Source organism: Asaia lannensis NBRC 102526 (genome assembly GCF_024054035.1).
Taxonomy (GTDB): domain Bacteria; phylum Pseudomonadota; class Alphaproteobacteria; order Acetobacterales; family Acetobacteraceae; genus Asaia; species Asaia lannensis.
The window spans coordinates 1-57,671 of the sequence record NZ_JAMXQU010000003.1 but is presented as its reverse complement, the minus strand read 5'-3'; the positions used below and the strand labels follow the sequence as shown (position 1 = coordinate 57,671).

The following is a 57,671-nucleotide window of genomic DNA, read 5'->3' as shown; positions in this document are numbered from 1 at the left end:
CGCCAAGAAGCAGGGCGCCGCCCGTGGCGAGAACCGACATGAACACCGTATTGAAGGTGAAGTGCCAGTAATTCTCCTGGGCGAAGACGTCGTGATAGCTCTGGAGCGTCGGCTTGAAGAACAGGTGCGGCGGGGTGGAGATTGCGTCCATCTCGCTCTTGAACCCTGTCAGCACCATCCAGAAGATCGGAAAGAAGATCCAGAGAGCCACGGCCCAGCCGATAACGCCGAGAGCGACTTTCGGAAGCAGTTTCGTTTTGCGTGCCATGATTTCACGCCTCCAGATTGCGGGCGACCGCACGAACGAGGAACGCTGCAATGATATTGGCGATGATGATGGCAATCACGCCGCCCGCGGAAGCGCCCCCGATATCGAATTGCAGCAGGGCGCGTGAGTAGATGAGGAAGGCAAGGTTGGTGGACGCAACGCCGGGACCGCCCGAGGTGGTAACGGAAATCTCCGCAAAAACCGTGAGCAGATAGATCGTCTCGATCATGATCACGACGGTGATTGCACGGCTCAGATGAGGCAGGATGATATAGCGAAAGCGCGCAATCGGTCCTGCGCCATCCATGCGCGCGGCCTCTTTCTGCTCATGGTCGAGCGACTGCACTGCCGTAAGCAGTATCAGTACGGCGAAGGGCAGCCATTCCCATGCCACGATCATCATGACCGTCTGCATGGGGTAGTGCGCCAGCCAGTCGATCGGCTGCAACCCGACTGCACGCATCATGGCGCTGTAAACGCCATAAATCGGGTGCAGCATCAGGTTCTTCCAGAGCAGTGCAGAGACTGTGGGCATGACGAAGAACGGGGAGATCACCAGCACGCGGGCAATACCGCGACCGAAGAACTCCTGATCGTACAGTACAGCCAGAAGTACGCCACCGCCGACACTGATCACCAGAACGCCGAGCACGAGCAGGATCGTATTCAGCAATGCCCAGAGAAAATCCGGATCGGTCAGCAGATAGGTGTAATTACTGAAGCCGGCGAAGCCCTTCAGCGTGGGATCGACGAGGTTATAGTTCTGGAATGAATACCAGAGCGTCAGGACGAGGGGGATCAGTGACCAGATCAACAGGATGATCACAGCCGGGGAGAGAAAAATACCTCCTCCCGATCTGCGCTTCACCCGCTCCGGCGTGGCGATGACAGCTTCCATAGGCAAGCTCCGCAAGTGGAATTCCACTCGTCCTGGCTGTTAAGTGAAAACTTACTGGGTCGATAATCGGGTCCGTGTGGCGACTCCCGCTCTGGCATCTCCTGCTCTGGCGGAAGGCGTTTTCAGTGGGCGAGGGCTTCTGCCATCAGGCTGCGATGGTGGATCTGCTCGTCATGCATGGCCTGGAAGACGGCAAATTTCGCATCGTGGTAGCGTGCGGTACGGGGATCGGGCGCGACCTCGGCACCGACACGCGTCATCTGCGACATGGCAACACGCATGTCGTCGTAAACACCGCCTGCGACAGCACCTAGAATGGCCGAACCGAGCAATACGGCATCCGGCTCCTTGGGCAGCATAATGCGGCATCCCGTCGCATTGGCATGTTCACGAAGGAAAACAGGATTTTTCGTTCCGCCGCCCGTCGCAAAAATCGTGTCGATTGCATAGCCCTTGGCGTTGAGCGCGCGGATGATATCGCGTGTGCCATAGGCCAGGCCCTGGATTGTTGCGAGATACAGCTTGACCAGATCGTCAAACCCTGCCGACAGGCTGAGCCCGCTCACCATGCCGCGCAAGGTCGGGTCGGCATGGGGGGAGCGATTGCCATGATAATCCGGAAGGACATGGAACGCCGAGGTCAGGGAGCCAGGCAGGGCTCCTTGCTCGAGCTGGGCCAGACGTTCGTTCAGCAGTTCGTAAACCGTACGTCCTTCGGCCTTCGCTTTTTCAGCGAGCTCAGGTCCGTAGGCGTGGCTTGAGATTACGAAATCCACCAGAGAGCCGACGGCGGACTGACCGGCTTCATTGAGCCATGTGCCGGGGATCATGGCTTCCGAGTAAGGCCCCCAGATACCAGCGACATAACGTGCGTCGCGCGAGACAGCCATGTGACAGCTCGATGTACCGCCGATGAGGGCGAGACTGCGATCAAGAGCAGCATCATCGACCGTTTCGCCGGAGGCAGAACCGATAACCCCGATACCGCCCGCATGGGCATCGATGGCCGAGACGCCAACAGGAATACCTGCCTCCAGGCCGAGTTCCTGCGCCGCCGCAACGCTGAGGCCGTCGCCGACCGTCTGCCCCAGCGAGCGCACGTCTTGCCCTATGCGCTGATAGTTCTCGTCGGCAAGCTCATCGAGACCGATTGCGCGGAGATAATCCGCATCCCAGCCCTTGTCGTGAGCGAGGTAAGTCCATTTGCATACGGTCGAGCAGCAGCTGCGTGAGTCCGAGCCTGTTGCACGCCACGTCAGATAATCGGGCAGATCGAAGAAATAGCCCGCCTGAGCGAAGGTCTCGGGCATGTTGCGCTTGAGCCAGAGCAGTTTTGGCGTTTCCATTTCCGGCGAAATGGTGCCGCCGACATAACGCAGGACCTCATAGTTTCCGGCATTGATCTCATCGGCCTCTTTCATCGCGCGGTGATCGGCCCAGAGGATGATGTCCTGCTCGGGCGCTTGGCCGGGATCGATGGAAAGCGGCTGACCTTCGCGGTCGAGAACGACCAGCGAGCAGGTGGCGTCAAAGCCGATACCGCGCACGACGGGCTTCTTGCCGTCGAGGGCGCTCATGGCGCTGCGGACACTCTTGCAGATGGCCGCCCAGATATCGGTTGAGGATTGCTGGATGAAATCCGCCTCGGGACGCCAGGTCTTTGTGGGGGTCACACAGGAAGCGAGCTTCTGTCCGCTGAGGGAAAACACTCCGGCGCGCGCACTGCCTGTGCCAACATCGACGCCAATCACAACTTCCATGGGACTACATCCAAACTCTTACGAATTCGTCATATTCCCACTCAGCTTCTGGGATGCAACTCACCAATGCGTGTGATCTGTCTCAATATGTTTGAGATATCGCACAAAAAAACCCGACATCCTGAGATGCCGGGCTTTGCTGATGTTACGAAAGAGAGAGAGCGATCAGAAGTTCACGCCAGCCTGAACGAAGACATTACGCCCCATGATCAGATTGCCGTACTGAAACACGTTGGTGTTCGTTGCGCCATCGACAACGTAAGGCGGCTTCTTGTCGAACAGGTTGCGCACGCCTGCCTGGAACTGCCAGCGGTTCAGCTGATAGCCGAGCGTGATGTCGTGGCTGAAGATACCGGGCGTCTTGTAACGACCGACAGTTCCCTTGACGAGATCGACCGACTGATCGTTCCAGATCATGCCACCCGTATAGCTCATCATATAGGTGAAGCTGAAATCGTCATGGCGCCATGTTGCGGTTGCATAGTCGCGCACGCGCGGCTGGCCCGTGCTGTTGTTGTACAGCAGGCGGCCGTCATAATTGTACCACTGTCCGCCGGGCACATACTGCTGCTGATAGCTGATCAGCTGCTGGAAGTTGTTGCTCAGGTTCAGGCGGTCATGACGCGTAAGGCGGAGGCTGTAATCCAGGTCGAAGTCGAGACCGCTCGTGTGCAGTCCACCCAGATTTTCATACAGGGCAGAGGCCGTCTGGATCTGCTGCGTCTGCGCATTACGCACGATATTGCCGCAATAACTGGTGTTCGCGCCCGTATAGCACTGATCGAGCAGATACTGCGTGCCAATCGCGCTGATCATGTTCTTGAGCGTGTAGTGCCAGTATTCAACCGACAGCGAGAGGCCCGGCACCCAGTGCGGCGTCAGAACCGTACCGAACGTGTAGGTGCGACCCGTTTCCGGCTTGACCTGGGAGTTGCCACCCTGAAGGGTCGGAACCTGTGCGGCGTTACGCATTTCGAAACCCGGGCCGATCCCCTGACGCGCGCAGGTTGCTGCGACCGTTGCGGAAGCAGCCCCGTAGGTGCCGACCTGCGAGCAGGGGTCATAGGCGGTTTCGTAGCTCAGTTGCTGGCCACCGAAAAGCTCGAAGATATTCGGCTGACGGTATGAGGTGCCGAGTGTGCCACGGAAGCGGATGTCACGGTTCGGTGCCCAGTTGATGGCAACCTTCCAGTTCTTCGCAGCGCCGAAAGTGTTGTAGGACGAGTAACGCCCCTGTGCGTCGATCGTCAGATCCTTTGCGAGGAAGGCGTTCTTGAGCAGGTTCAGCTTGCCCTCGAGATAGCCTTCGGAAACGTTGAAACCACCGCCGGTATAGGCCTGCGTGTTGGTCAGCGTAACACCCTGAGCCACCAGCGGATCCGGGCTGTCGCTCATCTGCTCACTGCGATGTTCCATACCAAGCGCGATACCGAGATCGCCACCGTTCTTCCATGGCATGGACACGACGTGGTTGTTGTGCACGCGGAAATTGGTGTCACGGAACTGGTACTGGATGTTCTGGACCGTGGTGTAATTCGAATACGCTGCGCCCTGCGGCGTCAGCTTGCCGAATGGCGAGGAGAGTTCGCAGCCCGCGGAAGCCTGACAGACACTGGGGTCGTAAACGAGGGCGGTATCCGGATTGCCCGGATCTTCTGCGCGCAGGCCCCAGGCGTTGAGCAGGTTGGCGTAGTTGCCGATGTTGAGGCTGCGGACGTTTTCGCGGTTCACGCCATAGGTGTAGGATGCATCGTACATCCAGCCATGGGTGATTTCGCCCTTTGCGCCGAACATGCCGGTCACAGTGTCTGTGGCGCGTTCGTAACGGCGGGGACCCCATTCGCCCATGCGACGATAGACGGTAGTATCTTCACCGAACGGGTTGCCGGGATAGTCACCGGGAACAACGACCGTACTGGGCAGGGTGCTGGGCGGGATCGAGCCCGACATGGGCTCGGGCGCCATGAAGCTGTTTGTCGTGCGATGGCTGTAGAGCACGTTCGCATAGACGGTCAGGTGCTTGTTCACATCGTAATGCGTGTCACCTGAGAGCGAGGAGTCCTGATAGTTGTTGGTCAGGCTGGAATCGCGGTTGAAGGGATAACGATCCGACTTCGTGAAAGGCACAACCGTCTGGCCGTTGTCGTGCGTGGTATAGGGATCGTTGCCCGGATAGAACGTCCCATTGGTGCTGTAGGACGAGCCATAGGATGGCTGGCCCGAAACCGGGTTCGTCAGGGCGACGGGGTTGGCCCAGGCGCGGTTGCGCTGCATGACACCCGTCGAGGTCAGGTACTGGCCGAACAGGGTAATGTTGCCCCTGCCATGGTCGAAATTCCAGCCCTTGAACGCCGAAAGCATGCCTTCGGGTGCATCGCCATACTGCGAGATGCTGCCGCGCATGGTGATGTTGCCGGTGTTCACATCGTGACGCATCTTGATGTTGATGACACCGGACACGGCATCGGCACCGTACAGCTCTGAGCCGCCATCCTTCAGGATTTCAACGCCTGCAACCTGCTGAAGCGGGATCGAGTTGAGATCGACGCAGTTCGAGTTGCCGTTGATGGTCGTACGCTTGCCATCGATCAGCACCAGAACGCGGTTCGTTCCGAGGTTACGCAGATCGGTACAGGAGACGCCGCCACCGCCATTGGTTACGGCATTCGTTGTCGCGCTGGAGCCGACCGAAGGCAGACGCGAGAAGAAGTCGGACAGGTTGTTGACGCCCGTCTGCGCGATCTGCTTGGCGGTGATGATCTGCACCGGGTTCGCGTTGGTATTGTTCGACGTACTCAGCGCCGAACCGACGACCGTGATGCTTTCATTTCCCGCAGGGGCAGCGTCGGAGAGGCTGCGCAGGCTCCGGCTGCGTGTGGTCACAGGAGTGACGAGCGCAGCAGGAGCGGCCGCCGCACCGGTGGTCGCTGTACGTGCCTGTGCCGGGCGGCCCTGTGTTGTCTGGGCCTGGGTCGCACGCTTTGCGCTGCTCTTATGGGCAGGCTTGTGGTGGATCGTGGCGTTCGTTTCGGCGCGTGCCGAAACGCTGACGCCAGCAAGGACAGTCGCACCGAGCAGCATGGAAGCGCGGCGGAGGCGGATGCGGGAAATGGCCATTGGTCACTTTCGCGAAAAGAATTGAGGGCGGAAAGACTTCCTGTTTTTTTCGCAAATGGCACAGTGTGATTGAGGGTTTCAATCTCGTAACGTCATGTCACCCCGCGTAATTGTGACATTTTCATTGCGATGTGTTCCGCATGCAACAGCCTGTTGCATGCGGTTTGTTATTAAAAACTAAAATCAGTGATTTTTAGAAAATTATATTACGCGCGCGCTCTTGACCCATAGATCACGGAAACTTTACAACAGGCCACCTCGCGAAAACGCGAGCAAACAACACTCGCAGTGAGCCGCCATGTCCGTTCATCCCGTCGTTGCTTCCGTCACCGAGCGTATTATCGAGCGCTCCGCCGTGTCGCGGCGTCGTTATCTCGCATTGATGGAAAGAAACCGGCAGAGGGGGATCTCCCGTCCTCGCATGGCCTGCGGCAATCTGGCGCATGCCATGGCGGCTTCGGGCGAGGACAAGGCCCAGCTCATGCGTGGCGGTGGCGTGAATCTCGGTGTTGTTACCAGCTATAACGACATGCTGTCTGCGCATCAGCCCTATGCGCGCTATCCCGATCAGATGCGTCTTTTCGCGCGTGAGAAGGGGGCCACACTTCAGGTCGCCGGTGGCGTGCCTGCAATGTGCGACGGCGTTACGCAGGGGCAGGAGGGCATGGAGCTGTCCCTTCTGTCGCGTGACAATATCGCCATGGGGACGGCCATTGCGCTGAGCCACGGCATGTTCGAGGGCGTGGCCCTTCTGGGCATCTGCGACAAGATTGTCCCTGGTCTGCTCATGGGTGCTTTGCGCTTCGGTCATCTGCCTGCGCTTCTGGTGCCTGCCGGTCCGATGACTTCGGGACTGCCGAACAAGGAAAAGCAGCGCGTTCGCCAGCTTTATGCGGAGGGCAAGGTGGATTCCGGAGCGCTGATGGAGGCCGAAGCGGCTTCTTATCACGGCGCAGGAACCTGCACGTTCTACGGCACGGCCAATACCAACCAGATGATGGTCGAGATGATGGGGCTGATGCTGCCGGATTCCGCTTTCTGGAATCCCAATACGCGTATCCGCCAGGCGCTCAATCGCAAGGCTGTCCATCGCCTGATCGAGATTTCGCGGCCCGGGGAGGATCATCGTCCTCTGGCGGAGATGGTGGATGAAAAAGCCATCGTCAATGCAGCGGTCGGTCTGCTTGCTACAGGCGGTTCGACCAATCATGCGATCCATCTCCCGGCAATCGCGCGCGCTGCCGGTATCTGCATCGACTGGAGCGATCTCGATGCGCTTTCTGCTGCCGTGCCGCTTCTGACGCGTGCCTATCCGAACGGCTCTGCCGATGTGAATGCCATGCAGGAAGCAGGCGGATTGCCGACCCTGATCGCAGCTCTGGGTGAAGCCGGCATGCTGCATCAGGATATTCTCACGGTATCGAAAGGCGGCTATCCCGATTACGCCTGTCGTGCGCGTCTTGAGGGCGAAGCGCTTCTGTACAGCGCTGCGCGTCCTTCCTCCGACAGAAGCGTACTGCGCGATACCACCGAGCCGTTCCGCAAGGATGGCGGTATGCGTCTGGTCGAAGGGTCGCTCGGCCGCGGGATCTACAAGACAAGCGCTGTCGATGAGGATCGTCAGACAATCGAGGCTCCGGCAGCGGTTTTTCACAGGCAGGAAGATGTCATTGCGGCCTTCAAGGCCGGTAAACTCAATCGCGATGTTATTGTCGTGATGCGCTTTCAGGGACCGGACGCTAATGGCATGCCCGAACTGCACCGTTTGACGCCGACCCTTGCCGTCCTTCAGGACAAGGGCTATCGCGTCGCGCTGCTGACCGACGGGCGTATGTCCGGCGCCAGTGGCAAGGTGCCTGCGGCCATTCACATCTGCCCTGAGGCACAGTCCGGCGGCCCGATTTCGCTCATCGAAGATGGCGATATGCTCCGTATCTGCGCGCGTCGCGGGCAGATCGAGGCGCTTGTAGACCCCGCCGTCTGGAGCAGGCGTCAGCCCGCTACTCCGCCTCCTGCCGGGCTGGGGACGGGACGTGAGCTTTTCACCCTTATGCGCAGTCGTTCCGACACGGCGGAGAAGGGGGGCTCGGCAATGCTTGCGGCGATGGAAGACGTGATCGACAGTCACGCCGCAGAACTCGATAAGGAATTCCTGAATGCTCGACACCACGCTTCTCGACTCGGTGATGACACGCTGTCCGGTCATTCCGGTTCTGGTCATACAGGACCTGTCTCTGGCACGGCCGATCGCGCAGGCGCTGGTCGCGGGCGGGTTGACCACGCTTGAAGTCACGCTGCGCACCGACTGCGCAATCGAGGCTATCAAGGAAATGTCAAAGGTCGAGGGAGCCCATGTCGGGGCCGGAACGGTACTCAACGGAGATGACCTGGCGCGTGCCGTCGATGCCGGATCTCAGTTCATCGTCAGCCCAGGCCTGACCCAGGAGGTCGCAACGGCAGCGCAGCGACACGATGTGCCTCTGTTACCCGGCGTGGCCAATGCAGGCGATATCATGCGCGGGCTCGATCTGGGTCTGAGCCGGTTCAAGTTCTTCCCGGCCATGGCCAATGGCGGGTTGCCTGCGCTCAAGGCCCTTGCCGCTGTTTTCGGTAAGGTGCGTTTTTGTCCGACCGGCGGCATTACCGAAGGGAACGCGGCAGAGTGGCTCGCCCACCCGGCAGTCAGCTGTGTTGGTGGTTCGTGGCTGACGGCAGGCAATTTCGACGCGGACGCAGTCGAATCACGTGCGCGTCAGGCTGCGGCTCTCGCCAATTGCGCCTGAACCGCCGCCATATTTTCTGGCAAGAGACGGGCAGGGGGCATACGGACCTCCTGCCTCAACGAGACGTTACCGCGATATATCCTTCTTGGTTAATGCGTCCGGTATTTTCTTCTGCAGAGCCGTCGTTTCAGGGCGTTATCGGCGACGTCGGGTGACGTCGGGTGGGAGTGTCATCTATCCTGACGATTAACTTTAATTCAAAATTTAACATCGATAAGATTGCCAACTCCTTGGCTTTCGCCCGATAGAGGATCGATGCTTCCCCTCTGCGACATGACGCGTTTCACCGATACGATGCTGCGCGCATGACCAAACAGGGACGCGCCTATTTTGGTCTGGCAGGTGTGATCGTTCTTGCCATGACGACCGAGTTCAATGAGCAGGTTTCGTCCCAGTCGCTTCCGGATATTCTGGGTGGCCTCGGCATCAGCCACGATCCGGGAACATGGTTCAACAGCCTGTATCTCTCTGCCGAAGTCATGGGCATGTCTCTCGCGCCCTGGATGGCGCTGACTTTCGGCGTGCGTCGATTTGCGGTTGTCGTGGCGATCATAGCCAGTCTTTCAGCCGCCTGTATTCCGTTCAACCATAATCTGACCCTGCTATATGGCCTCAGGATCATCGAGGGGCTTGCGGGCGGCTTTGCCGTGCCGCTGCTGCTGCTCGTTGCCCTTCGCGTGCTTGCACCGCCCGTGCGCCTGTACGGTCTTGCGGCCTATTCCCTCACCGCGACATTTTTCCCCAATCTGAGCACGGCTCTGGCCGGCTTGTGGACCGATCTTGTCGACTGGCGTTTCGTGTTCTGGCAGGCCGTGCCGTTCGGCAGTCTGGCGATTTCGCTTATCTGGTACGGCATCGCACCCGAAGAACCCAATTATAAACGCATACGCAATTTCGACTGGAAAGGCGCGCTTCTTATCCTGTTCGGTTTCGGCGCGCTCTCGACGATGTTGCAGCAGGGCGACCGTCTCGACTGGTTCAATTCGCCTGCGATCTGCGTCATGGCGCTCGTCGCCGGGGTGTGCATACCGCTTCTGGTCATCAACGAGTGGGAGCAGCATACGCCGCTGTTCCGCATACAGCTTCTGGGGCGCCGCAATTTCGCCTACGGGGCGACAACGCTGCTTATTTTCCTTGTCGTATCGCTGGCTTCATCCACCCTGCCGGCGACCTTCCTTCAGGAAGTCGCGGGCTATCGTCCCGAGCAGATCTATCCGGTCACGCTCGAAATTGCCTGTATCCAGCTCATCATGCTGCCACTCATGGCTGTGGTTCTCAACAGCAAGTCTGTCGATAGCCGCGTCGTCAGCCTGCTGGGCATGTGTCTGATCTGTATGGCGTGCATAGGCGACAGCTTTCTGACTGTGGGCTGGAACCGCAACGAGTTTTATCTGTGGCAGATTTTCATGGGCGCAGGCGAAGCGATGATCGTGATGCCTCTGCTTATGATGTCGACCAATTCGCTCGTTCCTGCTGAAGGCCCTTTTGCCTCTGCGATGGTCAATACGCCGCGCGCCGTCTCTCAGGCGATCGGTGTGTGGATGCTCCAGCTTATCCATCGCCGGCGCGGTGGGTTGCACTCGGATCGTATCGTCGACCGTATCGGCGTCGACCGTTTTCGTACGTTTCAGGCCAATGCCATCCCCCTGCAGCGTCCGGCACCGCTACTGCCAGACGGGACCCCGCGCAGCCCCGATGCACTCCCGACATTCAAATATCAGGTGGCGCATCAGACCGCGGTGCTGGAACTCTCCGATGCCTATCTCATCATTGCCGGTATCACAGTCTTTCTTATGGCCTGGGTCATTCTGCTTCCCCAGCGCACCTATCCCCCCCGACTTATGTTCGTGAAGAAAAAATCCTGACCCATGGCTTCAGACGATCAGCAAAGCAGCCCCGCCAAATGGCCGTTCTATGTCACAGGCCTGATCCTCGTGATATTCTGCGGTGTCATTCTCGCGATCATTTTCGTGCCGAACCGCAAGGTATGGACCAATGATGCGTATGTGACCGCGCATTATGCCACGATCGCCCCGCGTGTGCCCGGACAGGTGATCGAGGTGCTTGTCGATGACAACCAGAGCGTCAGGGCGGGGCAGGTTCTGGCCAGGCTCGATCCGCGCGATTACGAGACTGCCTTGACCCGCAGCCGGGCAGAACTGTCACGTGACGAAGCACTCGTGCTCGATGCCCAGGCGGCTGTCGAGCGTCAGCCGAGCATGATCGAGGAGAGCGAGGCGGAGGCAGGGCGCATAGAGGCGCAACTTGTCTATGCCCGACAGAATGCCCAGCGTTATCACAACCTCGCCCAGACCGGGGCCGGCTCCGCTCAGGAGCGTCAGATGACGGATGCCTCCATGCGCGAAATGGAGGCCAATCTGCGCAGCATGAAAGCGCGTATTGTCGCCGCACAGGCAGAGATACCGATCCTGAAAGCCAAGCACGAAGCGGCCCTGCGTGCGCTCAGGATCGATCATGCTGTCGTACGTCAGGATGAGCTCAACCTGTCCTATACGCAGATACGCGCCCCGTTCGATGGCATGGTCGGTGAGAAGACGGTCCAGTCAGGCAATTACGTCTCACCGGGCGCCGCGTTGATGGCGCTTGTGCCCATGGACCAGCTCTGGATCATGGCGAATTATCGTGAACTTGCCTTGCGGCACATGCGCCCCGGCCAGCACGCGCGTATCCATGTCGATGCCTACGATATGGATCTCGATGGAATTGTGGACTCAATTCCGCCGGCTTCGGGTGCAGCCTTTGCGCCGATCGCACCCGAGAACGCCACGGGCAACTTCACCAAGATCGTTCAGCGCCTTCCTGTCAAGATTGTCGTGGCACCCGGTCAACCCCTCGCGAAGCTGCTGCGCATGGGTTTTTCGGTCGAGACCACCGTCGATACGCATCTTGAAAACGTTGTGAACGAGCAAAAGCACAGCACGGCAGGAATTACGGCGCGATGAGCGCCGTGTTCCGCGGATATGGCGCCCCGCGTCGCCGCGTGATCCTGGCTGCGTCGGGCATCGGCCTGCTCGGCCTGGGGGGGTGTACGCTTGGGCCGGACTTCAAACGCCCGGATGTGATTTCACCCTCAGATTTCGAGGCCGAGCCTCGGGATGTTGCGGGTACCACCTATGGTGGGCCGGTCGATATTGCGTGGTGGAAGCGCTTTAACGATCCGGAACTGAACCATCTGATCGACCGGCTGGCCGTGCAGAATATCGACCTGCAACGCGGCATGCAGCGTATTGCAGAAGCGCGGTCGCAAACGCGTATCGCCGCCGCTCAGGGTTTGCCCAGCCTGAACTGGGCGGGGTCCTATGCGCGCACCCATCAGAGTGAAACAGGGTTTATCTCGCTGGTGCAGCCGCGTGCAGGCGCACCGAACGAATACGATTTTTTCCAGAATACGCTTGGCGCCTCTTGGGATCTCGACCTGTTCGGGCAGATAAGACGTGCTGTGGAGGCTCAGCATGCCACACAGGAAGCCGCAGTCGAGGCACGGCACGGCCTTGCCCTGAGTACGCTGGCCACGCTCGTCGATAGCTATATGCAGCTCAGGGGCGTTCAGGATCAGATCGGCATCACCGAACGTCATATGGCAGTGTCGGACCATGATGTCGCGCTTGTCGAATCCCGCTTCGGTAATGGTGCAGCCACAACGCTCGATCTTGCCCAGGCACGTACTGAGCAGGCCAATACGGCCTCTGCTCTGCCCAGCCTGCGCAACGCCGAAAGCGCCCTGATCAATGCGATCGGTCTGCTGCTTGACGAGCCACCGCGTAGTCTGTCCGATGAGCTGGCGCGTCATGACGGAACGATGCCCGGTATTGTGCCCAATGCCCCGATAGGCCTCCCATCGGCTCTGGCGCGCCGTCGCCCCGATATTCGCGAAGCTGAGGCGCGCCTTCATGCGGCGACGGCAGGTGTCGGGGTGGCCATTGCTGCGTTTTATCCTGACATCACGCTGACGGGGCAGATGGGAACGCAAACCCTGTCAGCGGCCAGCTTCTTCTCGCTGCCTTCACGACAGTTTGCCACGGGGCCGACGCTGTCGGTTCCGCTATTCGAGGGCGGCCGCCTGAGAGGAACGCTGGCCCTGCGCAAGGCCGAGCAAAAAGACGCGGCTCTCGCCTACCGCCATACGGTCACGACCGCCTGGAACGAGGTGGACAATGCTCTAACCGCCTATGCGCAGTCGCAGAAGCGTCTGGTGCAGACGCAGACGGCCTGGCAGGAAAGCCGGAAGGCCGTCGCTATCGCCCGTGTACGCTATAGCCAGGGTGCTGTGGATTTCCTGCAGGTCGACGCCGCCGAAACCGCGGCCCTCGCCGCAGAGGCAGCGTATTCCGCAAACCGGATACAGGTCGCGACGGCGTTCGTTTCTCTCTATCGGGCGCTCGGTGGTGGGTGGGAGTATGGACCGTTCATGGAAAATAATTCTGAAAAATCATAGAGATAAGATGAGTTCCTGAGAATCTGGTTCATCGTAGAATTCATCGGATCGCTGAGAGGGATCCCTGTGAGCCAAGGCATCTTCCTGTCTGCATTTTGACGGCGGGAGATGAGTATCAGAAATAAATGAGTATCGTTTAGAATCAGAATACTGGACGCAAGAGTCTCAGTGGTGTCATAAGGCGCTATGATCGGACGTTCTCATATCGTTCTGGGTGTTGCGAGTGCTGCTACTGCGTCTGCCGCAGGATGGGTGCCATTCTCGCTGGCCACCCTCATGAGCGCGGCACTCGGCAGTCTTGCGCCCGATCTCGATACCGAACGCTCGATGCTGGGCTGTCGGGTCCCCTGGCTCTCTCGCCCTCTGTCCCGTCTGGTGGGCCACAGAACCGTCACCCACTCGCTGGCTGTGCCGGGGGTGCTTGCGCTGGCGCTGATCGGATGGCTGGGCGCAGCAGGCTTGTATTCTCCCTTCGGCGGGTTTCTCGTCGGTTATGTCAGTCATATCGTGGCTGACCTCATGACTGGCGGATGCTGGGCGCTTTACCCCCTGGCACGTGGCCGCTTGGCGTTGTGGCCGCACGCCAAGACAGGCAGCTTTCGCGAGTACCTGCTTTTGCTCTTCTGCCTCGGAGGGCTGGGATACATGAGCTATCTGTGTCTTGTGCAGAATAACAGGCCCGCTTTCCTGCAATCCGCGACGGGTTCCCATCGCGGACGATCATTGCCGAAGCATCATATGGCGTTCATTGCCTAAAAAGCCTTGTCGGCCTATGAGCAGCTCAGAAATCTGCCATTCCGGAGCCAGTCATGACCTCTGCCGATCGCCAGCCCATTCGTCGGGCCCTTCTTTCAGTTTCCGACAAGGCGGGTCTGATCGACCTGGGCAAGGCGCTCGTGGCCCACGGGGCACAGCTGCTCTCGACCGGAGGCTCTGCCAAGGCCCTGCGCGATGCCGGGCTGCCGGTCACCGATGTGTCCGATCATACCGGTTTCCCCGAAATTCTGGACGGTCGCGTGAAGACCCTCGTTCCGCAGATCCATGGCGGCATTCTCGGTCGTCGCGATCTGGCCTCTCACAAGGCCCAGATGGACGAGCACGGTATTGCGCCGATCGATCTGGTTTGCGTCAATCTCTACCCCTTTGCAGCAACGGTTGCCTCGGGTGCGGGTCCTGAAGACTGCATTGAGAACATCGATATCGGTGGGCCGGCAATGATCCGTGCGGCGGCCAAAAACCACGATCACGTCGTGATACTGACAGAGTCCGCACAATATGAGGCTCTGATTGCCTCGCTTGATGCAGGTGGCTCGACGCTTGCCGAGCGTCAGCATTGGGCCGGTGCGGCCTATGCCCATACCGCAGCGTACGATGCGATGATCGCGCGCTGGTTTGCCGAGCAGCGCGGCGACGTGCTGCCTGAGACGATGACCGTAGCCGGAACCCGCCGTGAATCGCTGCGCTACGGGGAGAATCCCCATCAGAAGGCTGCGTTCTACGTCACCGGCGAGAAGCGTTTCGGTATTGCGACGGCAACGCAGATCCAGGGCAAGGCACTCAGCTACAATAACCTCAACGACACGGATGCGGCTTTTGAGGCTGTGGCCGAGTTCGACGCGCCGTCGGTTGTGATCGTCAAGCACGCCAATCCCTGTGGTGTTGCCAGCGCCGATACGCTTGAGGCTGCATGGGCTGCTGCGTTGAAATGCGATCCGGTTTCGGCATTCGGCGGTATTGTGGCGCTCAATCGCACGCTGGACGAGGCAACGGCGGAGCAGATCGCGACGATCTTCACCGAGGTGATTGTGGCGCCCGATGCGACGGAAGGGGCACGCGCAGTTCTGAGCCGCAAGAAAAACCTGCGCCTGTTGCTGACGGGGGGTGTCCCGTCTGCAACGGCCGAGGGCATGACGTTCAAATCGGTGGCTGGCGGTTTTCTCGCGCAGAGCCGCGATGCCGGTCAGGTGAGCGAGGCAGAATGCCGCGTGGTCACCAAGCGCGCCCCTACAGCCGCCGAAATGGCCGATCTTCTCTTTGCCTTCCGCGTCGCCAAGCATGTGAAGTCCAATGCCGTGATTTATGCCAAGGCAGGGGCGACAGTCGGCATTGGCGCCGGTCAGATGTCGCGCGTCGATTCAGCGCGTATCGCGGCACGAAAGAGCCTCGACGCAGCCGAAGTGGCCGGTGAGAACGAGGCTCTGACCAAGGGGTCTGTCGCAGCATCCGACGCCTTCTTCCCGTTTGCCGACGGGCTGGAAAGCGTGATTGCCGCCGGCGCGGTGGCGGTGATCCAGCCGGGCGGCTCCATACGCGACCAGGAAGTCATCGATGCGGCCGATGCAGCAGGGATTGCCATGGTCTTCACCGGCATGCGTCACTTCCGTCACTGATAACGATCGCAAGCCATCCGCGTGCGCTTCGCAGGCTGGTGGCTCGCTCTTTTATCCTCTGATTGACCCGCAAACAGTGCTGAGTCCGTTCAGCGCGGGCCGCATCGAGAAACAGGGCCGATACAGAGAAGTTGGCATGGAGGCGAGAATGAGTGCAGCACGGCAGATGACCCTGAAGCTGGCAGGTATGGCGCTGCTGGCCGGAGCCATGGGTATTGGCAGCGGGAATGCTGCGCCTTCAGGGTCTGCACCTGTCAGAGCGACGGCAGGACAGGTTCAGGCAGAGGCAGATCTCTCGACGAGATCGGGCTGCGTGTTCGACCTCACTTCGTTGCCGCGTTTTTCTGGCAAGGTCGAGCGCCTTTTGCCCGGAACCCAGGGCGATGCCGTTGGCGCGTTGCTGACCGATGGGACCGAGGTTGAAATGCCACCCGGTCTTGCGGCACAGGATCATCATCTGCGCGCTGGGGCCACGCTGGTAGTCAAGGGGCTCGCTGCACCCTCGTTGCATCTCGTGCGTGCGTTTGCGCTGAGCGGCAAGCAGGACCTCTGCGCGTCTCCGTTGCCCGAACTGGTCACAGCAGCTCCCCCGGCGAGTGCAGAGGGCAAAATCGCCCGACTGCTTCACGATGGAGATGGCGCTCTCAATGGGGCCATTCTCACCGATGGAACGGTGATACGCGTACCTGCCGCAGGGGCGCGTACGCAGTTTCTCAAGCTGAATGCCCCGCTTTATGCTGAGGGCTATGGTTACCAGACGGCTTACGGCAAGCTTGTCGTTGCCAAACGACTTGGCCCGGACCGTTTGCAGGCGATCCATATCTCGGATGAGCCGCCCATTCCGCGCGGCGCCCCCCCGGGCTCGTCCGGCTACGACCATATCGACACACCCGGTGGAACGGAGTGACAGCGTAAGAGAGTAAACTCTTCTCAGTCCCTCTGCTTTCCGTCTGTCGCATCGTCTTTCCCTGCACAGGCATTGTGGATCGAGCTGTCGGCAGGCAGTGAGTATTTCAGCGCCTGTCGACAGGATGGCGATGCAAATCAGACGATATCGGACTCTCTCAAAGCCAGCGTCAGGCAGGGGGACAGAGGCAGGATCGGCGCTACGGTTGCCTGGAAGGCATGATAGAGATCAGCCTTGTCCGGGTAGACCTCACCCGAAATCCTGCCCGTTGCATCGACCTCGTTACGCCATCCGCCATGTTCATGATCGATCAGCGTGCTGGCGATGTAGTCCCAGACCTTTCGATACCAGGTTTCGTAGGCCGGGCTGCCGGTGCGCTTGAGCAGGTTGACGGCTGCGGTCACGGTTTCTGCCTGCACCCAGTGCGCGCGTACCGTGACAACCGGTTTGTGGTCCCAGTCGATCGTATAGATCATGCCCGGTTCGCCATCGGGCGCCCAGCCATAGCGCAGGGCTGAGTCGAGCAGGGCGCGTGCGTCGTGGAGCATCCACCCAGGTGCAACGCCTTCGCGGCGTAGAAGAGCGGCCTCGACCTTGAGGGTAAGATGGGCCCATTCCGCAAAATGGCCGGGCGTCATGCCATAGGGGCGCAGCGGATCGGTGGGCTTGTCCTTGTTGTAGTCGCGCATGAGCGTCCAGGCACGATCGAAATGCTCAGGCATGCAGTAGTCGTGATTGCCTGCAATCTCGTGGACGAAGCGATGGACGATACGATGGGCACGATCGAGCCATTTCTCGTCTCCGGTAATATCGGCGAGGGCGAGACAGGCTTCGGTCGAATGCATGTTCGCGTTCGCGCCCCGGTAATTTTCTTCGTCGCTCCAGTCTGCCGCAAAGCTCTCGCACATGACGCCTTCGTCCTCGGACCAGTAACGGGTCTCCAGAACGTCGGTGGCGAGAGAAAGCAGTTTTTCACCGCCCTCGACGCCAAGCAGTGTGGCTGAAGAGCCGGCAAGGGCGACGAAGGCGTGCAGATATGCCTGTTTGCGATGATCGCGTGCCGAGGGGGATTCGTACCAGCCGCCATGCTCCTTGTCGTGAAGGGGGCCAAGCAGGGCTTTGACACCATGACGCACCAGAGGCAGGCAGCCTGGAATGCCCTGAAGCGCCGCCATGGAGAACGTGTGAACCATGCGTGCTGTGAGGATACCATCCGGCTCCGCCCCTTCAGGCAGGCGACCGTCGCGTCCGAGTGCTCCGAATCCGCCCTCCATACGCGAAGCCATGGCAAAACGAAGCAGGCGACGCCCCTCGGCAGCCAGCCAAAGACGATGTGCGGAGCGACGCACCCAGCTTGTTTCAGGGAGGAGCATAGGGGAGAGCAGATCGGTCATTGGTCGGGTTCCGTTCGTGGCCGGTCATCGGCCGATTATCGAGATCACCCGGTCAACACGCTTCGCAGCGGTATGAGTTGCGCGCCATCTCCACTCAGGCGCTGAGGCAATGTTTCGTCATCGTGCCGCTTCCCGGTTCGGCAGGGTGCCCTGAGCCGCTTGCAGCTGCTGCGCGGGCAAATTCATGGGCGAGCCTTTCCGACGGCGTGTCACAAGAATTCACTATGGTTCAGGGAGTGACGACCTTATGAGGGGCGTGCGCCGCGTGCAGAGCGGCTGGACATTCTAAGCAGGAAGACAAGAACAGACATGGCGCCGTCGAGAACATCAAAGAGCGTCTCTGCCGATTTGCAGGGGTTCGGTAAGTTGCCCGTTGCCGTTGCGCGCAACAAGGGTTTATGGCCAAAACCGCTCTATCAGCATGTGCTTGTGGCTTGTGCCCGATGGGAGGCCGACAGCGTTGCCGAGTGGCTGACCTATCATCGTTCCATCGGTTTCGATCACGTCTACCTCTACTGCAACGATGACGATCCTTCAGCGCTTTATGAAGCGGTGATGCCCTTCCTGCAGGGCGACAAGCCTTTCGTGACGTTCCATCACTACCGTTATGTCGGTCAGCAGCTTCAGATGTACCGTCATTTCCTGCGCCATTACGTGCATGAAACACGCTGGTTGATGTTCCTCGATCTGGATGAGTATGTCTGCCTTCCTGGCAGCAACGATATCCGTAGCGTCAGTGCCCGCTTCGGCGCCGATCACGACGCGATCTATCTCAACTGGTGCGGTTATGGGCATGGCGGGCATCATGAACGCCCTTCGAACGGCGTGCTGCGTAACTACCGGTTCCGTGAAAGCGGCGCATCGCCGTTCACCAAGATCCTGGCGAAAGCCGGTGCCGTTTCCTATCGTGCGTCATCCGAAAACCCGCACATCGCTATTCAGCACGACCTGTTCGGACTGGGCGTGCCGCTCAGGGCCTGTAACATGCTCGGTGAATCGATGGAGGGGTATTACGAGAATTTCCCCGATCACGCCTGGGCGTTTCTGAACGCTGAAGATCGTCGGGAAAGGCTCGTCAAGGCAGGGTATATCGCTCATTTCAATATCCGCTCGGAACAGGATTTTGCCCGTCGTCAGGCGCGTGGGTGCGAGGGTGATTTTGCTGCCCAGAGTCACTGGGCCCATAAAACGGCCGAAGAGCGTGCAGCCTATCATGCCGATACGAACGCCGTCGAAGACCGCTATCTCAGCAATTACTGGAATACGCTGATCCGCAAAAGCTGGGATTCCACCCTTGTCCCGGGCTCCCGCTGGCCGATTCTCTCTGCGGGCAAGCGCGCCACGCAGATCTCGACGGTTCATGAGGGCTCACGTGACGACGATGCCTGTCGCGCCGTGTCGGGGCATCTGTCCGGGCGTCCTCAGCATCATACAGCTCTTGAGGACAATCCCTGGTGGATGGTCGACCTGGGGGCGTTGAGCCATATCCATGAGATCATGATTTTCAATCGTCTCGATGGAGCCCTGGAGCGTCTGTCGAGTTTTGTTGTCGACGTTTCTCATGACCGTTTCTTCTGGACTAAAATCATCGACAGGCAGAATGGGCCCATATTCGGCGGTCTCGATGGCACGCCGTTCACATGGCGTAGCGAAGAAGGTGTGCTGGGGCGCTTTGTGCGTATCACTATTCCCGGCACACAGGTCTATCTGCAGACAGATCAGATCGAAATCTTCGGGCGGGCTTTCTCCCTTGATGAATTCGAGAAAAAGAACGGACGTATTCCAGCAACCGCCTGAACGCGGCCTGCTGCCCGCAAACCCGTATGGGAATACCGGGCAGCTGAAACAAACTGCAATTTAGTCAACCTCCGGTCTTGGCAAAGACCGGTGGGTACCTATGTACAAGTAAGGCGAGGCGAAAACTGCCGTATCGGGGTTATCGCCGGCGCAACTGGCCGCCTTGTCGGGGCATAGGAGCATGACTGAATTATGAATATTGAGAAATTCACCGAACGTAGCCGCGGTTTTCTTCAGGCTGCATCGACGATTGCACTGCGCGACTATCACCAGCAACTGACGCCGGAGCATCTGCTCAAGGCGCTGCTCGACGATCCCGAGGGGGCTGCTTCAGGCCTCATCCGTGCTGCCGGTGGCAATCCAGACGTTGTACGCAAGGCCAACGATGCAGCCCTTGCACGCATTCCCAAAGTACAGGGCGGTGGCGCAGGCCAGCCGCAGGCAACGCCCGATCTGGTGCGTGTTCTCGATAGTGCAGACCAGGATGCCCAGCGTGCAGGCGACAGCTTCGTTGCTCAGGACCGGCTTCTGGTTGCCCTTGCTGCAAGCAAGAGTGGCGCAGGTCAGGCACTGACCGAAGGCAAGGCCGATGCCAAAGCACTCGAACGGGCCGTAGCGGATCTGCGCAAGGGCCGTGTTGTCGATAGCGCCAACGCAGAGGCTGGCTTTGACGCGCTCAAGAAATATGCGCGCGATGTGACGGCAGTGGCCCTTTCCGGCAAGCTCGATCCGGTGATCGGTCGTGACGAGGAAATCCGTCGTACGATCCAGGTCCTTGCGCGTCGTACCAAGAACAATCCGGTTCTGATCGGTGAGCCCGGTGTGGGCAAGACGGCAATTGTCGAAGGGCTTGCGCTGCGTATCGTCAATGGCGATGTCCCCGAGGCGCTGCGCAACAAGAAGCTGCTTTCGCTCGACATGGGCGCGCTTGTGGCCGGCGCGAAATATCGTGGTGAGTTCGAAGAGCGCCTCAAGGCGGTTCTGAAGGAAATCGAGAGCGCAGAAGGGCAGGTCATCCTGTTCATCGACGAGATGCATACGCTCGTCGGGGCAGGACGTTCGGACGGCGCAATGGATGCCTCCAATCTGATCAAGCCCGAACTGGCGCGCGGCGTGCTGCACTGTATCGGTGCCACCACGCTCGATGAGTACCGCAAATATATTGAAAAGGACGCGGCACTCGCCCGTCGTTTCCAGCCCGTATTCGTGGGTGAGCCCTCAGTGGTCGATACGATCTCGATCCTGCGCGGGATCAAGGAGAAATACGAGCTGCATCACGGTGTGCGCATCACCGACGGTGCTCTGGTTGCCGCAGCGACGCTCTCCAACCGCTACATCACCGACCGTTTCCTGCCTGACAAGGCGATCGATCTGGTGGACGAGGCGGCGAGCCGCCTGCGTATGCAGATCGACAGCAAGCCTGAAGCACTGGACGAGCTCGACCGCCGTATCATCCAGCTCCGCATCGAGCGCGAAGCAATCCGCAAGGAAGACGACAGTGCCAGCCGCGAGCGTCTGGAGAAGCTTGAAGCCGAACTGGCCAGCCTGCAGGAGCAGTCGGACATGATGAGTGCTGCCTGGCATGCGGAAAAGGATCGCGTCAATGCGGTGCAGAAGCTCAAGGAGCAGCTGGACCAGGCACGTTCGGAAATCGAGATCGCTCAGCGTAAAGGCGATTTGGGCAAGGCTTCCGAGCTTATGTATGCGACGATCCCGGGGCTGGAGCAGCAGATCGAGACGGCTCAGCAGGTCGAGCAGCAGGACGCCGCTCAGGCAGGCCTGTTCAGCGAGGCCGTGACCGATCAGGGCATTGCTTCCGTCGTGTCGCGCTGGACCGGTGTGCCGGTCGATCGCATGCTCGAAGGTGAGCGCGCCAAGCTCATGCGGATGGAAGACGAGTTGCGCGAGCGCGTGGTCGGTCAGGAGCCCGCACTCAAGGCCGTGTCGAACGCCGTACGACGTGCGCGCGCCGGGTTGCAGGATCCCAATCGCCCTATCGGTTCGTTCCTGTTCCTCGGCCCGACCGGTGTGGGCAAGACCGAGCTTGCCAAGGCGCTGGCTCAGTTCCTGTTCGATGACGACCGTGCCATGCTGCGTATCGACATGAGCGAGTTCATGGAGAAACACGCGGTTGCCCGTCTTATCGGCGCGCCTCCGGGCTATGTCGGTTACGAGGAAGGCGGTGTGCTGACCGAGGCCGTGCGTCGCAGGCCCTATCAGGTGATCCTGTTCGACGAAGTCGAAAAGGCGCATGAGGATGTGTTCAACATCCTGCTTCAGGTGCTCGATGACGGCCGACTGACAGACGGTCAGGGACGTGTGGTGGATTTCCGCAACACGATCATTATCCTGACGTCCAATCTCGGTTCGGAAGTTCTGGCCAACCAGCCGGATGGCGAAAGCACAGAGCAGGTACATGCTCAGGTGATGGCGGTTGTCCGGGCGCATTTCCGCCCTGAGTTCCTCAACCGTCTGGATGAGATCGTTCTGTTCTCGCGTCTCCAGCGTGCCGACATGAACCGTATCGTGGCGATCCAGCTCAAGCGTCTGCGCGATCTTCTGGCAGAACGTAATGTCACGCTCGATCTGGATAAGGCAGCAGATGACTGGCTCGCCGAGGCGGGTTACGATCCGGTCTACGGTGCGCGTCCGCTCAAACGCGTGATCCAGCGCAGCCTGCAGAATACGCTGGCTGGCATGTTGCTCGACGGCACGATTTTCGATGGCGATACGGTTCACGTTTCCGCCAACGACAAGGGGCTTTTGATCAACGGCAAGCAGGGTGACACTGACTGATCCGACCTCTGCTCAAGCAGGGCGGCAGGGTCTCGAACGGCCCTGCCGCCAGTTCATGAAAAAGGGTGCGCTGCCATAGGGCCGCGCACCCTTTTTTCGTTTTTCCTGTTTCTGTCAGATTTGTTAACGGCCGGTAGGACTGGGGAGCAGTTGCGGATGTGCTTACCCGGGCATGCCTGTTCCGCCGGTAATGCCGTAGATCTGCCCTGTGATGTAACTCGCTTCGGTCGATGCAAGAGTGACATAGACAGGCGCGATTTCGACCGGTTGTCCGGGGCGGTTCATCGGAACCGTCGTGCCGAATTTCTCCACCGCCGACATTGGCTGACCACCACAGACCTGAAGCGGCGTCCAGAATGGCCCCGGTGCTACGGCGTTCACGCGTATTCCCTTGGGCAGAAGCTGCTTGGCAAGGGATTTCGTCAGGTTGGCGATCCCGGCCTTGGTGAGACTGTAATCGACGATGATTTCCGACGGGTTATAGGCGTTTGAGGAGGCCGTATTCACGATGGCGCTACCTGGCGGCATGTGCGGGATAGCGGCCTTGATGATCCAGAACAGGGCGTAGAGATTGGTCTTGAGCGTCCAGTCGAACTCATCTGTGCTCAGATCGAGAATGCTCTCATGGTAATGCTGGCGACCGGCACAGTTGACCAGCGTATCGAGACCGCCCAGCTGTGCGACTGCGTCCGATACGAGCTTCTGGCAGAAGGCTTCGGTCCGGATATCGCCGGGCAGGGCGACCGCCTTTCGTCCCGCCTTGCGGATAAGGGCGATAACCTCCTTCGCGTCCTCTTCCTCCTGCGGGAGGTAGTTGATCGCAACATCTGCGCCTTCACGAGCATAGGCAATGGCGACGGCGCGCCCCAGCCCTGAATCGCCACCTGTGATCAGAACATGACGCCCTGACATACGCCCCGATCCCTTGTAGCTCGTTTCGCCGCAATCGGGCCGGGGATGCATGCGTGACTGCAGGCCGGGCCATTCCTGTGGCTGGGATGCGAAAGGGGCGTGGGGGTAGAGTTTCTGAGGATCGGACAGGGGAGCCGCGCCCTTGTCCTGTGTCTGAGCCTGTGCGCGTCCCGATGCGGCGACCATTCCCGCAAGACCGAGCGTCGCCCCCTGCATCATGCCGCGACGGCTCGTGCCTTCGGCATTGGCGGGCGGTGTCCTAGGGGCTTTGTCTGCGGTATCGGTCATGGAAGCGTCTCCTGTCAGCATGAATGCAGAACGTGCCGGGGCCCCGACACGTAATGAGAAGCGCCAAGAGCGCCCAGGGTTGCCATAAACCGCGTTGACGCAAACCGGGCTGCCTTGCGTACGCGGTGGCAGCGGGCTGGGCATGGATGCGCCCGTGACCTATTGCCCTAGCGGTGACCGGGCAGAGGCGTTATATTGATCGCTTGTTGCGAGTAGGAGCGTCACGCCAGCATGTCCGAACAGATCCGTCCGACCGAGTTGCCTGAGAACCTCGATGACGAAGCCGATTATGGCGCCTCTTCCATCTCGGTTCTCAAGGGGCTCGATGCGGTACGCAAACGCCCCGGCATGTATATTGGCGACACGGATGACGGCTCGGGCCTTCATCACATGGTGTTTGAGATCATCGACAATGCCGTGGATGAAGCGCAGGCCGGTCATGCGACGCAATGCGTGCTTACCATGAATGGTGACGGCTCGATCAGCGTACGCGATAACGGCCGCGGCATCCCGACCGACATGCATGAGGAAGAAGGGGTGAGTGCGGCCGAGGTCGTGCTGACCAAGCTTCACGCCGGCGGCAAGTTCAATCAGAATTCCTACAAGGTCTCCGGCGGTCTGCATGGCGTGGGCGCTGCCGTTGTCAATGCGCTTTCGGAATGGATGGAAGTCCGTATCTGGCGTAATGGACTTGAGCACTTCATCCGCTTTCAGCATGGCGAGCGCGATGAAGCGCTTGTGGTCGTAGGGCCGAGCGATGAACCGCGCGGTACGCTCGTTACGTTCAAGCCGAGCAAGCAGACATTCACCAAGGTCGATTTCGAGTTCGTCATTCTCGAGCGCCGTATGCGTGAGCTGGCATTCCTCAATTCCGGACTGGAAATCATCCTGCGCGATGAACGCCATGCCGAGAAGAAGGAAGTGGTGTTCTGCTATGAGGGCGGTCTGAGTGCGTTCGTGGATTATCTCGACGCGAGCAAGACCTCGATCGTGACACCGCCTATCGTGGGCTCCATCGATCATGAAGAAAGCGGCATCAAGGTTGAGTTCGCGCTGACCTGGAATGACAGCTTTCATGAGACGATGCTGTGTTTCACCAATAATATTCCCCAGCGCGATGGCGGTACGCATCTGGCCGGCTTCAGGCAGGCTCTAACACGCGTTGTGGGTAAATATGCCGATACGGGTTCTTCGAAGAATTCCGCCTCACTGACAGGTGAGGACATGCGTGAAGGCATGACGGCTGTTCTCTCGGTCAAGGTGCCCGACCCCAAGTTCTCGTCCCAGACCAAGGACAAACTGGTCTCTTCCGAGGTGCAGCCCGTTGTGCATGTCACGGCGGCCGATGCGATCGGGCACTGGTTCGAGACCCATCCCCGCGAAGCCAAGGCCGTGATCGCCAAGGTGAACGAGGCCGCCGCTGCGCGCGATGCTGCACGCCGTGCACGCGAGCTGACGCGACGCAAGGGCGTGCTGGACGTATCCTCTCTGCCCGGCAAGCTGGCGGATTGTCAGGAACGCGACGCGAGCAAGGCTGAACTGTTTATCGTTGAGGGTGACTCGGCAGGTGGTACAGCCAAGCAGGGGCGCGACCGTCGTTTTCAGGCCATTCTCCCACTCAAGGGGAAGATCCTGAACGTCGAACGCGCACGTTTCGACCGTATGCTCGGGTCGGCTGAAGTCGGTACGCTTATCACGGCGCTCGGAACCGGTATCGGGCGCGGCGAGGTTGAGCAGGGTGGGTTCTCCATCGACAAGCTGCGTTACCACAAGATCGTCATCATGACGGACGCCGACGTTGACGGTTCTCATATCCGCACGCTCCTTCTGACCTTCTTCTTCCGTCAGATGCCGGAGTTGATCGAGAAGGGTTATCTCTACATCGCCCAGCCACCGCTCTATCGCGCCAAGCGTGGCAATGAAGAGCGTTATCTGAAGGACGATGCGGCACTGGAGCAGTATCTGCTCGACAAGGCCCTTGCCAATGCGAGCATGACGCTAGGCAGCGGCGAAGTGCTGACCGGCGATACGCTCATGGAGCGGGTCAGGGCCATGGGACAGGTCGCCAAAATGCTCACGTCGCTTTCAGGTAAAGTCCCCGTATGGGTGCTGGAGCAGGCCTATGTCGCCAAGGCGCTTTCTTTGGGGCATGACGAGGCGCAGGAGCGGGCACCTGTGCTTCAGGCCCGTCTGGATGCGGCGTCGCCTGTCAATGAGCGTGGCTGGATGGTTGCCCCGACGGAAGAGGGCGGTCTGCGTCTGGCACGCAGTGTTCGTGGCGTGGGTGAGGTCTACACGCTGGATGCAGCACTTCTGAAATCTGCCGAAGCGCGCTGGCTGGCCGGTGAGGGCAGTCGTGTCGCCGATTATTTCGAAGGCGCGGCGAAGCTCTCGCTCGATGCGCAGGGTGTCGATCTTTCGGGGCCGGCGATGGTGTTCGACCGTGTCCTTCAGCAGGGCCGCAAGGGGCTGGCGATCAATCGCTTCAAAGGCCTAGGCGAAATGAACAACGAGCAGCTCTGGGATACAACGCTCGACCCTGCCACGCGTATCCTTCTCCAAGTCAAGGTTGGAGATGTGGAAGATGCGGGTCAGGTATTCTCGACGCTTATGGGAGACGTGGTCGAACCGCGTCGCGACTTTATCGTCGGGAATGCTCAGAAGGTCGCCAATCTTGACGTTTAAGGGGCTGGTCGGTGGCGGTCTGACCGTTGTCCTGATGCTAGGTCTGCCCGCGCAGACCATGGCTGCGGATATCGGCGACGGAACGAAACCGGCTGCGGCAGCGAATAGCGGGCAGACCACCGCGATCTACCGCGTGTATAATCACGGACTGCATGTTGTGGATGCGACGGCTGATTATACATTGAGCGATCTCGGCTACGGTATACGCACGACGCTGCATGCCGGTGGCTTCATGAGTCTGTTTCTGCGCATGGACATCCAGAGCATGGCGCAGGGACGTTTCGACCATGACTGGGTGCAGCCGCTCGACTATGAGAGCAACGGCTATTCACGCGGCAAACACAGGAGTGTCGTCCTGCATTATGCAGACGATGCGCCTCATATCGTAACGCTCGATCCCAAGGAGAGCGATCGCGAGGCAGTGCCGCAATCCGATCTGTCTCATGCCATGGATACGTTGAGCGCTATGGCGCTCCTTCTGGAAAATGTGCGTCATACCGGCAAATGTGACGGCAAGGCGCAGGTTTTCGATGGTCTTCGCCTGAGCGCAATGACCTCGCAAGGGCCTTTCAAGGGTAACGTGCCCGACAGCTTCGGACAGAAATTCAAAGGTCCTGCTTTGCGCTGCGATTTTGTAGGGCAGCAGGAGGCCGGGTTTATCAAGGACTCCTCGCATCTTGCGGCAATGAAAGCGCCGCATCCCGGTTCAGCCTGGTTTCAGGATATTCCGGGCGTTGGGCTGACCGCAGTGCGTGTCGAATTCGAGCATCCCAAGCTCGGTGAGATGACGGCCGTTCTCGACCGCACACCGGTCGTTCAGCCCTGAAACGGGCTGAACACTGAAGCAGGAAGACATTACCGCCAGCAGGATGGACCTTGCCGGGGTGTGTTCTCAGGCTTCCGCTTCCTATCGCGGCCGTGAGAGATCGTAGATCAGACGTGGCAGCTCCGCGACGGACCCGGCAATGGCGCTAGCATGAGCGCTCATGCTGCGGTCTCCATAGCCCCAGCTGGCGAACAGTGAAGGCATGGGGACGCCGGAGGCCGCCTGTATGTCGTTGCGATGATCGCCGATCATGATGCCACGCATCGGCTCCGCACCGATCAGTCGCATTGTCTTGCGTATATGGTCCGGATCGGGCTTGCGCACGGGGAAGCTGTCTCCCCCGCCGATTGCATCGATCAGGGGAGACAGGCCGAGTTTTTCGATTATGGCCTGTGCTGCCTTAAGCGGCTTGTTGGTGCAGATGACACAGGAAATTCCGCGTTTGTGTAGCAGCGTCAGCGTGGCTTCCACATCGGGAAAGGGGCGTGTCTTTTCGGTCGCCCGTGGTTCGTAGATGTCGAGGAAGCGTCTCGTCGCTTCGTCCCGGTCGATACTGTCTTTGTCACCCCCGGAAATCAGGAGCCGGTCGACCAGTTTGCGGGCGCCGTCGCCGATCATGGAGCGTATGGCTGCCTCATCCGGCTGTGGCAGACCGTAGGTTTCCAGCAGGGCGATGCCGCTTTCCGCCAGATCGGGCAGGCTGTCGATCAGGGTGCCGTCCAGGTCGAAAACGGCTGTCTCGATTTCGGTACTCACGCGCGATTTCTCCCGTTAGATGCAAAGCTGCAATAAACAGCAATCCGAAGTGACGGGGCAGGTGTTTGACAGAGCTCCGCCGCGTTGGCTACGCCACGTAATGATATGACATCACTTTCCTTTTCCGACGGCCAGCCCGTCAGCCATCACAAACCGACGACTGCCGTCATCCTTGCCGCTGGACTGGGAACACGCATGCGTTCCGCCTTGCCCAAAGCGCTTCATACGCTCGGCGGAAGGCCGATGATCGCGCATCTTATCGAGACCGCGCGTACCGTGTTCGACCGAATCGTGGTTGTCGTCGGCCCGGATATGGCGGCGCTCGAAAAGGCGGCATTGCCCTGGCCCTGTGTGGTGCAGGAAGAGCGTCTGGGGACGGGTCATGCGGCCCGCATGGCTGAAGAGCTGTACGGTGAGGGCGATGTTGCCATCCTGTACGCTGACAATCCGCTCATTACCGCAGAGACGATGCGCGCTCTTCTTGCGGCGCGTCGTGAACCGGATACACGGCTTGCCCTTCTTGCGATGCGTCCGGCCGATCCGGGTCGCTACGGCCGTGTCGTGACAGAAAACGGACAGGTGCGCGAGATCGTTGAGTGGAAGGATGCCACCGAAGCCCAGCGCGCAATTACGCTGTGCAATGCAGGTGTTCTCTGTGCTGCCGCGGAAGATCTGCGTCGCTGGCTTGGCGAGGTGCGTAACAGCAATGCGCAAGGCGAGTACTACCTGACCGATGTCGTGGCTTTTGCCGCGCAGGAGGGAGGCGTGCAGTACGTTGAAGCCCCGGCAGAGGAGCTGGCCGGGATCAACTCGCGCGCTGAGCTGGCCTGCGCCGAGGCCGCCCTGCAAAAGCGCCTCCGCCTGGCGGCTCTGGAGGGGGGCGTTACCCTGGTGGCGCCCGAAACCGTGTTTTTCAGTGCCGATACGGTAATCGAGCCCGATGTCGTGGTCGAGCCCAATGTCGTGTTCGGCCCCGGCGTTACGGTCAGGACGGGGGCCCGTATACGCGCTTTCAGCCATCTCGAAGGCTGTGTCGTGGGTGAGGAGGCTCTGATCGGTCCTTATGCAAGACTGCGCCCGGGCACTGTATGCGGCAAGGCATCTCATGTCGGTAATTTCGTCGAACTCAAGGCGACGGATCTTGGAGAAGGGGCCAAGGCCAACCATCTATCCTATCTTGGCGATGCGCGTATCGGCGCACGAACCAATGTCGGCGCGGGAACCATTACCTGCAATTACGACGGTTTTTTCAAGCATCGCACGAATATCGGCAACGATGTGTTTGTCGGCTCGGATTCAATTCTGGTGGCGCCGATCTCGATCGGTGACGGCGCCTTGCTGGCCGCGGGCAGTGTGGTGACCGAGAACGTGGAGGCCGGCGCTCTGGCGCTGGGCCGATCAAGACAGATAAACAAGCCGGCGCGCGGAAAAGCCATTTCTGACGCGCTGCGTGCTAAAAAGGAGAATGGCTGATGTGCGGCATCTGTGGCGTAGTCGGTCATCGGAACGCGACACCCCTGGTTGTCGAGGCGCTACGCCGTCTCGAATATCGCGGTTATGATTCTGCTGGCATTGCCAGCCTTGTCGATGGGCGTATCTCGCGCCGTCGCGCCGCTGGCAAGCTCGACAACCTTCAGGCTGTGCTCGATACGCAGCCTCTCGAAGGCATGACGGCAATCGGTCATACACGCTGGGCGACGCATGGTCTGCCGAATGAGGCTAATGCTCATCCTCACGCGACCGATCGCGTGGCGATCGTGCATAACGGCATTATCGAGAATTATGAGGAGCTGAAGGCCGAGATGATGGCGGTCGGCCGTCATTTCTCATCGGATACCGACACGGAATGTGTGGCTCAGCTGGTCGATTTCTATCTCGATCAGGGTCTGTCACCGCGCGAGGCGGCCAGCCGTACGTTGAGCCGGTTACAGGGTGCCTATGCGCTTGCCATGATCTTTGCAGGTCATGAAGGGTTGATGATCGGTGCGCGTCATGGGGCGCCGCTGGCTGTCGGTTTTGGCGAGGGGGAAATGTTCCTCGGCTCAGACAGCCTTGCTCTTGCCCCGCTTGCACGCAAGATCGCTTATCTGGACGATGGTGACTGGTGCGTCCTGCAGCCCGACCAGGTCGAGTTCTTCGACGCGGCCAACCAGCGTGTGCAGCGCCCTGTGCAGACAATCGCCCTGATCGCCGGGACGGTCGGCAAGGATGGCTATCGCCATTACATGGAGAAGGAACTCCACGAACATCCGGTTGTCATCGGTCAGACACTTCAGCGCATGATCGATCCGGTCACGCGTGCAATTGCTCTTCCTGCTTTTCCGTTCGAGATGGCCGACCTCCCGCGTGCGGTGATTACGGCCTGCGGTTCGGCTTTTTATGCAGGTCTGGTCGCGCGTTACTGGCTCGAGGCTGAGGCGCGCCTGCCGGTCGATATCGACGTGGCATCCGAGCTGCGCTATCGCAATCCGCCGCTCACCCCGCTTGGCATGGCTCTCATGATTTCCCAGTCGGGTGAGACGGCCGACACGCTGGCCGCCCTGCGCAGCCTGCGCGAGCGTGAGCAGTATATCGTGTCCATTCTCAACGTTGAGGGGAGCACGATGGGGCGTGAGAGCGATGTGGTGCTCGGTATGGTGGCCGGTCCTGAGATCTCGGTTGCCAGCACCAAGGCTTTCACAGCCCAGCTTTCCGTACTCGCTGTGCTGACCATTGCTGTTGCGCGTGCGCGCGGCACCATGTCGGCCAAGCGCGAGGGCGATCTGCTTGCCCATTTGCTCGACCTGCCATCCAGAGCGTCAGAGGTTTTCTCGCGGGCCAGCGATATTCAGGCCATGGCGGCTGCGGTGGCAGAAGCGCGTGATGTGCTCTATCTGGGCCGCGGGATCTGTTATCCTGTGGCGCTCGAAGGGGCGCTCAAGCTCAAGGAAATCTCCTATATCCATGCCGAGGCCTACGCGGCAGGAGAAATGAAGCATGGGCCGATTTCCCTGATCGACAAGGATGTGCCGATTGTCGTGATCGCGCCCTCGACCATCCTGTTCGACAAGACGCTTTCCAACATCCAGGAAGCCAAGGCACGCGGTGGGCGTATCATGGCGTTTACGGATGAGAAGGGCGCCGAGCGCCTGAGCGGTATCGCGGAGCATATGGTGATCCTGCCCAGCGTCGATCCGTTCGTCGCGCCGATCCTCTATACGATTCCGGTTCAGATGCTTGCTTACGAGGTGGCGCTGCGTCGCGGTACGGATGTGGATCAACCGCGCAACCTCGCCAAATCGGTTACTGTGGAGTAGGCTCCCGCCCGAAACAGCGAGGAGCGGTAGGATGGCTGGACCGGAGCCGACGATACTCATTCAGGGCGCAGGCGTTGCCGGTCTGGTAACCGCTGTCACCCTTGCCGAGCGCGGCGCGCATGTGACCCTACATGAAGCCGGCCCGCGTATCGGTAGCGGGGCGTCGTGGTTTGCCGGGGGGATGCTCGCCCCATGGTGCGAGGCTGAATCCGCTCCCGAGGAAGTGACGCAAGACTCGCTTCAGTCTCTGAGCTGGTGGTCGGACCATGTTCCCTCGGTGTTGCGTCACGGCAGTCTTGTCGTGGCCCCTGCGCGCGATCAGGTCGAGCTGGCGCGTTTCGGGCGGCGCACCAGCCATTTCGAGACTATCGATCCAGCACGTATCGCCGAACTCGAACCTGATCTGGCGGGACGGTTCGACCGGGCCTTGTTTTTTGCCGATGAGGGGCATGTCGATCCGCGGATTGCCCTTTCGCGCCTGAAAGAGCGTCTGCTCATGCTGGGCGGTCATATACGCCTCGATACAACGGTGATCGACGGTCAGTTCGATTGGGTCGTGGATTGCACCGGTATCGCTGCGCGTGAGACCGAGCCCGGCCTGCGCGGCGTTCGTGGTGAGATGATCCTCGTCCGTTGTCCTGAGGTCACGCTTCATCGCCCTGTGCGTATGCTTCATCCGCGCATCCCCATTTATATCGTGCCGCGCGACAACAAGATTTTCATGGCCGGGGCGACGATGGTGGAAAGCGATGACGGGCGCGAGATCACCGTTCGCGCCATGAGCGAATTGCTCAACGCGCTTTACACGCTTCATCCCGCTTTTGCCGAAGCCGAGATTATAGAGGCGAATGCAGGCATTCGACCCTCTTACTCCGATAACGTCCCGCGCGTTCACAGGGAAGGAAACAGGATTTCCGTAAACGGCATGTACCGCCACGGATTTCTGCTTTCGCCCGCCCGGGCGGCCGAGGTTGCCGATATCGTGTTTGCCGGACAGGGCTGAGCGAACAGACGCATGTCCGCCCATCCTGGGGCAGGACATTGCGTGCCAGGCTTTCCGTCGTGATCGTATGTCGGTTCGGCGGGCATTTTGCCCAGAGAGTTTCGACGGTTCCGTTCAGATCTGACTTTTCAGGAGACTCACCATGATGATTCGGGTGAATGACGAGACGAAAACCATAACCAGCACCATGCTGGCCGATGCGCTGATCGAACTCGGGTACGGCGATACAAAGGTGGCCACGGCCATTGACGGATTGTTCGTGCCGCGCTCAGCCAGAGGGTCCTGTGCTCTCGAAGAAGGGTGCCGGCTTGAAATCCTTGCGCCGATGCAGGGAGGCTGAGCAATGCGCGCTTATGGAACGGAGCTCCGATCGCCGCTTATGCTCGGCACGGCCCTTTACGACAGTCCGGCGATACTCGCTGAGTCTGTGCGTGCTGCGCAGCCCGGAGCCGTTACGGTATCGCTGCGTCGTGAATCTGCAGGTTTGCAGGCCGGTCAGGCGTTCTGGGAACTCGTTCGCAGCCTGAATGTACCCGTTTTGCCCAACACGGCAGGGTGTCACACGGTCAGAGAAGCCGTGACGACCGCGCAGATGGCGCGTGAGGTTTTCGATACGGACTGGATCAAGCTGGAAGTGATCGGTCAGGGCGACCTGCTGCAACCCGACGTGTTCGCCCTTGTCGAGGCTGCGCGTATTCTGACCGAGGAAGGCTTCAAGGTGTTTCCCTACACGACGGAAGATCTTGTGGTGGCGGAGCGTCTGCTGCGCGCGGGCTGCGAACTTCTCATGCCCTGGGGCGCGCCGATAGGATCGGGCAGGGGGCTTAACAATCCTTTCGGGTTGCGTGCCCTGCGCGCCCATTTTCCGGAAATTCCCATGGTGATCGATGCCGGGATCGGGCGTCCCTCTCATGCCGTCATGGCCTTCGAGCTTGGGTACGATGCCATTCTTATCAATACGGCCGTTGCGAAAGCAGGCGATCCCGTTGTCATGGCGGAGGCATTCCGGCTGGCCTGCGAGGTCGGGCAGATGTCGAAAACAGCCGATCCCATGGATGAGCGCGATATGGCCGTTCCCTCGACACCGACACTGGGCAAGGCGAGCTTCTGATCATGACTGCACGACTACCTTCACCGATCTATCCCGTTGTCGATCATCCGCGTTGGGTTGAGCGCCTTGGCGCTGCGGGTGCCCGCTTCATCCAGCTGCGACTCAAAAATCTCGATCCGGAGACGCTTCGTGCCCAGGTGATCGAAGGGCAGGAGGCCGCCACGCGCCATAACGTGCGCCTTGTTCTGAACGATTACTGGCAGCTCGCGATAGAGCTCGGGATCGATTACATCCATATTGGGCAGGAAGATCTCGACACTGCCGATCTTGATCAGATCAGGGCAGCACGCGTTGCCTTTGGCATTTCGACCCACTCGCATGAAGAGCTCGAACGCGCACTCTCGGTCGAGCCGGATTACGTAGCGCTCGGCCCCATATGGGAAACGAAGCTCAAAAAAATGATCTGGGGGCCGCAGGGCGTCGCGAAGCTGCGCGAATGGCGTGAGCTGATCGGTCCCTCAATGCCGCTGGTCGCTATCGGCGGTATTACGCTCGCGCGGGCACCCTCTTGCATCGAAGCCGGTGCGGACAGCGTAGCAGCCGTTTCCGATTTCATTGCCTCTTCCGATCCGGAAGGGCAGGTCGCAGCATGGTTGCGCGCCTGCGCCCTGTGACATCTCGTGTCGTTCGCTCGACGCACCACGAAATGAAGTAATATTTCATTCAGAATACCGGAGGCGGCCTCGCGGAGACGTGAAGCTTCGCGTATAGACTACAAGGAATGCAGACAATGAGGGAGAACAAGCACCCATGATGGTGACGGGACTGGCTGCCGTTATTCTGGCGTTGGCACTTCTGATGGTTCTCATCAGTGCTGTGCAGCCTCTGGCCCGACGACTTGAAGTCTCGGAAACGGTACTGCTTGCGCTGGCCGGGATCGGGATCGGTGCCGCCGCTGATCTGCTTCTGCGCTCATCACTGACCGAGATTTTCGATGGGGCGGCGGAAACGCTGCTCTATTTTCCGGTCAATAGTGAAGCCTTTCTCCTCATTTTTCTGCCTATTCTGGTTTTTCAGGGCGCGCTCGCAATCGATGTGCGTCGCCTTGCGCATGAGACAGCCACAGTTCTGCTTCTCGCCGTCGTTGCCGTACTGGTCTCAACGCTGACGATCGGTGGTGCGCTTTATCCTTTCGCCGGGCAGAGCATGGTGGTCTGTCTGTTGCTCGGGTCCATCGTTGCCACGACCGATCCCTCTGCAGTGGCTGGAATTTTCCGTGAAATCGGTGCGGCATCGCGTCTGACGCGTCTGGTCGAAGGTGAGGCCCTGCTGAACGACGCCGCAGCCATTGCGATTTTCTCGATCCTGCTCGCTTCTGTCACGTCGCACCGTCACATCGAGCTCGGTGAGACAGTTATAGACTTCTTTGCCTCGTTCGGTGGCGCGATTATCGTGGGCGTGGCAGTGGGTCGCCTGACCCTGCTGATGATTGCCGGGCTCGGCGGTTCGGTTGCGGCGGAAATCACCCTGACCCTCGCATTGCCCTATATCGTCTACATCCTGTGCGATGAATTCCTCGGTTTCTCGGGTGTTGTCGCTACGGCGGCTTCGGGGCTGACACTCTCGGTTTACGGTCCCTCCACGTTCCGCCCGCAGGTCTGGCGTTTTCTGAACGAATTGTGGGTGCAGCTGGTATTCTGGGCCGGATCGCTCGTTTTCGTTCTGGCGACCATGCTCGTGCCACGACTGCTGATCGGCATGACGCGCTGGGACTGCGTGCTTATTCTCATTGCCACCGTGGCCGGTCTGCTGGCGCGTGGAGCCGTGGTTTTCGGATTGTTGCCGATCCTTGCGGCATTCAAGCTGTCGCCACCTGTGCCAGCGCCTTTCAAGACGACCATGGTCTGGGGTGGCCTGCGTGGAGCGATTACACTCGCTCTGGCTCTTGCGGTAACGGAGAACCAGCGCGTCTCGACCTCCACCGCTCATTTCATCGGGATTATCGCAACGGGTTTCGTCCTGATCACGCTTCTGGTGAACGGTACCACGCTGCGTTATCTGGTGGTGTTTCTCAAACTCGACCAGTTGCCGGCAATCGATCAGGCCATGCGTCATCAGGTGCTGAGCAGCGGCCTCGCGCAGGTCGCGGAGCGGACGCACGACCTTGCTGATGAGCTCGGGTTCGGGGCAGGGACCCAGAAAACGATTATCGGTCAGATCGAGCGACGGGCTCAGGAAGAGAACGAGGCCAATACGTTCGATACCGCTCTGGGCGATCGTCAGCGCGTTACGCTGGCTCTGATCACCATCGCCAATCGCGAGCGCTCATTGCTGCTCGACCTGTTTCGCATACGCGGATTGTCACGACGCGTGATGGAGACGCTGCTGCGCTCTGCGGAAGCGATGGTCGACGGGGCACGGCTCGAAGGCCGTTATGGTTATGTGCGTGCCCTGCGTCGTCGTTTGCGGCCGACGCTGCGTTTTCGTATCGCGCAGATGCTTCATCAGCGTTTTCACATCGACAAACCCCTGATGCATTGCATGTCAGAGCGGTTCGAGATGCTGGTGATCGCGCATCTCGTCTCACTCTCTCTCATGCGCTTCATGCATGAGCGGCTGGAGCCGACACTTGGGTCGCGTATCAGCGAGATCGTCTCGGAAGTTCTGGGGCGTCAGAGGCGTATGCTCGACGATGCACTCGAAATGATGCGCTTGCACTATCAGGGCTATTCCGAAGCGCTGGAGAGCCGCATTCTGCACCAGATTGCCCTGCGTCTCGAGGAGGAGGAATATGATGAGCTTCTCAATGACAATCTGATCAGTGAGGAACTCCATCGCGAGCTGCTTAAAGACGTTGAGAAACGTCAGGAGCGCCTTGAAAAGCCGTTACGGTTCAATCTCAAGAGCGGTATCGAGCAGAGATTGCGCTCTTTCCCGGCTTTTCGTGGAGTGCCCGACGGCGTGCTGCACGATCTGGCGATGAGCATTTCGCTGCGTTTCGCTTCGCCGGGTGAGGTTCTGCTCAAGCGCAATGGCAAGATCAAGATGGTCTATGCCGTCGTGGCGGGTCTGGCGGAGGTGCATATTGCCGAGCAGGATGTGCAATTCGGGGCAGGGGATCTGATCGGCGCTGCGCCGCTTATCAATGATACGTTCTCCCGTGGGACAGTGCGAACGCTCCAGTTCTGTCATCTGTTGGCAATTCCTGCGCATCTGTTCCGGCGTATCGTACAGGATTATCCGATTGTGCGACGGACGATCGATGAGCGGGCAGAAGCGCGGCTTGCGGAAGGGCATCGTCTCTCTCTGGTGCTCGGGGCCGATACAGAGCCGTTCATACCTGCGCGGGAAATGATCAAGCCGGTGAAGCCGCCGGAGGCGGGTGCGTAAAGCTCGGACGGGCATGGGTGTCAGCGCGCAGGACCAGACCGGAAGTGTTCGGTATTGTTCGTTCGGCGCTGCATCCGGAGCGCGTAAGATGGCGTGATCGTAGAGGCATGATTGGACCGGTAAAGCCTCTCCTCTCACGCCGATATAAAAGTTCGATAAGATATATTATGCCAACTTGCATATGGAGATATGGGCTTGTCTCGGTCTGTGACCCTGGGTCGCGCCAAAGGACTATGCTGTAACGCGTCGGCATAGTCCTTGGCGCGTGCGCCTAATGGTCGTCACGCCAGCGCGTAGCTTCCCAGCTCTGCGCCAGTCTGACTGTCGACTTCCTTGAGGATGACGCCATAGCCCCAGAGCGCGCCCAGATGCTCAAGTGTCAGTCGTGCATCTGTAGGTTGCAGCAGTTTGCCCGGACGCGTCCGGTGCTCCAGCCGCAGGATGCGATCTCCCGTCAGATCTGCCCCGACAATCTCGATCTCTTCTGCCAGCAATCCGGGATCGTAGGATGCGGCAACCGACCGTCGGATATCGCGATAGCCAGCATCGTCATGAATGGCATCGACGAGCAGATATGGCTGCGTGAGATCGTCTTCCAGCCGGAAGAGCCTGAAGTCCCGCATGACCTTCGGTGACAGGAACTGCTGTACGAAACTCTCATCACGGTACTCTGCCCAGGCATGATGCAAGGTTCCAATCGCGTCCTGATTGCCTGCATGGTCCGGGAACCAGCGACGGTCTTCTTCGGTCGGCTCCGTACACACGCGGGCGATGTCTGTCATCATGGCAAAGCCGAGCGCGTAAGGATTGAAATTCGGCCCTCCCCCCTCGTCGAAACCACGCTGCGTGATGACATTGCTGGTCGAATGAATGACTTCCAGTATCGCTGCGTCGTCTATGAGGTTCTTGTCGTGCAGTCGGTGCATGATGAAGTTGTGCACCCAGGTTGCGCAGCCCTCGTTCATAAGCTTGGCTTGCGGCTGGGGATAGAAATACTGGGCGATCAGTCGCACGATACGAATAATCTCGCGCTCCCAGTTTGCGAGACGGGGCGCATGTTTTTCGAGAAAATAGAGAATGTTCTCTTCGGGAAGGCCGAGACCGGATGCCTGATCGTCTGCTCCGCCACTGCCCTGACTCTGCGTCTGACCTTCGGGAAGCGTGCGCCACAGATCGTTGAATTGCTCGTCCTCATAGGCGCGCCTCTCCCGCGCGCGTTCCTGTTCCTGACGAAGATCGAGGCGCTTGCTTCCTGTATGCCGGTCGACCCCCTGATTTTGCAGCGCATGCGCAGCGTCAAGAATACGCTCGACTGCCTTGAGCCCGTATTTTTCTTCGCAACGCGCAATATAACCGCGCGCGAATTCGAGATAATCAAGGATCTGGGACGAATCCGTCCATTCCCGGAAAAGACGGTTATTCTTGAAAAAGTGGTTATGCCCGAATGCTGCATGCGCAATGACGAGCGCCTGCATCGTGGCTGTATTTTCTTCCATCAGATAGCTGATGCACGGACTCGAATTGATCACGACCTCATAAGCGAGCCCCATGAGGCCGCGCTTATAGGCATTTTCATGCGATACGAAACGCTTGCCTGCAGACCAGTGAGGATAGCTGATCGGCATGCCATGCGATGTGTAAACGTCGAGCATCTGCTCGGACGTGATGATTTCGATACGGTTTGGATACGTATCGAGTTTGAGCTCCTCGCTTGCGATGCGATCGATCTCTCCATAGCAGTCGCGGAGCGTTGCAAAGGTCCAGTCGGTGCCGGTGTAGAGCATGATCACTCCCCTGCCCGTTCGGCCGTGCGACGGACGAACAGATCTCTGAAAACCGGAAATATGTCGCGTCGATCCTGTACCTGACGCATGGCAAGTTGCGGGGCCGTGTCGGCGATGGCTTTATAGCCCCGCCAGAGATCCGTTTCATTACGTAGGAGCGCCCCGCCCATACTGACCTCGACATAGGAGAAATACTGGACAACCGGTAGGATCGACTCTGTCATAAGCCGGTTTACCTTGTTCATGTCTGAAGAAATATTGTCGCCATCAGAGACCTGAGCGACATAGATGTTCCATTTATCGGTCGGGAAACGCTCGGTCTGGATACCATGCATCAGTTCGAGTGCTGTTGAGACGACGGTGCCACCGGTGCGGGGATCGGAAAAGAACACGTCTTCATCGACTTCCTCTGCCGTTTCGGCATGGCGCACGAAAACAATCTCCAGCTTTTCGTAGCGTTTCTCCAGAAACACATGAAGCAGCAGGAAGAACTGTTTTCCCAGTTCCTTCATTTTCTCGGTCATGGAGCCCGAGACGTCCATGACGCAGAAAATCACGGCCTGCGTGGTCGGCTTCGGTACCGGGGTGAAACGTCTGTAACGCAGATCCACCGGATCGACCCAGGGAATGCGCGCAAGACGCTGACGCAGCTGGTCGCGCCGGTCGCGCAAGGTCTGAAGGAGGAGGAATTGCGGTTCAGACAGAGGGCGCGCTTCTTCCAGCGTCTCGATTTCGGTTTCGATATCGAGCAGTTCCTGTGGTTTGGGGCGTTTGAGACCGATACGCCTGCCCATCGAGCGGCGCATGGTACGGCCGAGATCGATCTGCGAAGGGGAGCCGTCGCTCGTAAGCCCCGAACGGCTGGTGGCGAGTGTGGTGGTTGAGGCGATCTCGCGTTTGACGAGATCAGGCAATTCAAGATCGTCGAAGAACAGATCGAGAAATTCTTCCCTTGAGAGGACGAAGCGATACGAATCCTCTCCGCCGCCCTGATCGCCCGCGCCACTCCCCTCGCCGCCGCCCTCACCTTCCCCACCGGGTGGGCGACGCAGTTTGTCGCCTTTAACGAACTCCTTGTTTCCGGAGAGCACGAAATGGCGTGTGCCACCGCTGAAGTAACGATGAAAGCTCGGTTCGTGTAGGACGTCGGCAGGAATGGAGACCGCACTCTCCTGCCCTATTTCGCGTATGCGGCCCTGTGCCGCAGCGTCGCGCACTGCGGTCTGAATGGCCTGGCGCGCCCTTGTCAGGACGCGCTGGCGGTTCTCGGTGTTCTTGCCGTGTGGGTTCGGGCGCCTGTCTATGATTTCCATAAAACGCTCCGTAAGAGAGAAACGGGTGAAATCAGGCCGACTGTTTGACGCGCATATACCACTCGACCAGACGCCTCACCTGACGTTCGGTGTAGCCGCGTGCCACCATGCGGCTGACGAACTCGTCGTGTTTGCGTTCGCTCGTGGTGTCTTTTTTCGACCCGAAACTGATGACAGGCAGGAGATCCTCAACCTGGCTGAACATGCGCTTTTCGATCACGTCACGAATTTTTTCGTAGCTGGTCCATGAGGGATTGCGGCCCCCATTACTGGCCCGTGAGCGGAGGGAAAATTTCACGACCTCGTTGCGAAAGTCCTTGGGGTTGGCAATACCCGCGGCCTTTTCGGTTTTGCTCAGCTCGGCATTGAGCAGATCGCGGTTCAACAACTGGCCTGTATCGGGATCCTTGAAATCCTGGTCCTCGATCCATGCATCGGCATAGTCCAGATAGCGGTCGAACAGGTTTTGCCCGTAATCGTTGTAGCTCTCCAGATAGGCTTTCTGGATCTCGTTTCCGAGAAACTCGGCGTAGCGTCGCGCCAGATCCGATTTGAGCGAGGCGAGATACGATGCTTCGGTCTCTGCCGGGAACTGCTCACGTCTTACGGCCTGTTCAAGCACATACATGAGGTGAACGGGATCGGCCGAGATCTCGCTCGGATCGTGATTGAATGTGGCCGAGAGCACCTTGTAGGCAAAACGTGTCGAGATACCCTCCATCCCTTCATCGACACCTGCGCTGTCCTTGTACTCCTGCATGGCGCGGGCTTTGGGATCGGTCTCGCGTATATTTTCGCCGTCATAGACGCGCATTTTGGCAAACTGGGTAGAATTGGGGTGTGCTTTCAGGCGTGAGAGCACGGCAAACTGTGCAAGCATCTCGAGCGTGTGTGGCGCACAGGGCGCGTTGCCCAAAGCAGAGGACTGGATCAGCTTTTCATAGATTTTCGACTCTTCAGTCACGCGCAGGCAGTAAGGCACCTTGATAACGCAGACACGGTCGAGAAAAGCCTCGTTGGTGCGATTGTTGCGGAAAGACTGCCATTCGGCCTCGTTCGAATGGGCCAGAATGACACCCGTGAACGGTATGGCGCCGATGTTTTCCGTGCCGACGTAATTGCCCTCCTGCGTGGCCGTTAGCAGCGGATGAAGCATCTTGATCGGTGCTTTGAACATCTCGACAAATTCGAGAATGCCCTGATTGGCCCGGTTCAAACCGCCCGAGAAGCTGTACGCATCGGGGTCGTTCTGGCTGAAATTCTCAAGCTGACGGATATCGACCTTGCCGACCAGCGCCGAGACATCCTGATTGTTGTCGTCTCCAGGCTCTGTCTTGGCAATGGCAATCTGGCGCAGTTTCGACGGGTTGAGGCGTACGACCGTAAAACGCGAGATATCGCCGTCAAAATCCTCGAGGCGTTTGAGCGCCCAGGGGCTTGCAATACCGGTCAGGACACGACGCGGGATGTCATACTGTTCCTTAAGAGTCGCCGCGTAGCGCTCAGGATCGAACAATCCGAGCGGACTTTCGAAAACGGGGCTGATCTGCTTGCCTGCCTTGAGCACGTAAATGGGCTCGCGTTCCATCAGCGTCTTGAGACGCTCGCCCAGAGATGATTTGCCCCCTCCTACCGGACCGAGCAGGTAAAGGATCTGTTTGCGCTCTTCCAGCCCCTGCGCGGCATGGCGGAAAAACCCCACAATCTGCTCGACCGCATCTTCCATGCCGTAGAAATCGGCGAAGGCGGGATAGGTGCGTACCGTGCGATTCATGAAGATACGGCTGAGACGCGGATCGCGCGCGGAATCGAGCATCACCGGCGCGCCGATTGCCTTGAGCATACGCTCAGCAGCGCTTGCATAGCAGCTGGGGTCTTCACGGCAGAGAGACAGATATGAAGCCAGTGACATCTCTGTTTCCCGGCGTTCCTCACGGAAGGAAGATGCCAGCGTAAAGACGTCCGAGAATGAACTCATGACTCGTATGCTCCGATGGAGCCTGCCACTGGGCCGGGGGCGAAACGGTCACACCCCCCGCTAGGAATGCAGGCGATAAGTCGGGAAGTCAGGCTATGAGAGACGACAACAGGTGCGGAGCTTGAGGAAGCTCCAGCACGAGGATGAAATATCCCGGACTGGCCGGATTTGAGGGGAATTCACACGGTAACAAACAGGACCGGACTGACCCGATACACGAACGCTATCGCGATGTTGAACCGCGCTTCAACAAAAAACTGGTTAATTGCAGAAATAATTACAGGGTGAGAACCATGCCGTCATAACCGGGCTCGATCCCCTCGGGCAGGACCCGGCGGAGCGCTTCGTAATCGAGCGCCGGACCCATATGGGTAAGAATCGTGCGCTCCGGTTTGATAATGTCGCACCATTCCATAACGAGATCGACCCACGCATGGGCAACATGCGGATCGTACTGGAAACACCCGACAATCCAGGTTTTTACGCCACGCATGGCATGGAGAGAGGCATCGCTGAGATATTCGACATCGGTCGAATAGGCGAAATCGCCGCAGCGCAGACCTATGGTAGGAATACGATAGTGGCGCTGTTCGAACAGTTGCACGTCGAGATCGCTGATACTCAAACGATCTGTCATCCCGATGATATGCGGCTCCGGAACTGGACGGAAAAAACCCGTGCCGCTCCAGGGGCGGAATGCGTAGCTGTAGCGCGCTTCGAGCTCCTGCATGACCGTCTCCGTTGCGTAGAGCGGTAGCGGCGCATCGAGCATGCGATTGATGGCACGCAGCTCGTCCAGCCCCGCAACATGATCGGCATGTTCGTGGGTATAGAGAACCGCATCCACCACGCCTATTCTGTTGCGCAGCAGCTGAGCGCGCAGGTCAGGGCCTGAATCGACCAGGAGACGTCTGCCGCTATCCGCCTCGATCACGATGGACGAGCGCGTGCGTTCGTTACGCGGATTGCCGGGGTCACAGGCGCCCCAGATCCCCTCGCCGTTTTCGCCACCCACCATGGGCACGCCGCCCGAACCGCCGCAACCGAGAACGGTGATTTTCATGCGGCGCGCCTGAACAGGGCATGAAAATTACGTGTTGTGAGTGCGTTGACGGCCTCGTTCTCCAGCCCGCGCTCCTGCGCAAGCCGGGCAGCCGTGTAGGCGACATAACCCGGCGTATTGGGTTTTCCGCGACGGGGTACGGGGGCGAGGAACGGACTATCGGTTTCGACCAGCAGACGCTCGGCCGGCATGGCGCGCGCAACCTCGCGTATGGTCTCGCATTTAGGAAAGGTCAGCAGACCCGAGAAGCTGATATAACCGCCCAGCTCCACAGCGGTACGCGCGAGGTCCATCCCCGATGCAAAACAGTGGAGCAGGAACGGGAACGCTCCTTTTTCGTGTTCGTCGCGCAGGATGGATGCAACGTCGTCATCGGCTTCACGCGCATGAATAACCAGAGGAAGCCCGGCCCTGCGTGCGGCATCGATATGCACACGAAAGCTCTGGGCCTGTGCCTCGCGCACGGGCGGTGCACCGTGAAGATAATCGAGCCCCGACTCACCGATGCCGATCACGCCTTCCGGTTCGGCAAGGTCGATGATCGTCTCGACCAGTGGCGGCTCCTCCTCGCCCACATGGTCGGGATGGGTTCCTATGGCGCACCAGATACGCAGCTCAGGCGTGTCGAAACGGGTCAGATCGATCTGCGTCTGCGCGCGGGACAGGCGCGTACCGATGGTCGTCATGCCCGACAGTCCGTGTTCCTTCGCAAGAGCGAGGGCCGCGGGTACATCGTCAAGCCGGTCCAGATGGCAATGTGTGTCGATAAGACCTGTCATGTGCTTCTCGCTCACGCGGCGTTCTCTGGCTCGACATAACGCGGAAACAGGCCCTGAGGCGCAGGCAGGGCGATTCCGGCTTCAAGCGGGATTGCAAGCGATGCGAAATCGCGCGCGCTTTCGGCAACGCCGAGCTGCGTGAGCAGCTTGTCCATCGTGCCGGGCATGTAGGGCTGCAGCATGATGGCGATATGACGCAATGCCTCGTGCAAGACGCGCAGGACGGTTGCCATACGTACGAGATCGGTCTTCTTGAGCGCCCAGGGGGCCTGGCGGTCGATATAGGAGTTGCAGGCGCGTATGAGCTTCCACACCTCCTCGAGCCCGTCAGTCAGTGCAAAACGCGACAGCTGGCCGCGCAGCAGCTCCGGCAGGAGCGAGGCCGAAGCGAGCAGCGCTGTATCGTCTTCGCTGAGCGTATCAAACGCTGGAAGCTGACCCTCGCAGTTACGGGCGATCAGGCTGAGCGTGCGCTGGGCAAGATTGCCGAGATCGTTCGCGAGCTCGACATTCAGACGATTGACGAGCGAGCGCTTGCTGAGATCTGAATCGCCGCCGAAAGGTACTTCACGCAACAGGAAGAAGCGCACCGGATCAAGGCCGTAGCTGGCCACAAGATCACGCGGGTCGATAACGTTGCCGACCGACTTGCTCATCTTCTCGCCTTCGATCGTCCACCAGCCATTGGCGAATACCGATCTGGGCAACTCGATTTCTGCGGCCATCAGGAAGGCAGGCCAGAACACGGCATGAAAGCGGATAATGTCCTTGCCGACGATATGGGCAGAGGCCGGCCAGTATTTCATGCGCTCTGCGCTGAAATCGGGATAGCCAAGAGCGGACAGATAGTTCGTCAGCGCATCGAACCAGACATACATGACATGGTCCGGGTCGTTGGGGACAGGAATCCCCCATTTGAAGCTGGTACGACTGATCGAGAGGTCCTTGAGCCCCTGTCGGACGAAGCTGACGATCTCGTTGCGTCGGCCCGACGGACCGAGAAATTCGGGGTGTTGCTCGTAAAGCGCGAGAAGTCTGTCTTCGAATGCCGAGAGACGGAAGAAATAGGAAGGCTCGCGCACCCATTCCACCGGTGCACCGGTAGGGGCTGTCTTGCGTCCATCGGCGTGCGTGGTCAGCTCGTCTTCAGAGTAGAAGCACTCGTCACGCAAGGCATACCAGCCCTCATAGGCGTCGAGATAGATATGACCGTTGGCTGCCACCTTTTCCCAAAGCGCCTGCGCGGCCTGCTTGTGGCGCGGCTCGGTGGTACGAATGAAATCGTCATAGGAGATGCCCATGGCGTCGGCCATGCTGCGGAAATCGGCCGCGATACCGTCCGTAAAGCTTTGTGTGTTGACACCGGCTGTCTGGGCGGCCTGTTCGACCTTCTGTCCGTGCTCGTCGGTACCGGTCAGAAAAAACACATCCTTGCCGTCGAGACGATTGAACCGTGCGAGGACATCGGCAGCGATCGAGGTGTAGGCATGACCGATATGGGGTGCGCCATTCACGTAATAGATGGGGGTGGTGACATAGTAACGTGAGGTCATGGGGCACTCGCTATGACGGCTGCCTGTCTGACAGCCTGATTCTTGTCCAGATTGAACCGCTCGGTCTCGCGTTGCAGCGTTTGCAGAGCCGAGAAAGCTTCGGCAGCCCTGCTGGCCTCGACAAGCTTCCCCTGCCCGGCCAGAGCTCTGGCGCGGTTCGCAAGCCCCTCTCCTAGCAAAGAACAAAGCGACGCAAAACCGTCATCGTGACGAAGCAGTGCGGTGAGCGCTTCGCTGTCGGGGCGGTCTGCGCCGTCGAGCATCTGCGTTGCCAGCGCCCGTGCGGAGCGATCCGTGCCCTGATCGGACGAAAGAATGCGGCCCGGCGCGCCCTGAGCCTGTGCGACCAGTCGTTCTGTCTCGGACGGGCTCTTCCCATGGGCGCTCAGCACTGCGCCTGTCTGCTCGGCAGTGAGCGGGCTGAGCGCGAGAAGACGGCAACGGCTCCTGATCGTGGGCAGAAGAGCCGAGGGCGTCGGGCAGGTGAGAAAGAAAACCGTATTCGAGGGCGGTTCCTCAAGAAGTTTCAGCAGGGCGTTCGCCGCATTGCGGTTGAGCGTTTCTGCACCGTCAACAATCACGACGCGCCAGGAACCGTCGGCGGCGGTGTGATGCAGAAAGTCCTGCACCGGACGTATGTCGTCCACCACGATTTCCTGACGCATGCGCTTGCGCTTGTCGTCCATGCGTCTGGCAATGAGCAGCAGATTGGGGTGGGTGCCGGCCGTGATCTGTCTGCCGGCGCGACTTTGCAGATCGGTGCCGTTCAGCAGTAGCCGCGCGCAGTCATAGGCAAACCCCGTCTTGCCGATCCCTGACTCGCCGTGAATCAGCCAGCCATGATGGAGGCGACCGGAGGCAAGAGCCTGGCGGAAAATGCGCTTTTCTGCCTCATGCCCGATCAGCGACGGGATGGCAGGGTGGCCTGATTCGGTCATGATCCGAGATAGGGCGCGACAAGAGCCTCGATGGTAGTGGCAACATGCTCGGGGCTGTGCGAGGCATCGATGCGCTTGACGCGTTCAGGAGCTTGCAGGGCGATGCGATCGAATCCCTCGGCGATACGCGCATGGAAATCGGCCTGTTCCTGTTCGTAGCGGTCGGGCTTCCCTCCTCGTGCTGCGATGCGCGCCGCGCCGACCTCCGGAGGGACTTCGAGCAGCAGCGTGAGGTCGGGTTCGCAGGCGAGAAGTGACCTGAGTGCGCCGATGAAGCGAAGCGTGGCTTCATCGCCTTTGGCCAGCCCGTAGCCCTGATAGACGAGCGTCGAATCATGAAACCGGTCGCAGATGACGATTTCGCCGCGTGCCAGCGCAGGCAGGATTACGCTGTCGAGATGATCGGCACGTGCTGCCATATGGGCAAGAGCCTGCGCACGAAGCGAGAGCGGTGCCTCGTTGAACAGGATCAGTTCGCGCAGCGCCTCTGCACCGGGAGAGCCGCCGGGCTCACGCGTGAGCAGGACCTTGTGCCCGGCTTTGGTCAGTGCCGCATGGAGGAGACGGGTCTGGGTCGATTTGCCCGCGCCCTCTCCGCCCTCGAAGGTTATGAAAAGCCCGCTCACGCCTTAGCTATGGGGCGCAGGTTTGGGACCATGGCCCAGGCGTGCAAGGGCACGCCCCACGAGGCCGAGGCGGGGCACGGCATTGGCGGCCACCAGATCGAGACGTATGTCAGGCATGCCTTGATTTTGCAGAACAAGCGCACCGAGCGTCTGACCCGCCATGACCGGAGCGATGGCCGGTGATGGATACTCCACGCTTATCTTGCTGCGCTGCTGCCATCCATGCGGCAGGGTGAGCACGATATCGCGTGTGCCGACAAGGGCGACGTCGGCTGCCTCGCCCATATAGACCGGCATATGATCGACCACTTGGCCATGATGGAACAGGGTGACGTTCTCGAAATTGGCAAAGGCCCAGCCCAGCAGGCGCTCACCCTCATGGGCGCGTTCGTTCATCGAGCTTGTGCCGTTGATCGTCATGATCACACGACGTCCATCGCGCTTGGAACTGGCGCAAAGCCCGTAGCCGCCCGCATCGGTATGACCCGTCTTGAGACCGTCCGCGAGACCCTTGTCGACCAGAACGTTGCGGTTGCCCTGCTTGATGCCGTTATAGGTGAATTCGGTTGCCGAGAAGAGATGGTAATACTCGGGATAGTCGCGAATCAGATGCATGGCCACGCGGCAGACATCGCGTGCACTCATATACTGCGACTCATCGGGAAGCCCCGTGCAGTTCATGAAATGCGTGTTTGTCATACCGAGCTTTGCTGCCGTCTGGTTCATCAAATTGACGAACTGTTCTTCAGAGCCGGCAATGCCCTCGGCCAGGACGATACAGGCGTCGTTGCCCGACTGGATAACCATTCCTTCGATCAGATCGGACACGGTGACGCTCTGCCCGAGGGGTACGAACATTTTCGAGCCCTGCGTGCGCCATGCCTTTTCGCTGACAGGGAGGGATTGCGTCAGGGTGAGATGACCCGCGCGCAGCATGCCGAAGGTGATGTAGGCCGTCATCATCTTGGTCAGCGACGATGGCGGCATATGCTCGTCAGCCGCTTTTTCAAGCAGGGTCGCACCGGTCTCGAAGTCGATGATGCACGCCCAGCGTGCCACGGTGTCCAGAGGGCCGATCGGGGTCGAGGCGGGAGACCCCGAAGGCGCAGCAGCAGCGGAAGAAGCCGAAGCGGCAGCGGCCGATGCGGTCTTGCCGCGTCGGGGACGCGCAAAAGCAAACTGAGTTGAAACGGCTAACCCAGCCGCACCAGAGAGCAGAAAACGTCTTGTCCGCACGTCAACACCTTATTTGGCCACGATATGGGCGCCCGTGCCACCGCATTGGCGCGCTTGTGCTAATGCCCTATCCGCCTCGGGCACAGTTGTGAAGGGGCCGAGTGCAACCAACCATGGTAATGATCCCGCGCGGCCACCATTTTGCGTAATATCGGCACCGCACTGGGCTGCAATGCGCGCCGCGGCAGCATGACCTGAAAAACTGCCCAGAACCACCCGGTAATAGGGAGCTTCTGCCTGACCCTGCGTGACTGTCTGGGGCATGTCAGGCAGGTAAAGGGTTTTTGCGCCGGTCTCGCGATCGCTCTGCTTCATTCCGAGTGTTCTGGTGCTTCCGTCATCGAGCGACTGCGCCACGATCGCTTCGCGCGGCGCTGCTGCAATTTCAAGTTTCGGTGCTTCCGGGTTGGACTCGGCAATCTGTCGGCTGATGGCCTCATCCTGCACGATCTCGACCGGGGTCGGCTTGTTGTCCATCCCGAGGAGCGCCGCCACGCGCGGCGTCACGGCAAGAATGCGCCCGGCGCTGGAAGGCCCTCTGTCGTTCAGTCTGATCCTTACGATACGCCCGTTCGCCAGATTGCGCACGCTTACCACCGCAGGCAACTGCAGTGTCTGATGGGCGCCTGTCATGGCGTTGGCAGACCAGATTTCGCCATCCGATGTCACGCCGTTTCCGGGGGCGGTCTCAACGACGGCCAGGCCGGTTTCCGAGAGATCGAAATGCTCCGCCGGGTAGAACCATGAGTCGCTTCCCTGCCACGCCGTTCCGATAACATAGCGAGGTGTCGACGCTGGCGGGGCTGAGTCGTGATGGCAACCGGCAAGGGTCGTGACGCTGCCAAGCAGCAGGGCGAGCGCCTTAAGCGACTGCATAGCCAAGCAGTCCAACGCCGAGGGCATAGAAATCGGATGGATTATAGCGTCGGATCGCATCGAAATTGCGATAGACCATGAACGCTTCGGTGCCCGGGCCGTCCGGGCGCAGCACGGCGCCGGTGACGTCCTGACGTGAGAAGACTGACCCATCTTCACGGCGCACGCCCAGTGCCATCCATGAAGCGAGGCTCTGTTTGTTGCCACGACCGAGCTGGGACTGGGGAATGTCTCTGGTCAGCTGGACCGCCTGCCCCCATGGCTCATCCGGTTTCCAGCCACTGCCGTGCAGGTAGTTGGCTACAGAGGCAAACACATCGGCCTCGCTGGTCCAGATATTGCGCCGTCCGTCGTGATCGGCATCGACTGCATAATGGAGATAGGCGCTCGGCATGAACTGGGGCTGCCCCATGGCGCCGGCATAGGAACCCAGCATGGATTCCGGCTGTATGTCGCCATGGTCGAGTATCTGGAGCGCCTTGAACAGCTCTCCGCGAAAGAAACTGGCGCGTCTGCCGTCATAGGCAAGGGTAGCCAGCGCATCGACAACGGAAAATGTGCCGATCTTGCGACCGAAGCCGGATTCCAGCCCCCAGATGCCGACAATGACGCGAGGATCGACGCCGTACATCTTGCCGGTCGCTTCGAGGAGTGCCGATCGCTGCTGATAGGCCGCCTGGCCCTGACTGATGCGCGTGGTGCCGATCACGCGCTCACGATATTGTGCCCAGGTAAGCGTGAATTCCGGCTGATGCCTGTCGAGCTTGATGACGCGTGCGTTGGGCTGAACGGTCAGTGCCAATGCACGGGAGATCGTCGAGTCTGCAATCCCTTTCGCAAGGGCTTCGCGGCGTATCGATGCGAGAAAAGCGGCGTAATCGCCGGTCGGCGCCGCATGGCTCTTATGCGCATGCGCCTTGGATGTCGCCGCCTTGTGGCCAGATGGAGCGGCAAGGCCGGTACCGTACAGGCAGGGTGCGACCGAAGCCGCAGCCAGTATCGAGCGTCGTGTCAGCACCAGTGTCATCCTTGCCTGTTCGTTCTTCTGCGGTGCCCTTCAGCCCTGCTCAGCGACGAAGCGGACGACCTTCAGCAGCACCATGCATGATGAAGTGCAGGAATGGATTGATCGTCAAGGGAATGTCCGGGTTTGCCGCAATATATTCGGCCACGCTGAAATGACCGTTGGGATCGCGGCCTTCGAGATAGCCATGGGTCATGAAATGCTCGACGGCATCGATACCGCATGCGCCGACATCGGGATAAGCAGCAAGATACCAGTTGGCGTCGAAATACAGGGCTTCAGCAGGGTAGGCGCTCCCCTTTTCTTCCTGCTGCGCAGCCAGGGCAGGCTCTGCTTCTGACGGAGCTTCGACGGGTGCTTCGGCCCGAACGTCCGTCAATGTCTCGACGATCTCGGGAGGGCTTGCCTCTGCAATCACGGTTTCGGGCCGGGTGACGGTATCCGGCTGAACGGTTTCCGGTTGCGTCGCTTCCGGCTGGACCGCTTCCGAAGCTGCTGTCACGGCAGGTTTCGGCTGAGGTGAGCCTGCCTGTGATCTCTTGCGTGTCGTTGTCCGGGAACGGGCTGCTTTTGCCAAGGTGATATCCCCTATAGGTCGTTTTTCGCGCACATGCCTGCCCATCGATACAGACGGCGCGTTTCCTGCCGCTACTATGTCAAATTACCGACCAGTGGCTTGATCGCCTGTCCGGTCGGGCCGAAGTTTCAAACTGCTCGTCTTCACTGTCGCGCTGTGACCGGGAGAGATCCGTCACGGCATCGGGTGAAGCAATTGGCGGGGTTCTAGGCGATGCGTTTCGCTCGGTCCAGTGACAAACTGCGCTAAGTTCGGGCCCTGTCGAGTATTACAATATGCTAACACGGCGCCCGTGGAAACTTGCAGACTATATTCTTTGGCAGAGGCGAGACTTTATTCAACCTGTGGGTCAAAAACCGGAATGCAGAGCGGGTCTGGCGTCTCTCCGGGAGCATTATGGATTTTATAACGGTATGCAGGGTACTCGATTGCCCGCATGTTTTCTTGCGAGATAGTTTGAAATGAAAATAAAAGCGGGGGGAGCCTCGGTCAGTCTTCTGGATGTTGCAAGAGAAGCAGGCGTTTCACGCGCAACCGCATCGCTGGTGCTGCGCGACAGTCCGCTAGTTGCCGCCGCGACAAGGGAGAAAGTGCGCGAGGCGATGATGCGCCTGGGCTATATCTATAATCGGGGCGCTGCGAACCTGAGACAAAAGCGTACAGGTACAATCGGGCTCGTGTTATCCAACATAGCCAATCCGTTTTTCAGCGCCCTTACTGCAGGCGTCGAGCAGGCCAACGACCTGTCGGGCAGTGTCTGTTTTATTGCCAATAGCGGTGAATCGCCGGAGCGTCAGGCGCGACAGATCCAGCGGCTGAGAGAGCATAATGTCGATGGTCTGATCGTCTGCCCCGCAATCGGAAGCGATAATCGTCTCTTCGAGGAGATCGACAGGCTCGGCCTCCCTTTCGTGCAGGTTCTGCGTGAAATACCCGACACGACGCGGGATTATGTGACCGTCGATTATGCTGCCGGGATCGATGCGGCCCTCTCCCATCTCAGGGCAAGCGGAAGAAAGCGTGTTGTCTATATCGGCGATATGGACGTCCATTCGGCGGCGCGTGCGCGACTTTCCGGATATGAACGGGCCTGCGCGCACCTTAACCTGACTCCCATGCCGGCGATCGCGGGAACGCGTGACAGCCAGTATGACGAGGCAGCTTTCGACCGTTTGCTGGACAGTACCTCCCCGCCCGATTCCGCAATTTGCTATAACGATATCATCGCGTTGGCTGTCATGACCCATCTCCGCCGACGAGGCCTGGAAGCCGGGCGGGATTTCTCTGTCATCGGAATGGATGACATACCGGCAGCCGGTGCGGCTTATCCAACACTGACAACAATCGCGACCATGCCGACCCGCATTGGTTTTGCTGCAGCACGCCTGCTGGAGAAACGTATCGCAAGACCGACGAGGCGCGTCGAGCAGGAGGTTATTGCCCCCGAATTCGTTCTGCGTCACAGCGCCTGAGGCCCGTCCACGGCTGTGCGCGGAAATCGCATCCAGCGCGCTGCATCCCGAGGTATCACAGAGGAGTGATATGCATGTCACATTTAATCTGTGACTTTTGTTTCGAATTCGCGTTCTATCGTCATTACAGATTTGTTAGCTTCAATGATGTTCCGTACACGTGCTTCCCGGTTCGCCGCTGTTTCTGATCCGCATCCGATTTTTGGATCGATCTAAAAGGTAGAACGAGGGCTGAAAATCGTCTCGGGGCAGGATGATATGTGATGACAGCAATCGATTTGAGAGAAGCGGAAAGCCCCATTCCTGTGGGGATCGTTTCCTCTGATGCCCTTTGGAATGCAGATACGCAGGAGGGACCGACATGGCTGGTGTAGCCTTTATGCGCAACGGCGCATCCCTGCCCCTTCGATCTTCTCCCGCTGCGACGGCAGAGGTACAGCGCCCGGAAATGTCTGCGGCAGAGCTACGTCGCGCTGCATGGACCTGCTCCATCGGGAGCGCGATGGAATATTATGATTTCGCGCTTTACAGCCTCGCCTCGGCGCTGATTTTCGCACCCTTGTTTTTCCCGAGCCGCATTCCGGGGCTCGGGCTCGTAGCAAGTTTTGCGACCTATTTCATCGGTTTTGCCGTGAGACCGCTCGGTGGCATCTTTTTCGGACGTCTCGGCGACCGTTACGGGCGAAAGCGCGTGCTGCTATTGACAGTGACCCTTATGGGGCTCGCCAGCGCCATGATCGGGTTAATCCCCTCTTATAACAGCATAGGAATATTTGCGCCGGTTCTTCTTGTTTTCCTGCGTATGGCCCAGGGCTTCGGCGCGGGAGCCGAACAGGCAGGTGCGGCGGTGATGATGACCGAATGCGCGCCCAGGCAGCGTCGCGGCTATTATGCTGCCCTGCCCTTCCTTGGCATACAGATCGGTACGGTCGCTGCGGGACTCATTTATTATGCCATGCTGACCGGCGTGCCGGACATTACGCAGACCATGCTCTGGCGTGTGCCTTTTGTCGGTAGCGCGGTCCTGCTTCTGATCGCACTTTATATGCGGCTGCGCCTCAAGGAATCGCCGACTTTCGCCAAAATAAAGGAGGATGAACGCTACGAGGAAACCGCTCCGATCCGTCAGATTCTGACCTCCTCCTGGCGGCCGATCCTCGCTGGCATGGGCCTGCGTATGGCCGAAAACGGCGGATCGTCGATCTATCAGGTCCTTGCGATCAGTTATCTTGTCCACACGGTTGGCATGAACAGCCAATGGGGCACTCTCGTCCTTATCGGCGCAGCACTTGTCGGGGGTATAACCATCCCTGTTGCAGGCTGGCTGAGCGACCGCTTCGGACGCATACGTATCTATCGTGGTTTTGCCATCCTGCAGGCGGTGAGCGCGCTCCCTGTCTGGTATGTCTTCAGCCAGGGACATCCTGTTCCGTCAGCGATCGCTCTGTCGTTTGCGCTCGGTGTTGCGACATGGGGTATGTTCGGAACCCAAGGGGCCCTTCTGCCAGAGATGTTCGGTCTGCGTCATCGCTATACGGCGGTTTCGTTCACACGCGAATTCTCTTCAGTCATCGCAGGCGGTGTCTCACCCATGGTGGGACAGTTTCTCATCGCATTATTTGCGCGCTTTCATATCGGCGGCGTGGGAAGCGGCAAATATGCGTGGATCCCGCTTTCGATCTATGTCGCCTTTCTCGCCTGCCTTGCCATCATCGCGACATTTTACGTTCCCGAAACGAAAGGGCGCGATCTGATGGCACAGGACGATGCCCTGTAGTCCCCCATTCCTTCTGCCATCCAGGGAAGCGATCCAACGCAGGGTCATTTCTCACCATTCGGATTTTCTGTCTGAGCCTGCGCTCCTGTTCCTCTTGTGACTGTCTGCTACCATGATGCTTTTCGATGACTGCATGTCGCCCGGCGTGGTCTCCTCCGTCCTTCATCCAGCTGCGGCAAAATTTCTGAAAGTCAGGGCTGGCGCTGATCCTCTCTCGGCACTCCTGTTGTCCGACGCGCCGCGTGATGAAGCAGAAGCCTATCTTGTTCAGGATCAGCTTGCGCGCGCTATGGTGCCTGACCAGGGGGCAGTGTGTGGCTGGAAGGTTGGTGCGCCCGCGCCGGAAGCCGAGCCGTTTGCTGCGCCGCTTCACCATGCGACGCTCTTTGACGGGGATACCGAACTCCCACGAGGTCTGTGCAAGCATTTCGGTGTCGAGGCCGAGCTGGTCTATCGCTTTCATCGCGATCTTCCGGCTCGCGAGCGGCCCTGGACACTGAATGAGGTGCTGGATGCAATCGGGAGCATTCATACGGCGATCGAGATTATCGATACGCGTTTCGAGCAGCCGAACACCCAGCCACGTCTTGCTCATCTTGCCGATCAGGCAAGTCACGGAGCGCTTGTCATCGGGCGCGGTAGCGAGAGTTGGCGTCGTTTGAGCCCGGTCTGTGAGACGGTTCGCCTCGCTTTGAGCGACGGACGGGTGATCGAACATATCGGTGGCAATTCTGCGGGCGATCCGAGACGCCTGCTTGTCTGGCTTGCCAATCATGCTGCAGCGCGTGGCTTGCCCATTTTGGCCGGACACTCCGTCACGACGGGCTCCATGACCGACACGATCTTCGTGCCGCCGGGTACAACGGCGACGGCCCAGATCGCTCATCTGCCGCCCGTTACACTCACCATACCCGACGCCTGAACAACGAAAGCCTTCCAGCCAGCTCAAGGAACGCCACGATGAAACCCGATATCCTTCTTGTAGAACCGATGATGCCCGCCATCGAGAAAGCACTCGATGAAGCCTACGTCGTGCACCGCTGGGCCAACCAGCCACTCTCCAGCGGCCTGTCTGTCCGTGCTGTCGTAACCGGGGGTGGAACTGGCGTTCCCCGTCAACTGATGGATGCCCTCCCCGATCTCGAACTCATCGCCATCAACGGTATCGGCACCGATGCAGTCGACCTTGTGGAGGCATCGCGCAGGAATATTGCCGTGACGGTAACGCGCGATGTGCTGACCGATGACGTGGCCGATCTCGGTATGGCGCTCATGCTGGCAGCAATGCGCGATCTTTTGCCCGGTGACCGGCTTGTGCGTGACAATCTCTGGGGACGTCAGGGACTACCTCTTGCCCGCAAGGTCTCGGGCGCGCGTCTCGGGATCGTGGGAATGGGTCAGGTCGGACAGGCCATTGCCCGACGGGCACAGGCCTTCGCCATGCGGGTCGCCTATTTCAGCCGGCGTGACCTTGCCCTGCCCGGCATACCGTTCATCCCCGATCTGGTGCAGCTTGCAAATCAGAGCGATGTCCTGATCGTAGCAGCATCGGGCGGTGCGCAATCGCGGCACCTTGTGGGGCGTAATGTCATCGATGCGCTCGGCCCGGAGGGCCTGCTCGTCAATGTCGCACGGGGCAGCGTCATCGATGAAGAGGCCCTCGTCGAGGCTCTGCAGGACGGCCGTCTGGGGCGCGCGGCGCTTGATGTTTTTGCCGATGAGCCCAGGGTGCCCGATGCACTCAAATCGATGGACAATGTCGTTCTTCAGCCTCATCGCGCCAGTGCAACCATCGAGACACGTACTGCCATGGGGCAACTCGTACTCGACAATGTCACAGCCCATTTCTCAGGCGTGCCGCTGCTGACCCCTGTCTTCGCGCCAGCGCCGTCTGCCGACCCGGTCAGATCGCAGCCGGCGCTCGAAACGCTCCCGGCGCGATAGGGAACAGCCGCATTATTCAGGGCATGTACGGCGCCGGACCTTCAGGCCGGGGCGACGGATTTCACTCCGGCGTCCTGGCGGTCGTGTCGCAGGTCAACTCCTGAATAGCGCGGGACCAAGCGCGTAACGAATAGGCCGCGCGTCGGGGGCTGACCACACAAGAAGCTGATCATCAGGACAGTCGATCATGTTTTTCATGTTTCGTGACGGATACCTGCTGCGCGCAGGGTCGATACTGACGCGTGTTTTCGGTCCGTCGCACACGGCACTTTGCGCCGTCGCGCTCTGTTTTACGGCGGTGTCGGCGCAGGCGCAGTATCGCGGGCCGATTTCGGAAACCGCGCCGCTTTTCGCGCTGGATACGCCGACGTCCTACGCAAACACACCGTTCACGCCGCCGGTTGAAAGCATGGTTCTTCCCTGGGAGCGTCTGGTCCGGAAACTGAACCGTCATGGCATCGGTATTGTTGTGGATTATACCAGCGAGAGTGCCATGGTACTGAACGCAGGCCATGCGGGCGATGCCTCTTACACCCATCAGATCGGCATGGAGCTCGATCTGGACTGGTCGAAAATTGTGGGCTGGAAGGGCTTTGTGACCCATGCCGTGATCGTCAATCGTGCCGGGCACAATCTCGCGTCAGATCTGGGGGAGAAATCGCTGAACGGATTTCAGGAGATATATGGCGGTGGGGGAAATGTCGGGGTTCATCTCGTCTATGTTTACGGTACGCAGGATCTGTTGCGTAACAGGATGCAGATTGCGCTCGGTAAAATGCCGGTCAACATAGATTTTGCCAATTCGCCCCTGTTCTGCACATTCATGAACAAGTCGAATTGCGGCATACCTAAATCCCTGACCCGAACCGCTGCCGGTTACGGAACATACCCGGGGTCGACCTGGGGCACGAGGCTGCGCTACTGGCCGCTACACGGTATCTACGTTCAGTCCGGGCTTTACGGTGTTAACCCCTATCTCAATACGAACCAGTACGACCGTACCGGCTTTCGCATGGGGACCGAGCTCTATACCGGGGTCTATATCCCGACCGAGATCGGTCTCATTCCTTCTTTCGGGAAAAACCAGCTGGTCGGGCATTACAAGTTCGGCGTCGGTTACGATTCCTCGAATTACCGGGACGTCTATTTCGATAAAAACATGAATCCCGCAGCTGTGACGGGACTTCCCTATCGCTGGACCAACGGCAAGACACAGGTCTGGATACAGGGTGACCAGATGCTGGTGCGCAATGGCCATGGTCCCCTGCAGGGTCTTTACGTGCTCGCTGGTGCAACAAAAAGCCAGGGGCAGAACAGCGCCTATGACTGGCAGGTCTATGCCGGAGTTGTCGATCGTGGACTGTTCAGATCCCGCCCCAAGGACACAGTTGGTGTGGAATGGTCGGAAACCTTTGCGAGCTCCCGGCTGGTCGACTCACAATGGATACGTTTCCGGCGCGGGCTGTCCCTGCCAGGAAATGCCACGTATCCCCAGAGTCATCTCATGACGTTCGAGGCAACGTACAATTTCCATGCCTTTCGTGGGCTGTCGATTCAGCCGGATTATCAGCATATCTGGCGTACGAACCTGCAGGCGGATAAACCCCAGGTCGATGCAATCGGCCTGAAAATACATGCGGTGCTCTGACATGCTATGCGCTCTGTCGCGTGGTTCGAGACCCGCAGTTCGCGCCATTGACTTCCCGAAAATGAACGGTTTTTCGGCCTGAATGAGGCAGAGGCATCCTTTGCTTCGCTGCCTCTCCCCACTGAAGGGCGCCTCATGCTCCGTAATAGCTGGGCATCGCCATAACCATCCAAGGGGTTGGCACTATCAGAGAAGAAGAGACCGGGACTGCTTTGGCCAAGAGCCTGTTTGGAAACTCACGGATGGGCATTTCTGCGGGTGAGATTGGCGCCCATGGCGACGAGGATCATGGCTTGTGAGACGTCGATAC

At 59.4% G+C, this 57,671-nt stretch carries 43 protein-coding genes (1 of these 43 running past the window's edge); 24 read left to right on the top strand and 19 right to left on the bottom strand.

From position 1 onward, the window contains the following. The 4 genes from NF685_RS05125 to NF685_RS05110 form a co-directional block, all read right to left on the bottom strand. Positions 1-268 carry the 5' portion of a carbohydrate ABC transporter permease gene (locus NF685_RS05125; RefSeq protein WP_222547304.1) on the bottom strand. Its footprint begins 560 nt before the window's first position, so the window shows 268 of its 828 coding nt (coding positions 1-268); it begins with the start codon at positions 266-268; its stop codon lies beyond the left edge, outside the window. Positions 269-272: 4 nt separating this feature from the next. Then, complete coding sequence (locus NF685_RS05120) at positions 273-1,166, bottom strand: carbohydrate ABC transporter permease (protein ID WP_222547305.1); 894 nt, start codon at positions 1,164-1,166, stop codon at positions 273-275. A gap of 122 nt (positions 1,167-1,288) precedes the next feature. Beyond that, positions 1,289-2,926, bottom strand: a complete 1,638-nt coding sequence (locus NF685_RS05115) for an FGGY-family carbohydrate kinase (RefSeq protein WP_252848869.1) — start codon at positions 2,924-2,926, stop codon at positions 1,289-1,291. A gap of 165 nt (positions 2,927-3,091) precedes the next feature. Then, the gene (locus NF685_RS05110) at positions 3,092-6,043 is read right to left on the bottom strand and encodes a TonB-dependent receptor domain-containing protein (RefSeq protein WP_252848868.1); all 2,952 of its coding nucleotides are present in this window, start codon (positions 6,041-6,043) and stop codon (positions 3,092-3,094) included. 298 nt (positions 6,044-6,341) lie between these two features. On the opposite strand from NF685_RS05110, the gene edd reads away from it, so the two are divergent. The 8 genes from edd (at position 6,342) to NF685_RS05070 (ending at position 16,579) form a co-directional block, all read left to right on the top strand. Beyond that, positions 6,342-8,330: a phosphogluconate dehydratase gene (gene edd / locus NF685_RS05105; protein WP_252848867.1), complete on the top strand. Its 1,989-nt coding sequence runs from the start codon at positions 6,342-6,344 to the stop codon at positions 8,328-8,330. Further along, entirely contained in the window at positions 8,230-8,826 is a 597-nt protein-coding gene (eda, locus tag NF685_RS05100; RefSeq protein WP_252849068.1) for a bifunctional 4-hydroxy-2-oxoglutarate aldolase/2-dehydro-3-deoxy-phosphogluconate aldolase, read from the top strand. Before edd ends, eda begins: the two co-directional genes overlap by 101 nt. 305 nt (positions 8,827-9,131) lie before the next feature. Next, on the top strand, positions 9,132-10,691 hold the full coding sequence (locus NF685_RS05095; protein WP_252848866.1) for an MFS transporter: 1,560 nt from the start codon (positions 9,132-9,134) through the stop codon (positions 10,689-10,691). A 3-nt stretch (positions 10,692-10,694) separates the two neighbouring features. Next, on the top strand, positions 10,695-11,789 hold the full coding sequence (locus NF685_RS05090) for an HlyD family secretion protein (protein ID WP_252848865.1): 1,095 nt from the start codon (positions 10,695-10,697) through the stop codon (positions 11,787-11,789). Continuing rightward, positions 11,786-13,282 carry an efflux transporter outer membrane subunit gene (locus tag NF685_RS05085; RefSeq protein ID WP_252848864.1) on the top strand — a complete coding sequence of 499 codons (1,497 nt, stop codon included), beginning with the start codon at positions 11,786-11,788 and terminating at the stop codon, positions 13,280-13,282. Before NF685_RS05090 ends, NF685_RS05085 begins: the two co-directional genes overlap by 4 nt. A 186-nt stretch (positions 13,283-13,468) precedes the next feature. Then, on the top strand, positions 13,469-14,038 hold the full coding sequence (locus NF685_RS05080; RefSeq protein WP_252848863.1) for a metal-dependent hydrolase: 570 nt from the start codon (positions 13,469-13,471) through the stop codon (positions 14,036-14,038). A 53-nt stretch (positions 14,039-14,091) separates the two neighbouring features. Then, complete coding sequence (gene purH, locus NF685_RS05075; RefSeq protein WP_252848862.1) at positions 14,092-15,672, top strand: bifunctional phosphoribosylaminoimidazolecarboxamide formyltransferase/IMP cyclohydrolase; 1,581 nt, start codon at positions 14,092-14,094, stop codon at positions 15,670-15,672. Positions 15,673-15,820: 148 nt separating this feature from the next. Beyond that, the gene (locus tag NF685_RS05070) at positions 15,821-16,579 is read left to right on the top strand and encodes a hypothetical protein (protein WP_252848861.1); all 759 of its coding nucleotides are present in this window, start codon (positions 15,821-15,823) and stop codon (positions 16,577-16,579) included. Positions 16,580-16,716: 137 nt separating this feature from the next. On the opposite strand, the gene NF685_RS05065 is transcribed toward NF685_RS05070, so the two are convergent. Beyond that, positions 16,717-17,973: an AGE family epimerase/isomerase gene (locus tag NF685_RS05065; RefSeq protein ID WP_252848860.1), complete on the bottom strand. Its 1,257-nt coding sequence runs from the start codon at positions 17,971-17,973 to the stop codon at positions 16,717-16,719. Positions 17,974-18,282: 309 nt separating this feature from the next. Between NF685_RS05065 and NF685_RS05060 the strand changes: the two genes are divergently transcribed. Both NF685_RS05060 and clpB read left to right on the top strand, forming a co-directional pair. Next, entirely contained in the window at positions 18,283-19,770 is a 1,488-nt protein-coding gene (locus NF685_RS05060) for a glycosyltransferase family 2 protein (protein ID WP_252848859.1), read from the top strand. Positions 19,771-19,962: 192 nt separating this feature from the next. Continuing rightward, on the top strand, positions 19,963-22,566 hold the full coding sequence (gene clpB, locus NF685_RS05055) for an ATP-dependent chaperone ClpB (protein ID WP_252848858.1): 2,604 nt from the start codon (positions 19,963-19,965) through the stop codon (positions 22,564-22,566). Between the two features lie 162 nt (positions 22,567-22,728). Here the strand turns inward: clpB and NF685_RS05050 are convergent, their stop codons facing one another. Then, the gene (locus NF685_RS05050; RefSeq protein ID WP_373317812.1) at positions 22,729-23,766 is read right to left on the bottom strand and encodes an SDR family oxidoreductase; all 1,038 of its coding nucleotides are present in this window, start codon (positions 23,764-23,766) and stop codon (positions 22,729-22,731) included. Positions 23,767-23,997: 231 nt separating this feature from the next. Here NF685_RS05050 and gyrB point away from each other — a divergent pair, with 231 nt between their 5' ends. Next, positions 23,998-26,451, top strand: coding sequence for a DNA topoisomerase (ATP-hydrolyzing) subunit B (gyrB, locus tag NF685_RS05045; RefSeq protein ID WP_252848857.1), 2,454 nt, complete (start codon positions 23,998-24,000; stop codon positions 26,449-26,451). After that, entirely contained in the window at positions 26,441-27,277 is an 837-nt protein-coding gene (locus tag NF685_RS05040) for a DUF3108 domain-containing protein (RefSeq protein ID WP_252848856.1), read from the top strand. Before gyrB ends, NF685_RS05040 begins: the two co-directional genes overlap by 11 nt. A gap of 81 nt (positions 27,278-27,358) precedes the next feature. Here the strand turns inward: NF685_RS05040 and NF685_RS05035 are convergent, their stop codons facing one another. Continuing rightward, positions 27,359-28,033 carry an HAD family hydrolase gene (locus NF685_RS05035; RefSeq protein ID WP_252848855.1) on the bottom strand — a complete coding sequence of 225 codons (675 nt, stop codon included), beginning with the start codon at positions 28,031-28,033 and terminating at the stop codon, positions 27,359-27,361. 105 nt (positions 28,034-28,138) lie between these two features. On the opposite strand from NF685_RS05035, the gene glmU reads away from it, so the two are divergent. The 7 genes from glmU to NF685_RS05000 all read left to right on the top strand — a co-directional run bounded on the left by glmU (position 28,139) and on the right by NF685_RS05000 (position 36,773). Beyond that, a complete protein-coding gene (glmU, locus tag NF685_RS05030; RefSeq protein ID WP_252848854.1) occupies positions 28,139-29,506 on the top strand; it encodes a bifunctional UDP-N-acetylglucosamine diphosphorylase/glucosamine-1-phosphate N-acetyltransferase GlmU in 1,368 nt (455 codons plus the stop codon). Further along, positions 29,506-31,329: a glutamine--fructose-6-phosphate transaminase (isomerizing) gene (gene glmS, locus NF685_RS05025; protein WP_222547321.1), complete on the top strand. Its 1,824-nt coding sequence runs from the start codon at positions 29,506-29,508 to the stop codon at positions 31,327-31,329. Before glmU ends, glmS begins: the two co-directional genes overlap by 1 nt. Before the next feature lie 31 nt (positions 31,330-31,360). Then, a complete protein-coding gene (gene thiO, locus NF685_RS05020) occupies positions 31,361-32,332 on the top strand; it encodes a glycine oxidase ThiO (RefSeq protein WP_252848853.1) in 972 nt (323 codons plus the stop codon). Between the two features lie 142 nt (positions 32,333-32,474). Further along, complete coding sequence (gene thiS, locus NF685_RS05015) at positions 32,475-32,672, top strand: sulfur carrier protein ThiS (RefSeq protein WP_252848852.1); 198 nt, start codon at positions 32,475-32,477, stop codon at positions 32,670-32,672. Between the two features lie 3 nt (positions 32,673-32,675). Next, positions 32,676-33,443: a thiazole synthase gene (locus tag NF685_RS05010; protein ID WP_252848851.1), complete on the top strand. Its 768-nt coding sequence runs from the start codon at positions 32,676-32,678 to the stop codon at positions 33,441-33,443. A 2-nt stretch (positions 33,444-33,445) separates the two neighbouring features. After that, positions 33,446-34,057, top strand: coding sequence for a thiamine phosphate synthase (gene thiE, locus NF685_RS05005; protein ID WP_252848850.1), 612 nt, complete (start codon positions 33,446-33,448; stop codon positions 34,055-34,057). Positions 34,058-34,193: 136 nt separating this feature from the next. Continuing rightward, a complete protein-coding gene (locus tag NF685_RS05000) occupies positions 34,194-36,773 on the top strand; it encodes a cation:proton antiporter (RefSeq protein ID WP_289847383.1) in 2,580 nt (859 codons plus the stop codon). 281 nt (positions 36,774-37,054) lie between these two features. Here the strand turns inward: NF685_RS05000 and NF685_RS04995 are convergent, their stop codons facing one another. The 12 genes from NF685_RS04995 to NF685_RS04940 form a co-directional block, all read right to left on the bottom strand. After that, the gene (locus NF685_RS04995) at positions 37,055-38,557 is read right to left on the bottom strand and encodes a SpoVR family protein (RefSeq protein ID WP_252848849.1); all 1,503 of its coding nucleotides are present in this window, start codon (positions 38,555-38,557) and stop codon (positions 37,055-37,057) included. A gap of 2 nt (positions 38,558-38,559) precedes the next feature. Beyond that, positions 38,560-39,870 carry a YeaH/YhbH family protein gene (locus NF685_RS04990; protein WP_252848848.1) on the bottom strand — a complete coding sequence of 437 codons (1,311 nt, stop codon included), beginning with the start codon at positions 39,868-39,870 and terminating at the stop codon, positions 38,560-38,562. Positions 39,871-39,901: 31 nt separating this feature from the next. Continuing rightward, positions 39,902-41,848: a PrkA family serine protein kinase gene (locus NF685_RS04985; RefSeq protein WP_252848847.1), complete on the bottom strand. Its 1,947-nt coding sequence runs from the start codon at positions 41,846-41,848 to the stop codon at positions 39,902-39,904. A gap of 277 nt (positions 41,849-42,125) precedes the next feature. Continuing rightward, a complete protein-coding gene (locus tag NF685_RS04980; protein ID WP_252848846.1) occupies positions 42,126-42,911 on the bottom strand; it encodes an MBL fold metallo-hydrolase in 786 nt (261 codons plus the stop codon). Continuing rightward, a complete protein-coding gene (locus tag NF685_RS04975; protein WP_252849066.1) occupies positions 42,908-43,690 on the bottom strand; it encodes a TatD family hydrolase in 783 nt (260 codons plus the stop codon). Before NF685_RS04975 ends, NF685_RS04980 begins: the two co-directional genes overlap by 4 nt. A gap of 11 nt (positions 43,691-43,701) precedes the next feature. Further along, positions 43,702-45,243, bottom strand: a complete 1,542-nt coding sequence (gene metG / locus NF685_RS04970; RefSeq protein WP_252848845.1) for a methionine--tRNA ligase — start codon at positions 45,241-45,243, stop codon at positions 43,702-43,704. After that, a complete protein-coding gene (locus NF685_RS04965) occupies positions 45,240-46,181 on the bottom strand; it encodes an AAA family ATPase (protein ID WP_252848844.1) in 942 nt (313 codons plus the stop codon). Before NF685_RS04965 ends, metG begins: the two co-directional genes overlap by 4 nt. Then, the gene (tmk, locus tag NF685_RS04960) at positions 46,178-46,807 is read right to left on the bottom strand and encodes a dTMP kinase (protein ID WP_222547333.1); all 630 of its coding nucleotides are present in this window, start codon (positions 46,805-46,807) and stop codon (positions 46,178-46,180) included. Before tmk ends, NF685_RS04965 begins: the two co-directional genes overlap by 4 nt. Before the next feature lie 3 nt (positions 46,808-46,810). Further along, positions 46,811-48,043 (bottom strand): D-alanyl-D-alanine carboxypeptidase family protein, encoded by a 1,233-nt coding sequence (locus NF685_RS04955; protein WP_252848843.1) that lies wholly within the window; start codon positions 48,041-48,043, stop codon positions 46,811-46,813. Between the two features lie 9 nt (positions 48,044-48,052). Next, entirely contained in the window at positions 48,053-48,919 is an 867-nt protein-coding gene (locus NF685_RS04950) for a septal ring lytic transglycosylase RlpA family protein (protein ID WP_252848842.1), read from the bottom strand. Then, positions 48,906-49,946 (bottom strand): lytic murein transglycosylase, encoded by a 1,041-nt coding sequence (locus NF685_RS04945; protein WP_252848841.1) that lies wholly within the window; start codon positions 49,944-49,946, stop codon positions 48,906-48,908. The genes NF685_RS04950 and NF685_RS04945 overlap by 14 nt, the downstream gene beginning before the upstream one ends. Positions 49,947-49,986: 40 nt before the next feature. Then, positions 49,987-50,445 carry a hypothetical protein gene (locus NF685_RS04940; protein ID WP_252848840.1) on the bottom strand — a complete coding sequence of 153 codons (459 nt, stop codon included), beginning with the start codon at positions 50,443-50,445 and terminating at the stop codon, positions 49,987-49,989. 536 nt (positions 50,446-50,981) lie between these two features. On the opposite strand from NF685_RS04940, the gene NF685_RS04935 reads away from it, so the two are divergent. From NF685_RS04935 to NF685_RS04915, 5 genes are all read left to right on the top strand, one after another. Further along, the gene (locus NF685_RS04935) at positions 50,982-51,992 is read left to right on the top strand and encodes a LacI family DNA-binding transcriptional regulator (RefSeq protein ID WP_252848839.1); all 1,011 of its coding nucleotides are present in this window, start codon (positions 50,982-50,984) and stop codon (positions 51,990-51,992) included. Positions 51,993-52,353: 361 nt separating this feature from the next. Continuing rightward, positions 52,354-53,769 (top strand): MFS transporter, encoded by a 1,416-nt coding sequence (locus tag NF685_RS04930; protein ID WP_252848838.1) that lies wholly within the window; start codon positions 52,354-52,356, stop codon positions 53,767-53,769. A 112-nt stretch (positions 53,770-53,881) separates the two neighbouring features. After that, entirely contained in the window at positions 53,882-54,691 is an 810-nt protein-coding gene (locus NF685_RS04925; protein ID WP_252848837.1) for a 2-keto-4-pentenoate hydratase, read from the top strand. 38 nt (positions 54,692-54,729) lie between these two features. Then, a complete protein-coding gene (locus tag NF685_RS04920; RefSeq protein WP_252848836.1) occupies positions 54,730-55,713 on the top strand; it encodes a 2-hydroxyacid dehydrogenase in 984 nt (327 codons plus the stop codon). A 187-nt stretch (positions 55,714-55,900) separates the two neighbouring features. After that, positions 55,901-57,361, top strand: a complete 1,461-nt coding sequence (locus tag NF685_RS04915) for a carbohydrate porin (protein WP_252848835.1) — start codon at positions 55,901-55,903, stop codon at positions 57,359-57,361. Positions 57,362-57,671 lie beyond the last annotated feature (310 nt).

Coding starts and splice junctions, on each gene's coding strand:
- NF685_RS04995 (WP_252848849.1), bottom strand. CDS start 38,557: ATGCTCTACACCGGCACCGACTGGACCTTTGCAACGCTCCGCGACTGC.
- NF685_RS04915 (WP_252848835.1), top strand. CDS start 55,901: ATGTTTTTCATGTTTCGTGACGGATACCTGCTGCGCGCAGGGTCGATA.
- NF685_RS05060 (WP_252848859.1), top strand. CDS start 18,283: ATGGCGCCGTCGAGAACATCAAAGAGCGTCTCTGCCGATTTGCAGGGG.
- NF685_RS04935 (WP_252848839.1), top strand. CDS start 50,982: ATGAAAATAAAAGCGGGGGGAGCCTCGGTCAGTCTTCTGGATGTTGCA.
- NF685_RS04985 (WP_252848847.1), bottom strand. CDS start 41,848: ATGAGTTCATTCTCGGACGTCTTTACGCTGGCATCTTCCTTCCGTGAG.
- metG (WP_252848845.1), bottom strand. CDS start 45,243: ATGACCTCACGTTACTATGTCACCACCCCCATCTATTACGTGAATGGC.
- NF685_RS05070 (WP_252848861.1), top strand. CDS start 15,821: ATGAGTGCAGCACGGCAGATGACCCTGAAGCTGGCAGGTATGGCGCTG.
- NF685_RS05085 (WP_252848864.1), top strand. CDS start 11,786: ATGAGCGCCGTGTTCCGCGGATATGGCGCCCCGCGTCGCCGCGTGATC.
- gyrB (WP_252848857.1), top strand. CDS start 23,998: ATGTCCGAACAGATCCGTCCGACCGAGTTGCCTGAGAACCTCGATGAC.
- NF685_RS05065 (WP_252848860.1), bottom strand. CDS start 17,973: ATGACCGATCTGCTCTCCCCTATGCTCCTCCCTGAAACAAGCTGGGTG.
- NF685_RS05095 (WP_252848866.1), top strand. CDS start 9,132: ATGACCAAACAGGGACGCGCCTATTTTGGTCTGGCAGGTGTGATCGTT.
- thiO (WP_252848853.1), top strand. CDS start 31,361: ATGGCTGGACCGGAGCCGACGATACTCATTCAGGGCGCAGGCGTTGCC.
- NF685_RS04920 (WP_252848836.1), top strand. CDS start 54,730: ATGAAACCCGATATCCTTCTTGTAGAACCGATGATGCCCGCCATCGAG.
- eda (WP_252849068.1), top strand. CDS start 8,230: ATGACACGCTGTCCGGTCATTCCGGTTCTGGTCATACAGGACCTGTCT.
- thiS (WP_252848852.1), top strand. CDS start 32,475: ATGATGATTCGGGTGAATGACGAGACGAAAACCATAACCAGCACCATG.
- purH (WP_252848862.1), top strand. CDS start 14,092: ATGACCTCTGCCGATCGCCAGCCCATTCGTCGGGCCCTTCTTTCAGTT.
- glmU (WP_252848854.1), top strand. CDS start 28,139: ATGACATCACTTTCCTTTTCCGACGGCCAGCCCGTCAGCCATCACAAA.
- NF685_RS04965 (WP_252848844.1), bottom strand. CDS start 46,181: ATGACCGAATCAGGCCACCCTGCCATCCCGTCGCTGATCGGGCATGAG.
- NF685_RS05115 (WP_252848869.1), bottom strand. CDS start 2,926: ATGGAAGTTGTGATTGGCGTCGATGTTGGCACAGGCAGTGCGCGCGCC.
- NF685_RS04990 (WP_252848848.1), bottom strand. CDS start 39,870: ATGGAAATCATAGACAGGCGCCCGAACCCACACGGCAAGAACACCGAG.
- NF685_RS04930 (WP_252848838.1), top strand. CDS start 52,354: ATGGCTGGTGTAGCCTTTATGCGCAACGGCGCATCCCTGCCCCTTCGA.
- NF685_RS05110 (WP_252848868.1), bottom strand. CDS start 6,043: ATGGCCATTTCCCGCATCCGCCTCCGCCGCGCTTCCATGCTGCTCGGT.
- NF685_RS05120 (WP_222547305.1), bottom strand. CDS start 1,166: ATGGAAGCTGTCATCGCCACGCCGGAGCGGGTGAAGCGCAGATCGGGA.
- NF685_RS05090 (WP_252848865.1), top strand. CDS start 10,695: ATGGCTTCAGACGATCAGCAAAGCAGCCCCGCCAAATGGCCGTTCTAT.
- NF685_RS04980 (WP_252848846.1), bottom strand. CDS start 42,911: ATGAAAATCACCGTTCTCGGTTGCGGCGGTTCGGGCGGCGTGCCCATG.
- glmS (WP_222547321.1), top strand. CDS start 29,506: ATGTGCGGCATCTGTGGCGTAGTCGGTCATCGGAACGCGACACCCCTG.
- edd (WP_252848867.1), top strand. CDS start 6,342: ATGTCCGTTCATCCCGTCGTTGCTTCCGTCACCGAGCGTATTATCGAG.
- NF685_RS05050 (WP_373317812.1), bottom strand. CDS start 23,766: ATGACCGATACCGCAGACAAAGCCCCTAGGACACCGCCCGCCAATGCC.
- NF685_RS04950 (WP_252848842.1), bottom strand. CDS start 48,919: ATGCAGTCGCTTAAGGCGCTCGCCCTGCTGCTTGGCAGCGTCACGACC.
- clpB (WP_252848858.1), top strand. CDS start 19,963: ATGAATATTGAGAAATTCACCGAACGTAGCCGCGGTTTTCTTCAGGCT.
- NF685_RS04945 (WP_252848841.1), bottom strand. CDS start 49,946: ATGACACTGGTGCTGACACGACGCTCGATACTGGCTGCGGCTTCGGTC.
- NF685_RS04975 (WP_252849066.1), bottom strand. CDS start 43,690: ATGACAGGTCTTATCGACACACATTGCCATCTGGACCGGCTTGACGAT.
- thiE (WP_252848850.1), top strand. CDS start 33,446: ATGACTGCACGACTACCTTCACCGATCTATCCCGTTGTCGATCATCCG.
- NF685_RS05000 (WP_289847383.1), top strand. CDS start 34,194: ATGATGGTGACGGGACTGGCTGCCGTTATTCTGGCGTTGGCACTTCTG.
- NF685_RS05010 (WP_252848851.1), top strand. CDS start 32,676: ATGCGCGCTTATGGAACGGAGCTCCGATCGCCGCTTATGCTCGGCACG.
- NF685_RS04925 (WP_252848837.1), top strand. CDS start 53,882: ATGATGCTTTTCGATGACTGCATGTCGCCCGGCGTGGTCTCCTCCGTC.
- NF685_RS05080 (WP_252848863.1), top strand. CDS start 13,469: ATGATCGGACGTTCTCATATCGTTCTGGGTGTTGCGAGTGCTGCTACT.